The sequence below is a fragment of the Paracoccus lutimaris genome, from assembly GCF_003337565.1.
GTDB classification, from domain to species: Bacteria; Pseudomonadota; Alphaproteobacteria; order Rhodobacterales; family Rhodobacteraceae; genus Paracoccus; species Paracoccus lutimaris.
Genome location: NZ_QPJL01000003.1, coordinates 55,883 through 113,553 on the forward strand (window position 1 = coordinate 55,883; position 57,671 = coordinate 113,553).

At 66.1% G+C, this 57,671-nt stretch carries 45 protein-coding genes (2 of these 45 running past the window's edge); 24 read left to right on the forward strand and 21 right to left on the reverse strand.

Features of this window, described 5'->3' with window-relative positions:
* The 14 genes from DFP89_RS04180 to DFP89_RS04245 all read left to right on the forward strand — a co-directional run.
* Positions 1-1,135, forward strand: the 3' portion of a protein-coding gene (locus tag DFP89_RS04180; protein WP_114348138.1) for a M23 family metallopeptidase. The gene continues 1,049 nt to the left of window position 1, outside the view; the window shows 1,135 of its 2,184 coding nt (coding positions 1,050-2,184); its start codon lies beyond the left edge, outside the window; it ends in the stop codon at positions 1,133-1,135.
* Positions 1,136-1,283: 148 nt separating this feature from the next.
* On the forward strand, positions 1,284-7,556 hold the full coding sequence (locus DFP89_RS04185) for a hypothetical protein (RefSeq protein ID WP_114348139.1): 6,273 nt from the start codon (positions 1,284-1,286) through the stop codon (positions 7,554-7,556).
* A 125-nt stretch (positions 7,557-7,681) separates the two neighbouring features.
* The gene (gene tssK, locus DFP89_RS04190) at positions 7,682-9,016 is read left to right on the forward strand and encodes a type VI secretion system baseplate subunit TssK (protein WP_114348140.1); all 1,335 of its coding nucleotides are present in this window, start codon (positions 7,682-7,684) and stop codon (positions 9,014-9,016) included.
* Positions 9,016-10,752 carry a type IVB secretion system protein IcmH/DotU gene (gene icmH, locus DFP89_RS04195; protein WP_114348141.1) on the forward strand — a complete coding sequence of 579 codons (1,737 nt, stop codon included), beginning with the start codon at positions 9,016-9,018 and terminating at the stop codon, positions 10,750-10,752. Before tssK ends, icmH begins: the two co-directional genes overlap by 1 nt.
* On the forward strand, positions 10,749-14,396 hold the full coding sequence (gene tssM, locus DFP89_RS04200; RefSeq protein WP_114348142.1) for a type VI secretion system membrane subunit TssM: 3,648 nt from the start codon (positions 10,749-10,751) through the stop codon (positions 14,394-14,396). The genes icmH and tssM overlap by 4 nt, the downstream gene beginning before the upstream one ends.
* Positions 14,375-15,055: a type VI secretion system-associated protein TagF gene (tagF, locus tag DFP89_RS04205; protein WP_114348143.1), complete on the forward strand. Its 681-nt coding sequence runs from the start codon at positions 14,375-14,377 to the stop codon at positions 15,053-15,055. The genes tssM and tagF overlap by 22 nt, the downstream gene beginning before the upstream one ends.
* Positions 15,048-15,812 (forward strand): PP2C family protein-serine/threonine phosphatase, encoded by a 765-nt coding sequence (locus DFP89_RS04210; RefSeq protein ID WP_181870243.1) that lies wholly within the window; start codon positions 15,048-15,050, stop codon positions 15,810-15,812. The genes tagF and DFP89_RS04210 overlap by 8 nt, the downstream gene beginning before the upstream one ends.
* 2 nt (positions 15,813-15,814) lie before the next feature.
* Entirely contained in the window at positions 15,815-17,809 is a 1,995-nt protein-coding gene (locus DFP89_RS04215) for a serine/threonine-protein kinase (RefSeq protein ID WP_114348145.1), read from the forward strand.
* Between the two features lie 239 nt (positions 17,810-18,048).
* A complete protein-coding gene (locus DFP89_RS04220; protein WP_114348146.1) occupies positions 18,049-20,088 on the forward strand; it encodes a type VI secretion system Vgr family protein in 2,040 nt (679 codons plus the stop codon).
* 12 nt (positions 20,089-20,100) lie between these two features.
* A complete protein-coding gene (locus tag DFP89_RS04225) occupies positions 20,101-20,538 on the forward strand; it encodes a DcrB-related protein (protein WP_114348147.1) in 438 nt (145 codons plus the stop codon).
* A gap of 8 nt (positions 20,539-20,546) precedes the next feature.
* On the forward strand, positions 20,547-24,848 hold the full coding sequence (locus tag DFP89_RS04230; RefSeq protein WP_114348148.1) for an RHS repeat-associated core domain-containing protein: 4,302 nt from the start codon (positions 20,547-20,549) through the stop codon (positions 24,846-24,848).
* A 2-nt stretch (positions 24,849-24,850) separates the two neighbouring features.
* Positions 24,851-25,264 carry an Imm44 family immunity protein gene (locus tag DFP89_RS04235; protein WP_114348149.1) on the forward strand — a complete coding sequence of 138 codons (414 nt, stop codon included), beginning with the start codon at positions 24,851-24,853 and terminating at the stop codon, positions 25,262-25,264.
* A gap of 364 nt (positions 25,265-25,628) precedes the next feature.
* Positions 25,629-26,633 (forward strand): type VI immunity family protein, encoded by a 1,005-nt coding sequence (locus DFP89_RS04240; RefSeq protein WP_181870244.1) that lies wholly within the window; start codon positions 25,629-25,631, stop codon positions 26,631-26,633.
* 481 nt (positions 26,634-27,114) lie between these two features.
* Positions 27,115-28,164, forward strand: coding sequence for a hypothetical protein (locus DFP89_RS04245; RefSeq protein WP_114348151.1), 1,050 nt, complete (start codon positions 27,115-27,117; stop codon positions 28,162-28,164).
* A gap of 79 nt (positions 28,165-28,243) precedes the next feature.
* Here the strand turns inward: DFP89_RS04245 and DFP89_RS04250 are convergent, their stop codons facing one another.
* Positions 28,244-28,906 carry a calcium-binding protein gene (locus tag DFP89_RS04250; RefSeq protein ID WP_114348152.1) on the reverse strand — a complete coding sequence of 221 codons (663 nt, stop codon included), beginning with the start codon at positions 28,904-28,906 and terminating at the stop codon, positions 28,244-28,246.
* A 263-nt stretch (positions 28,907-29,169) separates the two neighbouring features.
* Between DFP89_RS04250 and DFP89_RS04255 the strand changes: the two genes are divergently transcribed.
* From DFP89_RS04255 to DFP89_RS04265, 3 genes are read left to right on the forward strand one after another with little or no spacing between them, the layout of a single operon-like run.
* On the forward strand, positions 29,170-29,478 hold the full coding sequence (locus DFP89_RS04255; RefSeq protein ID WP_114348153.1) for a PepSY domain-containing protein: 309 nt from the start codon (positions 29,170-29,172) through the stop codon (positions 29,476-29,478).
* Positions 29,478-30,155: a response regulator transcription factor gene (locus tag DFP89_RS04260; RefSeq protein WP_114348154.1), complete on the forward strand. Its 678-nt coding sequence runs from the start codon at positions 29,478-29,480 to the stop codon at positions 30,153-30,155. The genes DFP89_RS04255 and DFP89_RS04260 overlap by 1 nt, the downstream gene beginning before the upstream one ends.
* Complete coding sequence (locus DFP89_RS04265) at positions 30,152-31,504, forward strand: sensor histidine kinase (RefSeq protein ID WP_245948590.1); 1,353 nt, start codon at positions 30,152-30,154, stop codon at positions 31,502-31,504. Before DFP89_RS04260 ends, DFP89_RS04265 begins: the two co-directional genes overlap by 4 nt.
* Positions 31,505-31,559: 55 nt before the next feature.
* Here DFP89_RS04265 and panC read toward each other — a convergent pair whose 3' ends face one another.
* Positions 31,560-32,411 carry a pantoate--beta-alanine ligase gene (panC, locus tag DFP89_RS04270; RefSeq protein ID WP_114348155.1) on the reverse strand — a complete coding sequence of 284 codons (852 nt, stop codon included), beginning with the start codon at positions 32,409-32,411 and terminating at the stop codon, positions 31,560-31,562.
* Positions 32,408-33,238: a 3-methyl-2-oxobutanoate hydroxymethyltransferase gene (gene panB, locus DFP89_RS04275; protein ID WP_114348156.1), complete on the reverse strand. Its 831-nt coding sequence runs from the start codon at positions 33,236-33,238 to the stop codon at positions 32,408-32,410. The genes panC and panB overlap by 4 nt, the downstream gene beginning before the upstream one ends.
* 219 nt (positions 33,239-33,457) lie before the next feature.
* Between panB and argC the strand changes: the two genes are divergently transcribed.
* Complete coding sequence (gene argC, locus DFP89_RS04280) at positions 33,458-34,486, forward strand: N-acetyl-gamma-glutamyl-phosphate reductase (RefSeq protein WP_114348310.1); 1,029 nt, start codon at positions 33,458-33,460, stop codon at positions 34,484-34,486.
* On the opposite strand, the gene DFP89_RS04285 is transcribed toward argC, so the two are convergent.
* The 15 genes from DFP89_RS04285 to DFP89_RS04355 form a co-directional block, all read right to left on the reverse strand.
* Entirely contained in the window at positions 34,487-34,846 is a 360-nt protein-coding gene (locus DFP89_RS04285; RefSeq protein ID WP_114348157.1) for a DUF1850 domain-containing protein, read from the reverse strand.
* On the reverse strand, positions 34,843-36,936 hold the full coding sequence (locus DFP89_RS04290; RefSeq protein WP_114348158.1) for a TRAP transporter permease: 2,094 nt from the start codon (positions 36,934-36,936) through the stop codon (positions 34,843-34,845). The genes DFP89_RS04285 and DFP89_RS04290 overlap by 4 nt, the downstream gene beginning before the upstream one ends.
* Positions 36,937-37,002: 66 nt before the next feature.
* On the reverse strand, positions 37,003-37,950 hold the full coding sequence (locus DFP89_RS04295) for a TAXI family TRAP transporter solute-binding subunit (RefSeq protein WP_114348159.1): 948 nt from the start codon (positions 37,948-37,950) through the stop codon (positions 37,003-37,005).
* A 154-nt stretch (positions 37,951-38,104) separates the two neighbouring features.
* Positions 38,105-38,368: a DUF6522 family protein gene (locus tag DFP89_RS04300; protein ID WP_114348160.1), complete on the reverse strand. Its 264-nt coding sequence runs from the start codon at positions 38,366-38,368 to the stop codon at positions 38,105-38,107.
* An 89-nt stretch (positions 38,369-38,457) separates the two neighbouring features.
* Positions 38,458-39,297: an isocitrate lyase/PEP mutase family protein gene (locus DFP89_RS04305; RefSeq protein ID WP_114348161.1), complete on the reverse strand. Its 840-nt coding sequence runs from the start codon at positions 39,295-39,297 to the stop codon at positions 38,458-38,460.
* A 67-nt stretch (positions 39,298-39,364) separates the two neighbouring features.
* Entirely contained in the window at positions 39,365-40,123 is a 759-nt protein-coding gene (locus tag DFP89_RS04310; protein WP_114348162.1) for an iron ABC transporter ATP-binding protein, read from the reverse strand.
* Positions 40,120-41,079, reverse strand: a complete 960-nt coding sequence (locus DFP89_RS04315) for an iron chelate uptake ABC transporter family permease subunit (RefSeq protein WP_114348163.1) — start codon at positions 41,077-41,079, stop codon at positions 40,120-40,122. Before DFP89_RS04315 ends, DFP89_RS04310 begins: the two co-directional genes overlap by 4 nt.
* Complete coding sequence (locus DFP89_RS04320) at positions 41,069-42,016, reverse strand: ABC transporter permease (RefSeq protein ID WP_181870252.1); 948 nt, start codon at positions 42,014-42,016, stop codon at positions 41,069-41,071. Before DFP89_RS04320 ends, DFP89_RS04315 begins: the two co-directional genes overlap by 11 nt.
* Positions 42,017-42,033: 17 nt before the next feature.
* Positions 42,034-42,939 (reverse strand): siderophore ABC transporter substrate-binding protein, encoded by a 906-nt coding sequence (locus DFP89_RS04325; protein WP_114348165.1) that lies wholly within the window; start codon positions 42,937-42,939, stop codon positions 42,034-42,036.
* 135 nt (positions 42,940-43,074) lie between these two features.
* Positions 43,075-43,881: a BtpA/SgcQ family protein gene (locus DFP89_RS04330; protein WP_114348166.1), complete on the reverse strand. Its 807-nt coding sequence runs from the start codon at positions 43,879-43,881 to the stop codon at positions 43,075-43,077.
* A gap of 53 nt (positions 43,882-43,934) precedes the next feature.
* Positions 43,935-44,810, reverse strand: a complete 876-nt coding sequence (locus DFP89_RS04335; protein ID WP_114348167.1) for a carbohydrate ABC transporter permease — start codon at positions 44,808-44,810, stop codon at positions 43,935-43,937.
* 84 nt (positions 44,811-44,894) lie between these two features.
* Complete coding sequence (locus tag DFP89_RS04340) at positions 44,895-46,166, reverse strand: extracellular solute-binding protein (RefSeq protein WP_114348168.1); 1,272 nt, start codon at positions 46,164-46,166, stop codon at positions 44,895-44,897.
* Between the two features lie 41 nt (positions 46,167-46,207).
* A complete protein-coding gene (locus DFP89_RS04345; protein ID WP_220269807.1) occupies positions 46,208-47,008 on the reverse strand; it encodes a carbohydrate ABC transporter permease in 801 nt (266 codons plus the stop codon).
* Between the two features lie 3 nt (positions 47,009-47,011).
* Positions 47,012-48,112, reverse strand: coding sequence for an ABC transporter ATP-binding protein (locus DFP89_RS04350; RefSeq protein ID WP_114348169.1), 1,101 nt, complete (start codon positions 48,110-48,112; stop codon positions 47,012-47,014).
* A gap of 70 nt (positions 48,113-48,182) precedes the next feature.
* The gene (locus DFP89_RS04355) at positions 48,183-48,983 is read right to left on the reverse strand and encodes an SDR family NAD(P)-dependent oxidoreductase (RefSeq protein WP_114348170.1); all 801 of its coding nucleotides are present in this window, start codon (positions 48,981-48,983) and stop codon (positions 48,183-48,185) included.
* A gap of 244 nt (positions 48,984-49,227) precedes the next feature.
* On the opposite strand from DFP89_RS04355, the gene DFP89_RS04360 reads away from it, so the two are divergent.
* The 6 genes from DFP89_RS04360 to DFP89_RS04385 all read left to right on the forward strand — a co-directional run bounded on the left by DFP89_RS04360 (position 49,228) and on the right by DFP89_RS04385 (position 55,261).
* Positions 49,228-50,073 carry a DeoR/GlpR family DNA-binding transcription regulator gene (locus tag DFP89_RS04360; protein WP_114348171.1) on the forward strand — a complete coding sequence of 282 codons (846 nt, stop codon included), beginning with the start codon at positions 49,228-49,230 and terminating at the stop codon, positions 50,071-50,073.
* 31 nt (positions 50,074-50,104) lie between these two features.
* Positions 50,105-51,583 carry an FGGY-family carbohydrate kinase gene (locus DFP89_RS04365; RefSeq protein ID WP_114348172.1) on the forward strand — a complete coding sequence of 493 codons (1,479 nt, stop codon included), beginning with the start codon at positions 50,105-50,107 and terminating at the stop codon, positions 51,581-51,583.
* 178 nt (positions 51,584-51,761) lie between these two features.
* Positions 51,762-52,388: an HAD-IA family hydrolase gene (locus DFP89_RS04370; protein WP_114348173.1), complete on the forward strand. Its 627-nt coding sequence runs from the start codon at positions 51,762-51,764 to the stop codon at positions 52,386-52,388.
* A gap of 221 nt (positions 52,389-52,609) precedes the next feature.
* On the forward strand, positions 52,610-52,891 hold the full coding sequence (locus DFP89_RS04375) for a lipid-A-disaccharide synthase N-terminal domain-containing protein (protein WP_114348174.1): 282 nt from the start codon (positions 52,610-52,612) through the stop codon (positions 52,889-52,891).
* Complete coding sequence (locus DFP89_RS04380; RefSeq protein WP_114348175.1) at positions 52,888-54,462, forward strand: ArnT family glycosyltransferase; 1,575 nt, start codon at positions 52,888-52,890, stop codon at positions 54,460-54,462. The genes DFP89_RS04375 and DFP89_RS04380 overlap by 4 nt, the downstream gene beginning before the upstream one ends.
* Before the next feature lies 1 nt (position 54,463).
* Positions 54,464-55,261 (forward strand): glycosyltransferase family 2 protein, encoded by a 798-nt coding sequence (locus DFP89_RS04385; RefSeq protein WP_114348176.1) that lies wholly within the window; start codon positions 54,464-54,466, stop codon positions 55,259-55,261.
* 17 nt (positions 55,262-55,278) lie between these two features.
* On the opposite strand, the gene DFP89_RS04390 is transcribed toward DFP89_RS04385, so the two are convergent.
* The 3 genes from DFP89_RS04390 to DFP89_RS04400 all read right to left on the reverse strand — a co-directional run.
* On the reverse strand, positions 55,279-56,052 hold the full coding sequence (locus DFP89_RS04390; RefSeq protein ID WP_114348177.1) for a siderophore-interacting protein: 774 nt from the start codon (positions 56,050-56,052) through the stop codon (positions 55,279-55,281).
* A 360-nt stretch (positions 56,053-56,412) separates the two neighbouring features.
* Positions 56,413-57,663: a cytochrome c gene (locus DFP89_RS04395; protein WP_114348178.1), complete on the reverse strand. Its 1,251-nt coding sequence runs from the start codon at positions 57,661-57,663 to the stop codon at positions 56,413-56,415.
* Positions 57,660-57,671, reverse strand: partial view of a GMC family oxidoreductase gene (locus DFP89_RS04400; RefSeq protein WP_114348179.1) — the 3' end only. Its footprint extends 1,752 nt past the window's final position; 12 of the gene's 1,764 nt are visible here — the last part of the coding sequence; the start codon falls outside the window, past its right edge — the gene reads right to left on this strand; it ends in the stop codon at positions 57,660-57,662. The genes DFP89_RS04395 and DFP89_RS04400 overlap by 4 nt, the downstream gene beginning before the upstream one ends.

Genomic DNA, 57,671 nt, shown 5'->3' on the forward strand with positions numbered 1-57,671 from the left:
TGCGCGGGACCGGCTGGAGCTGATCTATGCCGCCGAAGCTGCGGGGCGTCCCGGCGCGGTGATGTTCGTCGGCGTCAGCGGGCCTTCGGGCGAGAAGCGTTGCTATGTCGTTCCCGCCGAGGCCGGCGAAGGCTTTGAATGCTATGCTCCGGGGGCGCGCGTTCAGATGCGCGGGACATCGGCGCAATTGCAGCCGCCGGTGGGCGGCGTGCTGTCGCAGCGTTTCGTGCCGCCCTCGGGCGATGCGGCGCAGGCCGGGCGCGGGCAGGTGGCCTGGACGGTGCCGCCCGGCAACCCGGTGCTGGCCGCCGGTGCCGGCAGCGTCATTCTGGCCACTGGCGACCGGGTCGAGATCGCGCATGAGGACGGGCTGGTCAGCCGCTATATCGGCCTTGCCGCGCTGGCACCGGCCATCGCCAAGGGGGCGGCGGTTGCGCGCGGTGCGGTGATCGGCGAAACCGGCCAGATGCCGGGGCAAGAGCAGCCCGAGCTGGCCTTCATGCTGCTCGAGGGCGGCAGGCCGGTCGATCCGATGCCCTATTTCGGCGGCGGGACCGAGGCGTTGGCCTCGGATTCCATCGAATCGCTGATCGGCCATATCATCCGCGTCGAAAGCGCCGGCAATGCCTCTGCCAAGAACCCGCGCTCGACCGCGACCGGGCTGGGGCAGTTCATCGAAAGCACCTGGCTGCGGATGCTGCGCAGCTATCGCCCGGACCTGATCGTCAGCCTGTCGCGGGCCGAATTGCTGGACCTGCGGCTTGACCCCGACATGTCGCGGCAGATGGTCCGCCATCTGGCCCAGGAAAACGAAGGCTATTTGCGCGCGCGCGGCCATGCGATCTCGGCCGGGCGGCTGTATCTGGCGCATTTCCTGGGCCCGGCGGGGGCCGATCAGGCCCTGCGTGCCCATCCGGCGCAATCGGTGGACAGCGTGATGGGCGCGGCGGTGGTCTCGGCCAATCCCTTCCTGCGCGGCTGGTCCATCGCCCAGCTGCAGAACTGGGCCGAGCGCAAGATGAGCGGCTCGGCCGCGATGCCGGCGGTGATGGTGGTGCCCGAGACCCCCGCCTCGCCCCTGATCCGCGCCTTCATGGCCGACATGGACGGCCTGCGCGGCGCCCGCAAGGGCTGAGAGGTGATGCCCGAAAGCGGGCCGAGGGCAAAAACCGATGCTTTCCGCACATATTTCCTTGTGTTGCGGGTGAAGGGCAAAGTAACCCTACTGCGTAAAGATTTAACAATCTCTGCTCCTGCCTTTATCGAAAAGAAGACACCAGCCGATGTTCCCGATTAACAAGAATTCGATCAGTCTGATCTGCCGCGCCCATCTTCTTCTGACAACCGCACTGATCTCGGTCGCGCCGCTGGCCTTCGGCGGCGGCATGGTCCGGGCACAGATGTATCTGGATAACGGCGATACGCCCGGCGGCAGCACCTATGAGACCGTCAGCGGCAGCTGGAGCAATGGCAGCCAGATCTGGAACGATGGCAGCGGTGCGGGCGCGCAGAACGACACCCTGCCGCCGGACGAGATCGGCGTGCTGACCAGCCAGGGCGGCTCTTCGATCACGCTGACCCTGAATGGCAATATCTCTGCGGGCGGGCTGCGGCTGGATTCGGGCGATTACTTGCTGACCGGCGGGACGCTGCGCGCGGGCAATCTCGGCGGCGGCTCATCGGCGATCCTCAGTTTTGCTGTCGCCGATGGCAGCATCCTGACGATCGCCTCGAATGTCGAGGCCGACGTGAATACGGGCCGTATCGACATCCTCGAGACCGGCGCCGGCACCGGCCAGGTCAGGTTTACCGGCGACACCCAGGGGCAGATGGTCAATGCCAGCACCGCCCGCCATTCCGGTCAGCATACCGGCGATCTTCAGAACGACGGGACCTTCCAGCTGACCGGTGATATCGACGGCGATCTGACCAACTCCGGCAGCTTCACCCTTGCCGGCAATGTCGAAGGGCTGATCACGAACTCGGGTCTGATTGCGACGGGTCTGACCGGCGGGACCGCGGACAACCTGACCAACCTTGCCGACAGCACCGTGGTTGTCGGCGAGGGGCAGACGCTGACCGTCGACAACGAGATCCAGAATAGCGGCACCATCCAGCTGAATGCGACCGGGACCGGTTTCGGCACGCTGGACGCGGATGTGAACAACCTGACGGGCAGCATCCTGCGCCTGGGCAATGGCGGCCGGGTCGAGGGCTCGCTGGTCAATGCTGGCCAGATCGGCGGCACCGGTACCATCACCGGCTCGCTCAACAACCTCAATTCCGCCGCCATCGCCGGGAGCATCGGGGGCGCGGTCACCAACGACGGTACGCTGACAACCGTCGGCAACCTGAGTGTCCTGTCGGCGACCAATGGCGGGACGCTGAACGTGGGCGCGGGGCACGAGCTGAATTCCGGCTCGGCCATGGTGAACAACGGCGTGATCAACCTTGCCGGCGATCTGCTGGATGGCGTGACGAACAACGCCGGCAGCACCATCAACATGACCACCGCCGGTTCGGGCATCGACGGCAGTGTCACGAATGCCGGCACCATGAACATCATGGGCGCGATCGAGGGGCAGCTTTACAACCGCGGCGTGGTCACGACCGCCGGCGACGTCGAGGTCGACAGCCTGTATGTCGCCGCGGCCGGAAGCACCACGATCGGCGCGGGGCACGAACTGACCACGACGCAGCTGGCGCAGAACTTCGGGACCACGACGGTCTCGGGCACGCTGAACGGCAGCATTCACAACAGCACCCTTGGCGGGGTCATCGGGCGGCTGGATCTGACCGGCGGCGCCATCAACGGCAATGTCGACAATGACGGCGTGATGAATGGCCGTGGCAGCGTGTCCGGCCTGGTGGACAATTCCGGCACCCTGAACACCACCGGCACGCTTTCGGTGGGAAGCCTGATCAACAGCGGCACGACTGTGGTCCAGAGCGGCAATCAGCTGAACTCGGCCGGATCGATCCTCAACTCGAACCAGATGACCGTGAACGGGACCGTTTCGGTGGCAACAGGCAGCCAGCTGACCAATAGCAGCACCGGCACGCTGACCCTGGCGGGGGCCCAGATTCTGGGAAGCATCACCAATGACGGCGACATGGATGTCAACAGCAACTCGCGCGTCCAGGGCAACCTGACGAACAACGCCAACCTGTCGCTGAATTCGACCGGCGGCGCCGATGTCACGCTGACCGTGGACAATATCTTTGTCAACCGCGGCACGGTCGATGGCACCGGCACGGGCGATCTGACCATTGTCACCAACCTTTACGACAATGACGGCGGCACGGTCGCCAACGTGAACGTGATCGGCGACCTGCTCAACCGCAGCACGCTGACCTATTCCGAGGATTCCTTCATCAATGGCGGCCTGCGCAATGCGCAGACGGGTTCGGTCACGGTCTCGGCCGGTCTGGACATGACCGACCATAACGTCGTGAACCAGGGCAACTTCCTTGTCACCACCGACGCCGATTCGACCGGAAACCTGCATAACGTCGTTGAGCTGACGAACAGCGGCAATTTCACCATCGACACCAACGCCTCGGTTGAGGCCGGTTCGGCGGAGAACGCCGCCCCCGGCACGATGACGATTGCCGGCACCTTGGACTCGAACCTGCTGAACCGTGGTCAAGTCGACATGGACGGCGGGGTGGTCGACGGCCAGCTGACCAATAACGGCGAGCTGAACGGCACCGGTACGGTGATCGGCGGACTGGTCAACAATGGCACAAGCACCATGACCGGGGAGGTCCGGAACCGGCTGACCAACGAAGGTACCGTGATCCTGAACGGCGAGTTGCAGGTCGGGGAGCTGCACAACAACGAGCAGTTCAGCATCGGCGCCTCGGGCATACTGCAATCGACCACCACTGCCCAGAACGCCGGCAGCCTGACCGTTGCCGGCCGGCTCGAGGCCAATCTGCGCAACACCGGCACCACGACGCTTGTCGCTGGCAGCACCATCCTCGGCAACGTCAACAATACCGAAGATGGGGGGCTGAACGGCAGAGGTACGATTTCGGGCGCGCTGGCCAATGCCGGGACCGCCCAGATCGGCGGCCACGTCACCGGTCAGGTCACGAATACCGGCAGTCTGACCTCGGTCGGGCCGCTGCGTGTCGGCGGGCTGACCAACGAGCAAACGCTCATTGTCGGGACGAGCAGCACGCTGACCTCGGATACGGCCGTGCTCAACGAGGGTGCCGCGTCGATCCACGGCACGCTGGTTGCCGCGCTGAACAATACCGGCACCACGACGCTAGCGAATGGCCGAGTGACGGGTGCGGTCACCAACACCCAAAACGGCCTGCTGGACGGCACGGGCCAGATTTCGGGTACGCTGGCCAATGCCGGGACGGCCGAGTTCGGCGGCCGCGTTACCGGTCAGGTCACGAATACCGGCAGGCTGACCTCGGTCGGGACGTTGCGCGTCGGCGGGCTGACCAATAGCGCGACGCTGACCGTCGCCGAGGACAGCACCCTTCAGTCCGACAGCGCCGTCCAGAACAACCAGCTGACGACCATTGCCGGGCGCTTGCAGGGCGATCTGAACAATGCCGGCACCACCACGATGTCTGGCGGTTCGGTGACGGGCACGCTGATCAACACCAACCAGCTGAGCGGCGACGGTACCATCGAGACGCTGGACAACCGCGGCACCGCAGCGATGAGTGGGCGGGTCGATACGCTGGCCAATACCGGGACGCTGTCCAGCCGGGGTAGGCTCAGCGTCGGTTCGCTGACCAATGACGAACTGGTGCGTGTCACGGCCGGATCGACCCTGAGCATGGACAATGCGCTGCTGAACCGCGACCGGCTGATCGTCGCCGGCACGATCGAGGGGCGGCTCGACAACCGCAGCAGCACGGTCATGGTCGGGGGCACGATCGATGGTTCTGTCGACAACGCGGCCAGCGGGACCTTCTCGGGCTCGGGCAGGGTCGACGGCACGCTGACCAATGCCGGAACCCTGACCGCTGACGGCGATCTGAGCGTCGGGCGGTTGATCAATAACGCCACGGTCGATGTCTTGGAGGACGGGGAACTGAGCTCGGACACCGCGGTCAGAAACAACGCGGCGCTGCGCGTGGCCGGCACGCTGGCGGCGGATCTGCTGAACGGCGCCGCCGGCACCACGACCCTGGCCAATGGCACGATCGACGGCAATGTCAGCAATATCGGCTCGCTGACCGGCACCGGCACGATCACCGGACAGCTGGCCAACAGCGGTGTTGCCAGGATCGCTGGCGAGGTCACCGACCTGCTGAACCTGTCCGGCGGCCGGCTGACCACCTCGGACGATCTTGCGGCGACCAGTTTCAGCAATGCCGGGCAGGCGGTCATTGCCGCGAATACCGAGCTGACGGTGACGAATCCCGTGCAGAACGTCAGCGGCGGTGTGCTGCAGATCAATGGCAGCCTGCTGGGGTCGCTGGCCAATGCCGGGACGCTGAACGGGGCGGGGGAAATCTCGCAAACGGTAAGCAACGGCGGCATCGCCAACTGGCGCGGCCGGATCGGCGGCAGCTTCGGCAACAGCGGCACCGCCAATCTGGGCGGCTCGATCGCGGGCGGCCTGGAAAATGCCGATGGCGGCGTCGTGACCACGGTGGGCGACCTTTCCGTCTCTGGCGAAAGCGGCGTGACCAACAGGTCGGGCGGGCGCTTCGTCGTTGCCGATGACACGACCCTTGCCGTGACCCACGCGCTGACGAACGAGCGGGGCGGCCACCTGACCGTCGCAGGCGAGTTGCAGGGCAGCGTGACCAATGCCGGGACCATCGTGCAGACCGGGTTGCTGACCGGCACGTTGACCACCACGGGCAGCGCCAGCCTGAACGGCCTGATCACCGGCAACCTGAATTATGACGGTGGCTCGCTGCTGACCGGCGACAATTTCCGCGTCGGCGGCGATTTCCGGCTGGGGCATGACTACACCATCGAGGCCGGGCGCCAGATCAATGCCGCGCGTACGGTGGTGACGGCAGGCAGCACGCTGGACCTGAATGGCGCGCTGGTCGGCGCGCTGCTCAACAATGGCCGGGTCGAGGTGCGCGGCGACGACGCCAGCGTCAGCGGCCTTGTCACCAACAACCGCGTGGTCTCGCTGTCGAACGGCGCCGGACAGGCCAATGTCGGCACCGATGTGCTGACCGTGGGCGGGCTTGCGGGCGGCGGCAGCTATTATCTGGACGTCGATACCCGCAATGCCACCGCGGACCAGATCGTCGTCAGTGGCGGCGCGGCGACCGGCACTTACCGGTTGGAGCTGAACTTCATCGATCCGAGCACGGTTCTGAGCACCAACAACCGGCTGATGCTGATCGACGTGGATGAAAGCTTCGGCGACCAGAACACCTACGACATCACGCATAGCGACCTGCCCGCGATCTCCGAGCGGATTTCCTATTCAATCGACCGCGCCTCGGGCAATGGCGACGCGACGCTGGTGGCGCAGACCAACCCCGCCATCGGCGCGCTGTTTGGCAATGTGGCACTGACCCAGTCGCTGATCGGCTCGGTCATCAACCGCCCGACCAGCCCCTTCGTCACCGCGCTGGCCTACGAGGACAAGGATAAGCCCTGCGGCGTCGGCAGCTGGGGCCGGATCACCGGCGGTCACGCCACGGCCACCGGCTCGACCGACAACGGTGTCAGCTCGGTCGAAAGCGAGATCACGGCCGATTACTACGGCATGCAGGTCGGCACCGATCTGGCCTGTTTCGACGACCGTTTCGGCGGTTGGGACATGGCCCTTGGCGTGCTGGGCGGCATCAACCGCGGCGATACCAACCAGCCGGTCTATGCCATCGACCCGAACAATTCGCAGAACGTCACCGGCACGCTGACCAGCTATACCTCGACCGATTTCGAGCAGCGCTATGTCGGCGTCTACATGACCGCGAACCGTGGCCGCCTGCAGGCCGACCTGCAATACCGTCTGGAAAAGACCGATTTCACCATCGAGAACAAGGGTGTCGGCAACTATCAGGGGCTTGGTCTTGACGAGACCGATTTCTCCAGTGACGGGTACACGCTCAGCGGTTCGCTCAGCTACGGCATCCCGGTCGGTGAAAGCGGCTGGGCGGTGGTGCCGACCGTGGGCTTCGCCTGGTCGAAAATGTCCACGGATTCCATCCCCTTCGGCGGCACCGGGACGGATGCAGGCTATCGGCTGAGCTTTGACGACAGCACCCGCAAGATCGGCTTTGTCGGCGCCACGGTCGCCAAGACCTTCGTGCAGCCCTCCCAGAACGCGGCGCTGAGCACCTTCGCCACGGCGACCTGGTACAAGGATTTCGCCGATCCGACGATCTCGGTCTTCAGCAATGACAACGACTCGAGCTTTACGCCGCAAAAGCTGGAATCCGACAATCTGGGCGCTTACGGCGAAATCAGCATCGGCGCGAACTGGATCAAGGTGCTGGGTCCCAAATCGCGTGGCCGCCAGATCAGCGCCGGGGCCCGCATCGATGCGCGCTTTGGCGACCAGCTGGACAGCATCGGCGTTTCGGGCCAGTTCCGCTGGCAGTTCTGATCGGCAATTCCGGCTGGCCTCCTGCAGGGGGGGCCGCTAGTCTGCGGCAACCGTCCCGGCTGCCGGATCCGCGAATTCTGCGCGGTGGCCGGATCGCAACGAAGTCAAACGGGGGTCAGTGACGCATGTCCTGGTTCAGCAAGGTCGCCTGGAAAGAGGGGCTGTTTTTGCAGCCTCAGCATCTGCAACAGGCCGACCGCTATCACGAGCATCTGGTCAACGCCCGCACGCGGCTGGTCACGCCCTATCCCTGGGGTGTGGGCGAGCTGGTCCTGGACCGCGATCAGGCCCAGCAGGGCATGATCGCGCTGCGCGCCGTCTCGGGGATCATGCCGGACGGGACGCCCTTTGACGCGCCCGGCACCGGCCCCCTGCCGCTGCCGGTACGGGTCCCCGATGACGCGGCCGGCCAGTTCGTCTGGCTGACCCTGCCCGACATCTCGCCCAATATGCGCGACGCCGCCCCCTATGAGGACGAGGCCGCGACCACCCGCTGGGGCGTCATCACCGAAACGGTCAGCGACAGCGCCTCCTCGGCGCGGATCGAGCAGGTGCTGGAACTTGCGGTGCCGCGGATCGAGCTCGCGGTGCGCAAGACCCCGCGCCCCGGCTATCAGAACCTGCGTCTGGCCCGCGTCTCGGAAGTGCGCGACGGCGTGGTGACGCTGGACGAGACATTTCCGCCCCCCGCGCTGGTCATTGGCGCGCATCCCCAGATCCTGGGCTATCTGACCCGGGTGATCGGCTGGATCGAGGCGCGGCTGGAAAGCCTTGCGCGCTATGCGACCGATCCCTCGGCCGGGGGCGGGTTGCAGGCCAGCGATTACCTGATGCTGATGGTGCTCAACCGCCAGATCGGCGTGCTGCGCCATCTGTCGCGCACATTGGCCATCCACCCCGAGGCGCTTTACCGTGAACTGGTCGGGCTGGCTGGCGAGCTCACGACATTCGACAGCGGCAGCCGCCACGCCCCGGATTATCCGGCCTATGACCATGAAAACCCCAAGGACAGCTTTGCCGAGATCGTCGCCGACATCCAGCGCCTCTTGTCGCGCGATGTGGGCCGGGCGATCCGCCTGCCGCTGCGGCAGGTGCGCCAGAACTCGTATCTGGCCGAGGTCGCCGACCGCAACCTGTTCCGCGAGGCCGCCTTCATCATCGAGGTGGAAAGCGCGAAACCCCTGACGCAGGTGCAGCAGCAGTTCCCCGAACTGTGCAAGGTCGGCCCCAATACCCGCATGTCGGAAATCGTGAACAACAACCTGCCCGGCATCGGCTTGCAGCATCTGCCGAACCCGCCGCGCCAGATCCGGGTCCTTTCGACGAATGTCTATTTCCGACTGGAGCGCAACTCGCCGCTCTGGCGCGAATTCTCGACCGCGCCGGCCATTGGCATGCATTTCGCCGGTGACTGGCCGAATATGAAACTGGAATTGTGGGCCGTGCCCGAGAGGTCCTGATGGCAGGCAGGGATGACGACAAGGACAAGACCGTTTTCGGAGGCCCGCCGCAGGGACAGCCGCGCGGCACCACCGATATCTGGGCGCGTCCGCAGGGTCAGGGCGGAAATGATGGCCGCACGGTGATCGGGCGGCCGGGGCAGGGCGGTGGCGCGCCCTCTGGGGGCGATCATCATACCGCCTCGCCCTTTGGTCAGGGCCAACCCGCCTCGGGGACTTGGGCGCAGGGCGGCGACGGCTCGACCTGGATCGGCGGCCCCTCGCGGCCGGCGCAACAGGGCTATGGCCAGCAGAATTATGGCCAACAGAACTTTGGACAGCCGGGTCAGGGCGGCTATGGGCAGGCGCCATCGGGCTCGCCCTGGCCGGGCTATGGCGACCCCTCGCAGATCGGGCGTGCCGCAGGGCCCGACCAGCGCGGCTTTTTCCCCGATATCGGCAACCAGCCGCAGCAGCAGGTCGCCCATGGCCCGCGCATTCCCCTGGCTGAGGCGATGCGGGTGCGCGATCTGGGCGCGGCCTCGTCCTCGAACCCGCTGCTAGCAGCAGCGGCGCCGCTTCTAATCCTGCTCGGGCGTCTGCGCACCGGTCTGGTCGAATTGCAGGTCGCGCCGCTGATGGAGCATGTCACGCGCGAGATCGACCGCTTCGAGCGCAACGCGCTTTCCGCCGGCATCAACCCGCATGAGGCGCTTGTGGCGAAATACGCGCTGTCGGGCACGGCGGATGATATCGTCCAGAACCTGCCCGGCGGCGATCGCGGCAACTGGCAGCAATATTCCATGGTCGCGCGCTTTTTCCACAAGCGCGATTCCGGCGTGGGCTTCTTTCAAGAGGCCGAAAAGGCCCTGCATGCGCCGGCGCAGAACTATAACCTGCTGGAACTGATGCTGGTCTGCCTATCGCTGGGATTCGAGGGGCAGTTCCGCACCATGCCCAATGGTGCGGCGGAACTGTCTCGCATCCGCAGCGCCATCTATGAAAGCCTGCGCCGGGTCAATCCGCGCCCGGACGAGGATGTCTCGGTGCAATGGCAGCCGGTGGTGCTGGGCAAGGGCCGGCGCTTTGCCCAGATCCCGGTGCCGGCGGTGGCGGGGATCGCCGCGCTGGGGCTGGTCGCGCTGTTCGCCACGCTTCTGACCCTGATCAACCGTGACGGCGCCGTCGCCGCCGAGGAATTGCGCACCGTCGCGCTGGGGGCGCCGGTGATCCAGATCGACCGCGATCCGGGTCAGGCCTATGTCGCCGAAATCCCGCAGCTTGACCGCATCCGAGCCGCTTTCGGCAAGGAAATCGCCGACGGGCTGATCTCGGTCGATGCCAAGGGCGACTATATCGCCATCCGGGTCGGCGACCTGCAATTGTTCGACACCGGCTCGGTCGATGTAAAACCGGGCTTTGCCGATCTCGCGCGCCGCATCGCCGAGGTGATGAATGCCGAGGGCGGCCCGATCCTGGTCGAGGGCCATACCGACAATGTGCCGCTGTCCGGCCGGGGCCGCTTCAAGGACAATTACCAGCTCTCGCAGACCCGCGCCGATGTGCTGGCCGAGGTCCTGAAACCGCTGCTGGCCGACCCGACCCGCGTCACCGCCGAAGGTCGGGGCGAGGATGACCCGGTCGGCGACAATACCACTCCGGACGGTCGGGCCGCCAACCGCCGGGTCGAGATCATGCTGGCGCGCGAAGGCACCTATGAGGCCCCCATCGCCTTCGTGCCGGAGGTCGAGAATTGAGACTGCTAGGCTTTTACATCCCCACCCCGCGCTGGAGCAAACACGGCTGGTGGCGCTGGACCGTGACCCTTCTGGGCATCGGCGCGCTTTGCGCGGCGATCTGGCTGGGCGGTCCGATGACGGGTTGGGGGGTGCTGTCCTCGGTCTTCTGGCGGCTGGTGCTGATCGGGCTGGTTCTTGGCACCTTCCTGACCATCATCTTCATCCGCTGGCGCCGCCGCGTCCGCGCCGCCCGCGCCATCGAAGAGGCCCTGATCCCGCTTGAACCCGAGGGTGACGGCAAGCTTCTGGCTGAAAAGATGACCGAGGCGCTGGCGGTCCTGAAGAAATCCGGTGGCGCGGCCTCGCTTTACGATCTGCCCTGGTATGTGATCATCGGCCCGCCCGGCGCCGGCAAGACCACGGCCCTGGCGAATTCCGGGCTGGATTTCCCGCTGGCGCAGAAACAGGCCGTCAGCGGCTTTGGCGGCACCCGGAACATGGATTTCTGGTTCGCCGAGGATGCGGTGCTGATCGACACCGCCGGGCGCTATACCACGCAGGACAGCGACCGCTCGGCCGACAAGGCCAGCTGGGACGCCTTCCTTGATCTGCTCAAGCGCACCCGCCCCAACCGGCCGATCAACGGCGTCATCCTGTCCTTTTCCGTCGAGGACATGATGAAGGGCGACGCACTGACGCTTCAGGCCCATGCCGAAACCGTCCGCGCCCGTCTGGCCGAGCTGCACGAGCAGCTGAAAATCGACTTCCCGGTCTATGTGATGTTCACCAAGGCCGACCTGATCGCGGGTTTCCGCGAGTATTTCGCATCCTTCAGCCTGAACCGGCGCAAGCTGGTCTGGGGCGTGACCTTCCAGACCCCGGACCGCAAGGCCATCACCCATGAGGCCGTGCCGCTGGAATTCGACCGGCTGGTCTCGCGCCTCTCGGACGAGATCATCGACCGCCTGTCCGAGGAACCCGACGGCGTCGCCCGCATCGCCATTTTCGGCCTGCCGGGCCAGATGGCGCTGCTGAAGGACAATGTCGGCGCCTTCCTGCGCCGGGTCTTCGAGCCGACGCGCTACAAGACCAACGCCATCCTGCGCGGTTTCTACTTCACCTCGGGCACGCAAGAGGGCACGCCCATCGACCAGGTGCTGGGCGCGATCAACGAGCCGGGCATGGGCGGTTTCGCCTCGGGTTTCATGTCGGGGCGCGGGAAAAGCTTCTTCATCCACGACCTGCTGCGCGGGGTGATCTTTCCCGAACAGGGCTGGGTCTCGCATGACCGCAAGGCGGTGCGGCGGGCGCTGATCCTGCGCACCACCGCGCTGTCGGCCATCGCCGTCCTGACGCTGGGCGCGGCCGGCGCCGTCGGCATCAGCTATTGGAAGAACCTGCAACTGGTGCGCACCGCCGAGGCCGCCACCGAGGGCTGGCGCCGTGACGCCGCCGAGGAACTGACCCGCGACGTGATCGACAATCCCGACCTGACGCCGGTGCTGCCCCTGCTCAATGAGATCGCCAATATGCCCGCCGGCTATGGCGACAGTCAGGATGCCAGCATCTGGGAGGGTTTTGGCCTAGGACAGCGCGACCGCCTGAACCGCGTCGCCACCGACACCTATGCCGGTGCGCTGGAACGCATGATGCGCCCGCGCCTGATCCTGGACCTGGAACGGCGCATGCCCGAGATCATCGCCTCGGGCGAAATGACCGAGATCTATCGCGCGCTCAAGGTCTATCTGCTGCTGGGCAAGCAGGGCGAAACGACCGATGACGATGCAATCAAGGCGTGGTTCGCGCGCAACTGGCGCGAAACCTATCCCGACCGTATCGGACTGGAAACCACCGACCAGCTGAAACTGCATCTGGCGGCGATGCTGGATCTGGACGACCGCCGCGAATTGCTGGTCAGTCTGGATCAGGGCACGGTGGACCGCGCCCGCGCCGCCATCGCCCAGCTGCCGCTGGACGAACAGGCCTATGCGATCATCATGGACGGCGCCGTCACCGCCGGCCTGCCGGACTGGGATCTGGTCACGGTGGCGGGCGGCAATGCCGCAAGTCAGGTCTTTGCCACCCGCGACGGCAGCGATCTTTCGACCATGACCATACCGGGGCTTTACACGTTCGAGGGCTTCTGGGGCTATTTCTATGACCAGTTGGCCATCGTCGGCGAGGAGTTGCGCCGCGATCAGTGGGTCTTGGGCGATTTCGCCAACTCGGCCGAAATCGAGGGCCGTCTGGCGCGGCTGGACCGCGATCTGCTGGACCGCTATCGCGGCGAATTCATCGCCGCCTGGAACAAGGTCCTGAACAATCTGACGCTGAATTCCATGGTCGCCGACAAGCCGCAATATGCGGCGCTGGGGACGGCGGCCTCGGCCACGGCCTCGCCGATCCTCAATCTGGTCAAGTCGGTGGCCGAGCAGACCCAGCTGCCGCGCATGTACAAGGGGGTCGATCCCGCCGAGCTGCAACAGGCTTTGGCCGGTGGCGACCAAGGCGGCGCCTCGGCGGATGGTGCGGCAAAATCGGTCGGGAATTCGCTGATCGCGCGGATCGTCAGCCGCACCAGCGGCACCACGCGCATCATCCTTGAGGCGGCCGAGAAAGAGAAATCCAAGGGCCTTGCCGGTGTTCCGGGCGCCGCCAAGACCGAAACCAGCGCCACCACGACCAGCGTGACGGTCCCCCTTGAGGCCATCGCCAAGGAATTCGAGAACTGGAACCTGCTGGCCGAGGGCGAGCCGGGCAAGCGCCCGGTCGATACGCTGCTGGGCAATCTGGGCGCAGTCTGGGAAAACCTGCGTCTGGCCGAGCATAATCCCGATCAGGCGGCGGCGGCGCTGCCGACGCTGCTGAACACGCTGACGCAGTATAATTCGCAGCTGCCCGCGCCGCTGGCGCAGATGGTGACCAAGGCGGAAAGCGATTTCCGCTCGGGGGCGTCGGATGCCTCGATCGAGGTGATGAACCGGGCGCTGACCGACCGCATCACCTTCATGTGCCGCGATACGATCAAGACCTCGTATCCCTTTGCGAAATCCTCGCGCAGCCTGTCGATCGCCAATTTTGCGCTGTTCTTCGGCCCGGGCGGCGAGATGGACCGCTATTTCACCGAATATCTGGAACCCTATGCCGAGCGCTCGCCCGAGGGGCTGAAATGGCGCGCCGACAAGGAAATCGCCACCCGGCTGTCGACCAATACCCTGCGCCAGTTCGAACGGGCCGAGCGGATCCGGCGCGCCTTTTTCGCCGGCGGCGGCACCACCCCGGCGGTCGAGGTCACCGTTCAGCAGGTCGATGCCCATCCGACCGTCGAATCCGCGATCCTGATCATCAACGACACCAAGATCGAGACCGCGACCGGCTCGATGCCGCGCACGCTGATCTGGCCGGGCGAGGGCAAGTCCAGCGGCTTGCAGCTGATCCCGCCCCTGGACCGCAAGTCCTCGGAGGGTTTCACCGGTAGCCCCTGGACGCTGATGGAGTTGCTGGATACCGCCAGCTACAAGGAGCAGCGCGGCGACGTCCTGCGCGCCACCTTCATGCTGGGCGGGCGCAACATCACCTATGATTTCACCATCAACGCCATTTCGAACCCGTTCACCATGCCCGAGATCAAGGATTTCGAATGTCCGCAGAGCATCGACTAGAGGGCGGGGCCGGGCTTTACGGCAAGCACCCGGCCTTTGGCGATTTCATCTCGGCCGGGCTGGGCGAGGGCTGGCGCGGCTTTGCAGACTGGGCCGAGGCGGCTCTGGGGGGCTGGCGCGAAGCGGCGGGCCCCGACTGGCAGGCACGCTTTGACGCGGCGCCGGCCCTGTGCTTCTGGATCGGACCGGCGCTGGCCGGGCAGGCCTTGCGCGGGGCGTGGATCCCGTCCCGCGACCGGACCGGGCGGCGTTTTCCGCTGGTCGTGGCGCAGCAGGGCGGTGCGCCGCCGGTTCTGGACCGCGCCCCGCAATTCTATGCCGCCGCGCTGGCGGCGGTGAACGGGTTGGCGGCACAGCCGGCATTCGACCCGCGCGAGGCCGCATCCGGTCTGGACCTGCCGCCCGCGCAGGATACGCCGCCCGCTTGGCCGACCTTCTGGGCGGTCAATCCGCAGCTTTCGCCGCTGGAACTGCTGGACCGGCTGGCCGCGACCGACCATGCCCATGCGGCGGCGGCGCGCAGCTATTGGTGGTTTTCAGGTCCCGACGGGGACCATGCGGGCCTGCTGGCCTGTCAGGGCTGGCCCGGCCCTGATGAGCTGGGCTGGCTGATCGCCGGCGGTCATGTCGCGCGTGACGAGGGGAATGGGAATGACTGAATCCGAGATCGCATTTGACCATGACTTCGCCGCGCTGAGCGATCGCGGCCGCGTCCGCCAGCAAAATGAGGACAGCGTCGGCGCCTTCCCGGAATTCGGGGTCTGGGTGGTCGCGGATGGCATGGGTGGCCACGCGGCGGGCGATGTCGCAAGCCGCATCATCGTCGAGGAACTCGGCTCGACCGGCGTGGCGATCAGCGCCCAGGACCAGCGCGCCCGGGTGCTGGAACGGCTGAGCCGCGCACATCTGCGCATCCTGAACCATTCGCGCGACAGTGGGCTGGGGGGTGCCGGCTCGACGGTGGCGGCGCTTTTGCTGCATGGCTCGGAACTGGCCTGTGTCTGGGCTGGCGACAGCCGCATCTATCTGATGCGCGAAGGCCGCCTGACGCCCCTGACCCGCGACCATAGCGAGGTCGCGCTGCTGGTCGCCGCCGGCGCCCTGACCGAGGATCAGGCCCGCACCGCGCCACGCCGCAATGTCATCACCCGCGCCATCGGCATCGGACCGACGGTCGAACCCGACATCGCCAGTGGCGTCATCAAGGATGGCGACCGGTTGCTTTTGTGCTCGGACGGGCTGACCGAGCATCTCAGCGATGCCGAGATCGCGGCCTTTGCCGGCCGCAGCCTCAGCGCCGAGGGTGTCGCGCAGGCCCTGATCAACGAGACCCTGCAGCGCGGTGCGCGCGACAATGTCAGCGTGATCCTGGTCGATTGCCTTGCCCGGCCTGCGCCGGTCGAGGATGCCGAATAGCCATGGACGAGGCGACGGGCGGCGCGGGGCCAGAGGACGGCACCGAAGGCGGTGCCGGCGGGAACGAGCGCACGGTGATCTCGGGTGCGGATGACGGTGCGACGCGGCTTGCTCCGGTATCCGAACCCGCCGAGCGCACCATCATCGGCACCAAGGGGAGCGCGCCCAAGGCGCAACTGGTCGAGCCGGGCACGCTGATCAACAACAATTACCGCATCCTTGCGCTGGTCAGCGCCGGCGGCATGGGCGAGGTCTATCGCGCCGAGAACGTCTTCACCGGCGACCCGGTGGCGGTCAAGGTGATCCTGCCCGGCCTCGCGGGTGACAGCGCTGTCCTGGACCTGTTCCGCCGCGAGGCGCGGGTGTTGGTGCAGATGCGCCACGAAGCCATCGTGCGTTATCACAACTTTGTTCTGGATCAGGGTCTTAATCGCTATTGCCTGATCATGGAATTCGTCGATGGCCGGCATCTGGGCAAGCGCCTGTCCGAGGACGGCCCCTTGCATGAGGCCGAGGTCATCGCCCTGCTGCGCCGGATCGGCGCCGGGTTGCAGCGCGCCCATGACAGCGGCGTCACCCATCGCGACCTGTCGCCCGATAACGTGATCCTGCGTGACGACCGCATCGACGAGGCGGTGCTGATAGATTTCGGCATTGCCCGCTCGACCGAGCTGGGCGACGGGCTGGCCGGGCGGTTTGCCGGCAAGTTCAAGTATATTGCGCCCGAACAGCTGGGCCATGCCGGGGGGGCAATTGGCCCGCGCACCGACATCTATGGGCTGGCGCTGCTGATCGCGGCGGTGGCACGGGGCACGGCGCTGGACATGGGCGATTCGGTGGTCTCGGCCTCGGCCGCCCGGCAGGCCATTCCCGACCTGACCGGGATTTCACACCGGCTGTTTCCGCTGCTGCAGCACATGCTTGAGCCGGACCCGGAAAAACGCCCGGTCAGCATGGGCATGGCGCTGGCGATGCTGGATGATCCCCTGCTGATCCCCTCGCGCTATCGGCTGCCGCTTTGGGCGAAAGCCGGCGAAGCGGAGGAGGCGGATGCAGGGCCGGATTCCGACAGCCCCTTTGCCCGCTTTTCGCCGCCGCCGGTCGAGCCCCTGCCCGAACAAGCGCCGGCGCGCCGCAGGACCGGGCCGTGGCTGGCGGCAGGCGCAGGCGCATTGATGCTGGCCGCAGGGCTGGGCTGGTGGGTGCTTCGCCCGGCTTCCGCGCCCGTGCCCGCGCCCGATCCCGGGCCGGTGGCCCCGGCCGAACTGGCGGCGCGTGACACGGCCACGCGCGAGGGTTTTCTGGCCAGCCAGCCCCTGCCGCCCTGCATGCTGGCCAGACGCATATCCTCGGGTCCGAACACGGGCATGATCGCGCTTCTTGGGGGGGCATCCGCGGATGGTGCGGCGCTGGTCGCCGCCTATGAGCAGGCCTTCGGCACCCGCGCCACGATCCTGACCCAGGCCACGACCCCGCAGCAATGCCCGGCCATCGACTTTCTGCGCGAAGTCGCGGGCCGCCCGTCGCCGCCCGCCGAGCTGCGCGTCGAGGCCCGCGTCATTGGTGACAGCATCCAGATTCAGGGCTCGGTCGCCATAGCGCCCGAACAGAACCTGTGGCTGTTTCTGGTCGCGCCGGATGGTGCTGTCTATGACCTGACCGCGCAGCTATCGGCGCCGGATCAGGGATCGCGGGGCTTCGGCTTTGCGCTGTCGCCTGACGGCCAGGGGCAGAATGGGCCGTTCCTGCTGGTCGCGCTTGGCAGCAGCGCCGCACTGGCCGCGGTTGCGGCGGCGCCCTCGGGCGTGCCGGCCGCGGATATCCTGCCCGTGGTTCTGGAGGAATTGCGCCGGGCCGGGGGCAGCCTCTCGGTCGCGTCGGAACTGGTGGCGCTGGTGCCAGCTACGCCCCCCGCTCCGACCCCGGCTCCGGCCGCTGTCCCTGCCGCTACCCCCGCAGATCCGCCAGTCGATCCGCCCGCCGCGCCCCGCCCTTAGACCGGCCTTCCGGCCCGCGATTTCAGGTCGGATCGTCGGCATGACCGCCACGCGGGCGGTATGAACCCGCCGGAAGATGCGTGAAATCAGCGACGGGTCTTGACTCGCCCCGTCCATGCGCCATTCGTATCATTTAGAGATGTTTAACGAAATATCGGGCCGACCGCCTGAAACGTCGTAAATTAACCATGTTTAGGTTTCTTACTGCTAGTCACGTTGACCGATTTCGCGGAGTACCCATGAATGCGCCTTTCAGTCAGGTTGATCGCCTTGGACGCCTGACGACGGTATTGGGCGAAGATGCGCTGGTCCTTCTTCGCTTTGACGGCTCTGACCATGTGAATGCGCTTTTCGAGTATCGGATCGAGGCGCTGGCCGCGAATGGTGATATCGATTTCGACGCATTGCTGGGCACACATGCGACGGTGACCATCGACGGGCATCGCGATGCGCGCCATTTCGACGGTATCGTGACCCAGATCCGCTGGGCCGGCGTCGGCGAGAACGGGCACCGATATGACGTGATCCTGCGGCCCTGGTGCTGGCTGGCCGGGCGGCGTCGCAACCAGCGCATCTTTCACGACCGGACGGTGGTGCAGATCCTGCGCGAGCTTTTCGCCGAATATGCGCCCCTGGGCGATCCGGCGTTGGAATTCAGACTGTCCGAGGAATATCCGGCGCTGGAATATACGGTGCAGTATCGCGAATCCGATCTGGATTTCGCCTGCCGGCAGCTCGAGCGCGCGGGCATCAGCTTTCATTTCCACCACGAGGCCGGCAGCCACACGATGGTGCTGACCGACGATGTGCTGGCCCATGAAAACATCGGCGCGCGGCCCTATCGCCCCTATGACGGCCATCATCAGGCCAGCGGCGAAGGGGCGGGCGAGCATTTCTGGGAATGGGCGCCAGAGCGCAACCTGACCACCGGCGCCATGCGACTGACGGATTTCAACTTCAAGGCTCCCGCCACCGCGATGGAGGTCGATCGTCTGGGCGATGCCTGCCATGCGCAGGGCCAGATCGAAAGCTTCGACTGGCCCGGCGATTATGGCGATCAGGATTGGGGCAAGAACCGGGTCGGGCTGCGGCTGCGGCAGGAACGCGGCGCTGATCGCCGGCATCGTGCGGTGGGCGATTGCCTTGGCCTGGGTGCGGGCAAGGTGGTCGGGCTGACCGGCGATGCGGTGCCGGGCATGGGCGAGAGCTATCTGTGTCTTTCGGCCAGCCATCATTTTGTCAGCGAGGCCTATGGCTCGGGCGGGGGGCGCAGCGACGGCTACAGCTATACCGGCAGCTATGTGCTGATGCCCGACACCGCGCCGATGGCGCCTCCAAGGCGCACGGCCGTGCCGGTGATTCACGGCCCGCAGACCGCGATCGTCGCGGGCGAGGGCGAAATCGACTGCGACGAATACGGCCGCATTCTGGTGCGGTTCCACTGGGATCTGGAGGGGGCGCTGTCAATGCGCTGCCGGGTCAGCCAGAACTGGGCCGGCGGCGGCTGGGGTGGCGTGGTGATCCCGCGCATCGGCATGGAGGTCGTGGTCGAGTTTCTGGACGGCGACCCCGACAAGCCGCTGGTCACCGGCTGCGTCTTCAACGGCCAGAACGCTGCGCCCTATAACCTGCCGGCGGACAAGACCAAGGCGGTCTGGCGCTCGAACACGCATCAGGGGCAGGGCTTCAACGAGATCAGTTTTGAGGATCAGGCCGGGCGCGAACTGGTCTATATGCATGCGCAAAAGGACCACAGCACCGTCATCGGCAACGACGAGACGCATCAGATCGGCCATGACCGGCAAAAGACCGTGGCCAATGACCAGTCCGAAAGCGTCGGCAATGACAAGACCATCACCGTCGGCAACAACCACACCGAAAACATCGCTGCCGACAAGGTGCTCAGCGTCGGCGGCAATCATGGCGAGACCATCACCGGCTCGATGAGCCTGAGCGTCGGCGGCACGCAGACGCGCACCATTGCCGGCGATGACAGCACCACTGTCAGCCGCGGCAACCAGACCGTGACCGTCGAGAACGGCACGCAGGAAATCAAGGTTCTGGCGGCGGGGCAATATACCACCGTCAACAACGATATCGTTACCGTTTCCCGGGCCGGCGGCGTCTCGGTCAAGGCCGCGACGAGCGTGGTTCTGGATGCGCCGACCATCGTGCTGCGCGCCAATGACCGGAACTTCATCATGGTTACCCAGGGGCAGATTGTTATCGAGGGCGCCGAGACCTTCATCAACCCGCGCGAAAGCGCCCCCGAGACCTGAGCCGAGGCCCGCATGTCGACTTGCCATACCGAAAGCTACACCCTGACAGTGCCCGACGGCTGGGCCGATCGCAGCATGATCACCTGGGTCGCGCCGCCCTCGCCGAAATACAAGGTGATGCCGAACCTGCTCTGCTCGCGCGGCGATCTGTGGCCGGGCGAGGATCTGGACGCCTTCGTGAACCGGCAACTCAAGGATCTGATGATGCAGGTGAAGAATTTCGATCTGATCAGCCGGCAGAATGTGCGGTTCGGCGACCGCCCGGCGGTCGAGCTGCTGTTTTGCATGAAGCCGCAGACCGTGACGCTGAAGCAGCGGCAGCTGTTTTTCCAGACCGACCCCACATCCGCAGGAGTACATACCGTCGTCGTGACCGCCGCCCGCGAGAATTTCGACGAGCTGGCTCCGGTCTTTGAAGACATTCTCGCGTCGGTTGCCTGGAACAGCTGAGGTCATAGATGCCCGCCGCCCTGGCCGCCGCCCATATCGGTCACCAGATTGAGCACTCCTCGGCCTTCATGGGGTTCCTTGTCGGCGCGGCTGTGGGTCTGGCCGTGGGCGTGGCGCTGGTGGCGACCGTGGCGACGGGGGGGGCGGCGCTTGCGGTGATCGCGGCGGTTGGCGGGGCGGTGGCCGCCACCGGCGGCGGTGCCCTGGCGGGCATGTATATCGGCGAGGCGATCACCGAGCCGAAGGGGCCGGTGATCACCGGCTCGGCCAATGTCTATTATGGTCCGGCGCGGATCCCGGCCGCCCGCGCGGTGCTTGATACCGTTTCCTGCCGCGATCACGGCGTCAAGCGCATCGCCACCGGCAGCGACAGCGTCTATGTCAACCAATATCCCGCGGTGCGTGACAGTGACCGGACCGAATGCGACGGCGAGGTGAAATCCGACCTGTCGCATATTCGCATCGGCGCCGAGACGCTGGCCTATCTGCCCATCGAAAGCGAAGTGCCGGACTGGATGGTCAACCTGGCCACCGGCATGGTCTTGGTCGGGGGCGCCGTTGCGCTGCTGGCCGGCGGCGCGGCGGCCTTCGTCGCCGGCAGCTGGTGCGGGCTGGCCACATTCGGCCTGTCGGTGGGCCTGTCCTATGTCGGCGGCGCGGTCCTTGGCCCGTTGGGCGGCACCATCGGCGAGGCTTTGGGCGGCGAGCTTGGCCGCCGCATCGGCGAGGTCGTGGGGACGGCCGTCGGCGGCGCGCTTGGCGGGCGCTTCGGGCAAAGTTTTGGCCGGCGCGTGATGACCGGACATCCGATCGATGTCGCCACCGGCGAGCTTTGCACCACCGAGACGGAATTCGTCATGGGAGGCCCGGTGCCGGTCGCCTGGGAAAGATTCTGGCTGTCATCCTCGGACCAGGACGGAACACTGGGCCGGAAATGGCATCACCCGCTGGACAGCGAACTGGTCGAGGCCGCCGAATACACTGTCCTGCGGCTGGAACATGGCCGCCTGATCCTGCTGCCGCGGATGCAGCCGGGGCAAAGCTTCTATCACCGTGCCGAGAAACTGGCGGCAACGCGCGAGTCGGATACACAATGGCTGCTGCGCATGGCGGACGGGCTGCTCAGGCGCATGACCGCCTGTCCGGGGCGGCCGGGCCGGTTCCGGCTGACATCGCTGGGCGACGGCAATGGCAATCTGGTGGCGCTGAGCTATGATTCCCGCGGCTGTCTGGCGAATGTGCGGGCCAGCGACGGCATCGATTTCCAGTTCGCAAGTGATCCCGCCGGGCGCATCTCCGAGATCTCGCGCACGGATGGCACCGCGCGGATGATGCTGGTCACCTACGGCTATGATCTGGATGGCAACCTGATCTCGGCCCGCAATGGCGGCGGCATCGCCTTTCTTTATGCCTATTCCCAAGGGCTTCTGGTGCGCGAGACGCGGCGCAGCGGGCTGTCATTCTATTTCGAATGGGACGATCAGGCTGCGGGGCCGCGCGCGCGTTGCCTGCGCACATGGGGCGATGGCGGCATCCATGCGCGCGAGATCACCTATGAGCCGCGCCTTGGCATGACCTCGGTGCGCAACGGCAAGAACCATGTCGAGCGATATTTCTGGGATCAGCGCGGGCTGGTGACGCGCTGCATCACGCCGCTGGGCCATGAAAGCCGCTCGGACAGCAACCGCTTTGGCGAATGCGACAGCAGCACCGACGCGAATGGCGCGACCGAGCGCAGCCGCCACGACGAATACGGCCGGCTCGTCGCGCATACCGACAAAACCGGGGCGACCGAGAAGTTCTCATATGCCAGCCATGATCCGGTCAGCCTGAACTTTCTCAATGTCAGCCGCCATACCGATGCGCTGGGGCATGAAAGCCTTGCCAGCTACGATCAGCGCGGCAACCTGATCTCATTCACCGATCCGACGGACCACACGGTGCTGATGCTGCGTGACCGGCGCGGCCTGCCACTGGTCATCCGCGATGTCGAGGGGGCGATGGCGCGCTTCTCCTGGACAGCGGAGGGCTGGCTCGCCGAAGAGCGTGGCGCGCGCGGGGGGCGGCTGCGCTATCGGCGCGACGGCTTTGGCCGGGTGATCGAGGAAGCCGTCGAAGGCGCCGGCGCGATCCGGTTGCGATATGATGTGCTTGACCGGCTGGTCGAGGTCGTTGCCGCGGACGGCCGGCCCACGCGCATGACCTATGACGCCGATGGCAATCTGATCGAGCATGTCGATCCCGCCGGAAACCGCACCGCCTGGGATTTTGCCGGCCTGCCGGCGCCGGTGCTGCGCACCAATCCCGACGGGACACGCTTTCGCTACAGCTATGACAGCGAGCTGAATCTGATCGGGCTGCAGAACGAATCCGGCGAGATCTATGCGCTGGAATATGATGCCGACGAACGCCTGATCGGCGAGATCGGCTTTGACAGCCGCCGCCAGCGCTATCACTACGACGCCGCCGGACATGTCATCCGCTATGAGGACGGCCATCGTGGCCACCAGCTGACCCGCGACCCGCTGGGGCGGCTGCTGTTGCGGCAATGCTCGGACGGGTCCTGGGCCAGCTATCGCTTTGACGCGCTTGGCCGCATGACCAAGGCTGAAAACGAGGTGCGCCGCATCGGTTTCATCTATGATCCGCGCGGTCTGGTTGCTCGCGAACGCCATGACGGTGTCGAGATCGCGCATGTGCTGTCGCAGCGCGGCGAGCGCGTCGCCACCATCCTGCCCGACGGCCGCCGCATCGGCTATGGCTATGATCAGGACAGCCAGTTCGAACAGCTCAGCTTTCAGGATCGTGAGGTTCTGCGCCTGACCCGCGACCGCATCGGCCGCGAGACCCTGCGCGAAGGCGGCAGCATCGGCCTGCAGACCGAATATGATCCCGAGGGCAGGATCGAACGCCAGCGCGCCTATCGCCGCCGCCGCGATGCGCCGGTCTTCGGCCGCAGCTACAGCTATGACAATGCCGGCCTGATCCGCTCGATCCGCGATGTCGCCCGTGGCGAGCGGGCCTTCCAATACGATTCGCGCGAGCAGCTGCGCCGCGTCTCGGGCGCGACGCGCGAAGTCTTTGCCTTTGACCCGGCCGGCAATATCCTTGTCGATGTCGAAAGCCCGCGCAACGCCTCGGTCGTGGGCGGGCGGCTGCTGATGCGGGGCGACACGCATTACCGCTATGACGACGCCGGCAACCGCATCGAGATGCGCCGCGGCTGGGGCGGGCGCCATGTCTATCAGCTGGATTACGACGACATGAACCAGCTGACCGAGGTGCGCGAGACCTCGGGCGGCGTTCATCGCACCACGCGCTTCTCCTATGATGCGCTGGGGCGCCGGGTGGTGAAGCATCACCGCGAGGAGACCGCGCCGCTGGTCGCCGCGAATGACGTGACGGCCGGCTCCGCGTCGCGAATGGCGCAACTGACCGCCGAGGAGACCACCTGGTTCCTGTGGGACGGCGATACCCTGCTGGCCGAAGGCAAGGGCGACATGTCAGGCCCGCGCGATGCCTTTGCCATCGTCTATGTCCATGAACCGGGCAGCTTTCGCCCCGCCGCGCAGATCCGCCGCAGCTCGCCCGAATACGAGGGGCAGGTGCTGCTGTACTGGAACGACCATCTGGGCACCCCGCATGAGGTCACCAACGAACGGGGCGAGCTGGTCTGGCAGGTGGCGCTGAAGGCCTGGGGCGGCATCGACCGGGTGCATGTCGAGCGGGTCGAGAACAACCTGCGCTTTCAGGGGCAGTATTTCGACCCCGAAACCGGGCTGCATTACAACCGCTTCCGCCATTACGATCCGCAGGCGGGTTGCTATATCAACCAGGATCCCATCGGCCTTGCCGGCGGCGCGGTGCTGGCGGGCTATGCCGTGAACGCCCTGCAATGGACCGATCCGCTTGGCCTGACGACCTGGGATGATTTCCGCAGCGACAACAAGGGGCTTTATGACCGGCAACAGCTTTCGGACGCCTATGCCCGGGCCTATCCCAAGCCCTCGGTCCAGCCCGGTGCGGCGGTGCACGGCAATTCGCATGCCAGCACGCGGACGACCTATGGCTATATCATCCGCGAGATCAACCCCGACGGCACGAACGGGCGCATCCTGAAATTCGGCGAAACCAGCTCGCCCATTCCGACGCAGCGCTACAGCGCGCGCTTCTACCGGACCCACAATGCCCGTATGATTCCGGTCAAGGTGGGCACCAAGGCCGAGATGCACCGATGGCAGCACGAGCGAATCATGCAATACAAGGACCGGCACGGCGTCAGGCCTGCCCTCAACAAGTGTAATTACTGACCATGGAAATCTTCTTTACCAGCTTCTCGCAGGGAAAACTGGGCGACGAGGCGGCGGTGCTTTACGTCCAGATGAACAGGGCCCTGTCCGAGCGGTTGGGCGCCAAGGATTTCGGGGCCGGGCTGACCAGCTGGTTTCTGATGTTCATTCTGGTGCCGCCGAATTTTCCGGGGGCCTCGGATCCCGAGCGCGCGCTTTACAAGAAAAAGGACAAGTCCTTCGATCTGCGGCTGCATGTGCCCTTCGACGCCTACAAGGCCGCTGACAGGGACGGCCGCCGGGCGCTGCTTTACGCCTGTGCAAGACGGTCGCTGGATCTGATCGCCGCCAAGAAGATCCCCGATTTCGACATTGCCGGCCTGATCGCCGATGTCGAGGCGATCGCGGCCGCCGAAGGCTGGGTGCCGGGCGGCTAGCTGCGGCGCAGGTTTCGCGACGGAGCGTCTCTGGCGTTACGTCGTGGCTTGCCATCGGGCGCAGTCCCATGTTTTCGCTGCGCCAGACTTGCATTTCAGCATTTCATCCTTTGTCATCGGCCATGGGTCGCGTCATTTTGCGCGACATGTCGGCCGGTCGTTTCAAGAGCTTGAGAGATGACGAACACGAAGACCAAGACTTCTGATATACTTGCCGGTATGGCCGCATCGCCGCGCGGGCGCCGGACATGCTGATCCCGGGACGCACGGACAGTGCCGGGCCATGGCCCTGCGGCGCCCCGACGCTGGAACACCGCCGGACGGCGGCGTCATGCAGCGGCGCGACCAAATGAGGGGGAATGCCGTGAACCCGAAGGTCGAATACGAAAAGCTGGACAATGTGGTGGTCGCGCATCGCGATTCCGGCAAGCCGGTCATGCGCTTTTCGGTGCAGTTGCAACTTTTCCTGTCGGATGGCGCGGATCGCGGCAGGCGCCATGCCGTCGTCGATGTGCTGGACAGCTTTCGCCGGCTGGCACCGGATCGCGTCACCCATTTGCAACCGCATCTGGAAAACCGGCTGGTGCCGATCGACAGCGTGGCTTTCCCCGCCATCTGTCATGCCGAGGCCGAGCGGCTGGACCCCAAGGACGAGGGCTTCGGGCCGCATGTGACCTCGTTTCCGGCAGCACCGCCGCAATGGCAGGCCTCGGCGGCGCTGACCTCGGCCGAGCCGGGGGGGATTTCGGTGCTGGATGCGGCCTTGCCGCCCTCATTCGTGCGGGCCGATCCCGACCGCTATCTGACCCAGGTGCTGGATTGGTGTGCGCGCGTGAAACCAATGCATGGGTTGGCGGGTTTTGCTCCGGTCTATGAGATCGGGATGGAGGCAAGCTACATGCAGGAAACCTGGCCGTTCCTCGCGCGGTTTCCGGGGCTGAACTATCCGATACCCTATCCGATGGCGGCCGAGGGGCAGGGCCATCGCAAGATCTGCGGCACCAGCTGGCTGACCGTTCTGGGCGATGATGTCCTGTCGGCTCTGGGCAGCCGGGCACAGCTTGTCGAGCGCCTGGCCGATGCCTGGGCGCGGATCATGGACGACGGGCCGGTTTCTGGACTGCCGCCGGGCCTGCGGCTTTACGACTATGACGGCGGCCTGGTGATCCGTGCCGGCGACCATCCGCAGATGGGTGATGTCAATATGGGCGATATCCCGGAAACCTATCGAGCGGTCAGCGACGCCCTGCGGTCGATCCGATTCGAAGACTATCAGCAGAACCCCATGGACCTGATCCGGGTGCCGCGCCCTCTGGACGCCTATGAGGAGACTCTGAACTGGCTGCACCGTTTCGATATGGCGGATTGAACATGCGTGACCGCCTTGCGCCCCGGACTGACCTGAACGGTTCAGCCAATATGCACAAAAAAGCGCCGTGGCGGCGAACTGCCCCGCCCGGACGCAAAGGACGCTGGTTTATCGGCACGCTCTGGGGCAGGCTTGCGGTACTGGATTCGCGTATTTGGCGAGTCGGGAGGACGGGCACCGGATTACATGTCGCAACGGTGCCGCAGTTGCGGTCTCGACCGCCAAGACGGGAAGGAAGGACAGGAACGAACGCGTTGCCGGGCGTTATGCTGCGGCAGGGTGCGAGCAGATGAGAACGTCCTTCGCCAAGACGGCGCGGGATCGGTTGGACGAGTTGTTGGTCGACTGACATGTGGCAGGTGTGGAATACGACCGGCTTCCCCGAGGCGGGCAGGTTGCTGCGCTGCAGGATCGCTTGTGATCCGAACCTGGTGCGATCGCCGGTGACCCCCGGCGGCGTCCGGTCCGGCGGAGGGCCGCCATGAGCGACGTGACCATCCTTGCATGGGGTCTGGCCACGGTCGCCGCAGGCGATAGCGAGGCGCAGGCCTCGGCGCTGGTCGAGGGGCGGCCGCATTATCAGCGGCATCCGCGCTGGGTCGGTCGGGACGGCCAGCGCCAGATCATGTGCTGGGCGCCCGGCTTGCGCGATCACGTCGATTTCGCCTCGCGCGTGGCGCTTCTGGCGCAGCGCGCCTGGTCCGCCTGCCGGGACGCGCAATTGCGGCAGGGCCTGCAGCCGGCCTGGGCCGAACTCATTCTGGCCCTGCCGCTGGTCCTGGGCTTCTATCCTGGCATGCGCGACAATTTCACCGCTGCGGCGGGGCGGCTGAAATTCGATGGCATGTCTTCGGTGCAGCTGGTCTTTGGCGAACATGCGGTCGGCTTTGCCGCGCTCGAGCGGGCCGAGAAATTGCTGCGGCTGGATGGCCCCCGCCATATCTATGTCGCCGCCGCCGATACGCTGGTGGCGCCGATGATCCTTGACCTGCTGGCGGCGCAGGGCGAATTGCGCGACCGCAACAATCCCTGGAATCCGGTCCCCTCGGAGGCAGCGGTCTGCATGCTGATCGCCCGCGACGATCCTTGCGACTTGGCCCATGCGCGTGTGATGGCGCAGGCGTCGCGCATCGAGGATTTCCCGGTCGGGGTAGATACAGGCGCGACCACCGGCGGCGCCCTGCTTGAAGCGGCGCGCGACAGTCTGGCGCAGACGCAGGGCTATGAGCGGATCGTGTCGGATGCCTCGGGCGGGCGCTGGCGGGCCGAAGAGCTGGGGCAGGTGCTGTCGGCCCTGGCGCCGGACGCGGCAAACGTGCCGATCATGACCGCGGCGCAGGCTGTCGGCGATGTCGGGGCGGCCAGCGCATTGCTGTCGATCGTGGCCGGGATATCGGCCGGCCCCGGCGCAAGCCTGATTCTGGCCAGCGAGCGCAGCGGCAGCCGCCGCACGGCCGTCGCACTGGCGGGCCGCCGGGGCGGGGCGGTTACCCTGATGTCCGCACGGGCCGCCGAAGCGCCGCATTTCTGACGGAAAAAGGCGGAGGCCGCGCGGCCCCCGCCTTGGTCGTGCCGGGGCGCATGGCGCCCCCGCAGATGATATGTCCTGCTCAGAGCAGGAAGTCGCTTATGTCCAGCTGCGCCTTGTCCATGTCGCGCATGACGATCGTCGTGTCGCTGGACAGCACCAGAACCAGATGGTCACCGACCTGCTGGGCCAGCGAAATCGCCGCCCGCACCTGCACGGCGTTGAAATCGTCAAGCTCGATCCGGTCCACGCCGTTCTGGAAATCGGTGATGACGTCACGGCCGTCGCCGCGCTCGAATTCAAAGACATCGGCCTCGGCGCCGCCGGTCAGCACGTCATTGCCGCGCCCGCCATCGATCGAATCGCGGCCGGTGCCGCCATTGACGATGTCGTTGCCGTTGTCGCCGTCCAGTTCGTCATTGCCGCTGTTGCCGAAAACGATGTCGTTGCCGTCGCCGCCTTCGACATCGTCATCGCCATTGCCACCGAAGGCGGTGTCATTGCCAAGCGACGCCTCGATATCGTCATTGCCGTTGCCGCCGTTCAGAAAGTCGCCGCCGTCGCCGCCATTCATGGTGTCTTGACCGTCACCACCAATAAGCCTGTCGTTGCCTGCGCCACCATACATGGTGTCATTGCCGGCCAGCCCGAACAGGATGTCATTGCCGGCCATGCCATTCAGAAAGTCGTTCGTCCGACTGCCGTTCAGTTGCTCCGACAGGCTCGTTCCGATCTTGCGCACCATTTCACTGTTTCCTTTCATGGGCATTGACGGGTGACGCCTTTCTGCGGCCCGCCGGTTATGTCGCGACCTTCAGTCGGCCGCAGGTTTGATGACGGCTGTTTGCCACAGCTGACCTGACAGCGTTCTGACCCGCACTGTCAGCAAGCTGTCAGAGTCGGTGATTCCACCACATTTCCGTATGATCGCCGGCGGGAACCCGCCGATCCGCCGTCGCGCCGCCCTGTCAGGCTGTTGTCAGCGACACCGCCTTATAGCGTTCTGCCATGGAAAAGCTGACCCTTCTGACCCTCGCGCTGCTTCTCGCCCCGCTTTCGGCGGGCGGACAGGCACAGATACCGCATGATTTCGAGCTTGCGCGCGACGCGGTCGAGCGCGGCGAGATCCTGCCTCTTGCCGAAGTCCTGTCCCGGCTGCAAGAATCCCATCCCGGCCGGGTGATCGAGGTCGAGCTGGAATACAGCAGCGATATCCTCGTTTATGAGGTCGAACTGGTGACCGATGACGGTCGCCTGATCGAAGTGGACATGAACGCCGCCACCGGCGAGATCGTAAAGATGGATGAGGAAGACTGATGCGTGCCCTGATCGTCGAGGATGATCCCCGAATCGCCTCGGATCTTGACCGCGCCCTGACCGCGGCGGGTTTTCTGGTCGAACTTGCCACGGACGGCGAAACCGCATGGTTCCGGGGCGGGACAGAAAACTACGACCTGATCGTTCTGGACCTGAACCTGCCGCGCCTTGACGGGCTGACCATCCTGAAACGCTGGCGCAGCGAAGGCTGCGAAAGCCCGGTGCTGATCCTGACCGCACGCGGCGCCTGGGCCGAGCGCGTCGAGGGCATCGACGCTGGCGCCGACGATTATCTGCCCAAGCCCTTCCGCATGGAAGAGCTGATCGCCCGTGCCCGCGCACTGGTCCGCCGCGCCGGCGGACGCGGTAATGCCACCCAGCAGATCGGCCGGCTGACGGTGGACCTGAACCGCATGACCGCCGCCATCGACGGCATTCCGGTCGCGGTGACGCCGCTGGAATTCCGCCTCGTCTCGTATCTGGCGCTGAACCGCGACCGCACCGTGGCCCCGAGCGAGCTTCTGGAACATCTCTATGGCGACGACGACTCGCGCGAGGCGAACGCGGTCGAGGCCGTCATCACCCGCCTGCGCCGCAAGCTGGGTCCGGGGGTGATCGGCACAAGGCGCGGCTTTGGCTATCACCTTGAAACCGGCCAGACGGACGGCGTGGCGTGATCCAGTCGACCCGCTCGATCCGCTGGCGCCTGCTGGCGGCGGGGGCCTTGGCGCTGGCCGGGGCCCTGGCGCTTTCGGGCATGGGTCTGGCGGTGCTGTTTGAGCGCCATGTCGAGCGCGTCGCCGTCGCCGATCTGCAGGCCCGGGCGCTGGCGCTGGCCGCCATGGTCGAGCCGGGCGGCGCGGATGGCCCGGTCCTTCGTGCCGGCCCTGTCGGTCCGCTCTACGAACAACCCTTTTCCGGCCGCTACTGGCAGATCACGCTGGGCCAGCAGGAGTACCGCTCGCGCTCGCTTTGGGATTACGCGCTGCCCACCAGCCATGCCGCCCCGCCACCCGGTGAGACGGCAACCCTGTCGCTGCCCGGCCCGCGCGGCGCGGCGCTGCTGGCAGTCGAGCAAAGTTTGGCTGTGGGGCGCGGCGCAACGCCCGTGCCGCTGCGCATCATCGTTGCCACCGAACGCGATCAGCTGAACCTCGCGCGGCGCGGCTTTCTGGGTGATCTTCTGCCCTATCTGGCGCTGCTCGGGGCGGCGCTGCTGGTCGCAAGCTGGCTGCAGATCAGCGTCGGGCTGCAACCATTGGCGCAGGTCGGGGCACGGGTCGCAGGGCTGAATTCGGGCGCGCGTCCGCGTATGGGGCAGGACCTGCCGACCGAGGTCATTCCGCTGGCCTCGGAAATCGACAAGCTGCTGGATGCGCGCGACGAGCAACTGGCCCGCGCCCGCCACCGCGCCGCCAATCTGGCCCATGGCTTCAAGACACCGCTGCAGGCGCTGCTGGGCGACGCGGCGCAATTGCGCAGCCGGGAACAGGATGACATCGCTGCCAGCATCGAGACCGTCGCCACCGCCATGCGCCGCCATGTCGACCGCGAACTGGCGCGCGCCCGCATCCAGTCCGACCGCCCGACCAGCGGCGCCGATCCCGCCCCGATTCTGGAAAAGCTGATCGGCGTCCTGCGCCGCATGCCGCAAGGCGCGGGCATCGACTGGCAACTGAACGCCCCCACGGGCCTGCGCGCCCGCATCGATGCCGACGACCTGACCGAGGCGCTTGGCGCGCTTTTGGAAAACGCCATGCGCCACACCAATGAGATCGTCGAAACCACCGTTCGCGCCGAGGGCGACCGCATCGTCATCGCCATCCGCGACGACGGCCGCGGCGTCCCCGAAGCCGATCTCAAGCGCCTGACCCAGCGCGGCCTCAGCCTTGATCCCAGCGGTCAGGGACAGGGCATCGGCCTCGCCGTGGTCTCTGATATCGTCGATGCTGCGCAGGGCGAATTACGCCTGCAAAACGCCCGCCCCGGCTTTCTGGCCGAACTGCGCTTCGATGCGCTGCCCTGAGCCTTTCTTCTTCATCGAAATATCCATAGAGCCGCGCAACCGGCGCAGCGCCCGATCACCCGGGCAAAGTCACCGCCACATTGTCGATCAGCCGCACCCCGTCCAGCCATGCCGCGACCAGCAGCCGGGCCGGGCGGCCAGATTGCGGATCGCCCAAGGATTCGCCGTCCCGTAACGCCAGATACTCAACCGGCCCAAAGCCCGCACCCGCCAGCGCGGCCTCGGCCTCGGCCAGCAGCGGGGCCGGGGCCTCGCCCGCCTCGATGCGCGCGGCGGCCCCAAACAGCGACTGCGGCAGGGCGGCGGCCTGCGCCCGTGCCGCCACCGACAGGCGCTGATTGCGCGAGGACAGCGCCAGCCCGTCCCCGGCGCGCACGCAGGGGCAGGGCACGATCTCCAGCGGCAGCTTCAGGTCTGAAACCAGCCGCCGCACCAATTGCAATTGCTGCCAGTCCTTTTCGCCGAAAAACGCGGCATCGGGCTGGGTCATGTTGAACAAAAGCGTCACCACCGTCGCCACGCCGTCGAAATGGCCGGGACGATGCGCACCCTCAAGCGGTTCGGTCACGCCGGTGACGGAAACCGTGGTCGCGTGGTCGGGGGGATAGACCTCGGCGCCCTCGGGCACGAACAGCGCATCCACCGCCAAAGGGCCCAGCAACTCGGCATCCGCGATCTCGGTGCGGGGATATTTTGCGAAATCCTCGGGGCTGTTGAACTGGCGCGGGTTCACGAACAGCGTCACGATCACCCGGTCGCAGCGTTCGCGCGCCGCGCGCACAAGGCTCAGATGGCCCTCATGCAGCGCGCCCATGGTGGGGACGACGCCGATCGTCTCGCCATGCGCCTTCCAGCGCCGGATCAGGCCGCGCATCTGCGCCAAGGGACGGATGATCGGTGCGCTCATGCCGGGTTGCTTTCGCCAAAGCTGTGCTCGGGGGTGGGAAAGGCGCGGGCGCGGACCTCGGCGGCATAGGCGGCGATGGCCGCATCGGCCGCGCCGCCCAGCTCGCCATAGCGCTTGACGAATTTCGGCCGGAAATCGGCGAACAGCCCCAGCATGTCATCGACGACCAGCACCTGCCCGTCGCATTCCACCCCGGCGCCGATGCCGATGGTGGGAATGGCGATTTCGCGGGTGATGCGCTGTCCCAAAGCGGAGGGCAGCTTTTCCAGCACCACCGAGAATGCCCCGGCCTCGGCCAGCGCCTCGGCGTCGCGGGCGATGCGGTCGGCCTCAAGATGGCCGCGGCCCTGCACCTTGTAGCCGCCGAGCGTATTCACCGATTGCGGCGTCAGCCCGACATGGCCCATGACCGGGATGCCGCGCTGGACCAGAAAGGCCACCGTCTCGGCCATGTGGCGCCCGCCCTCCAGCTTGACGGCCTGACAGCCGGTCTCGGCCATCAGCCGCGCGGCATTGCGGAATGCCTGCTCGCGGCCCTCCTCATAGCTGCCAAAGGGCATGTCCACGACCATGCAGGCCTGCGAGACGCCGCGCGCCACCGCCTGCCCGTGCAGGATCATCATCTCCATGGTGACGCCGATGGTCGAGGACAGCCCGTGCATCACCATGCCGACGCTGTCACCGACCAGCACCAGATCGCAATGGCGGTCCACGAGCTTCGCCATGGGCGTCGTATAGGCGGTCAGGCAGACGACAGGTGCGGCCCCCTTGCGGGCGCGGATATCGCCGGGACCAAGGCGGGACTTGCGGTCGGGGGTGGCGCTCATCGGTCACGTCTCTCCGTTCTGGATGGCCCGCTTGCGGGAACCGAGGCCCGGAATATTGGATTTGTCGGGTCCTGTCTTGCAATAAAACGCATTCCTGCCGCCGGGTTCCTGCAAGAAAGTGACCTATCCGCGCCGGGCGGCATTCTTGACATGCGGGGGGGCTGGGCCTAGTCCCGAAGACGGCCCTTGGGCCGTTCCACCTTGCCATCGGATACCGACATGACGCTGAAAGCTGCCATCCTTGGGGCCTCGGGATATACCGGCGCCGAACTGGTCCGCATCCTTGCGACCCATCCGCAGATCGAGGTTGCGGCCTTGTCGGCGGACCGAAAGGCCGGGCAATCCTATGACGAGGTGTTCCCGCATCTGCGCCATCTGTCGCTGCCGCCGCTGGTCCGGATGGAGGAGATCGACTTTTCCGGCATCGACGTCGTCTTCTGCGCGCTGCCCCACGGCCTGAGCCAGCCCTTGGTCGGGCAATTGCCGCGCGATGTCAAAATCGTCGATCTGGGCGCCGATTTCCGGCTGCGCGATCCGGCGGACTACAAGAAATGGTACGGGCTTGACCATGCCGCGCCCGAAATCCAGCCCGAGGCCGTCTATGGCCTGACCGAATTCTATCGCGACCAGATCAAGGGCGCGCGGCTGGTTGCCGGCACCGGCTGCAACGCCGCGACCGTGCAATTCGCGCTGCGCCCGCTGATCGGATCGGGGCTGATCGATCTGGATGACATCATCTGCGACCTCAAGAACGGGGTGTCGGGGGCGGGGCGTTCGCTCAAGGAAAACATGCTTTTCGCCGAGCGCTCCGAGGATGTCGCCGGCTATTCGCAGGGCGGCAAACACCGCCATCTGGGCGAGTTCGATCAGGAATTCTCGCTGCTGGCGGGCCGTCCGGTGCAGATCCAGTTCACGCCGCATCTGGTGCCGGTCAATCGCGGCATCCTCGCATCCTGCTATCTGAAGGGCGAGGCGCAGGCCGTCCATGCCGCGCTGGCGGCCGCCTATGCCGATGAGCCCTTCATCGTCGTGCTGCCCTTTGGGCAATTGCCGGCGATGGCGCATGTGCAGGGCTCGAACTTCTGCCATATCGGGGTGACGGGCGACCGGATTTCGGGCCGCACGCTGGTCGTCTCGACGCTGGACAACCTGTGCAAGGGGTCCAGCGGGCAGGCGGTGCAGAACGCCAACCTCATGCTGGGGCTTGAGGAAACCGCCGGCCTGATGCTGGCGCCGGTTTTCCCCTGACTAAGGGCAGGGGCGCAGCAGCAGCGGCGCCCCCGCATCCGCCCCCAGCGTCACGCAATCCACGCCGCAGATGCGCCAGCCCGCCCCGGTCGCCCCCGAGGCGGCCAGCGCCAGTTCCCGAACCGGCGGCGCCTTGGGTTGCCAGACCAGCCAGCCATCCTGCAGACGCGCATCCGGCCCCGGTTCCATCCCCGCACCGGATCCCTTGACCGCCGCGCGGACCGGGACCAGTCCCGCGTCGGTGACGCGCCAATCCTCGCGCCATTCGGTCTTTTCCACCGAATGCGTCCATGCCAGCGAAAAGCCGTTTCCGGGGCCAAGCGCGATGGCCATGGCCCCGGCCATCAGGCAGGCGCTCATGCCGTGCCCGGCTGGCGGCGCATCCAGATCAGCCCGGCAAATGCCGCCGTCAGGGCAAAGCCCACCTCATCGGTCAGGGGCAGGGCGGCGATCAGCGTGAACGAGGCCGCCATGGCCAGCGCGCGTTCCCAGATCGCCAGCGGCCGGCCCAGCCAGCCGATCACCGCAATGCCCCACAGCCCCACCGCCAGCACGGTCTTGGTGGTGATATAGACCACCGCCGGCCAGTAGCCGAAGGCCTGCGCCAGGGGTCCGCCATCCTGCAGCATCAGGGCCGGGGTATAGACGGCCATGAAGGGCACGACGAAACCGGCGGCGGCGACCTTGACCGCCTCGAAGCTGATCCTCAGGCCGCTTTCCTTGGCGATGGGTGCTGCGGCAAAGCAGGCCAGCGCCACCGGCGGCGTCAGATCGGCCAGAATGCCGAAATAGAACACGAACATGTGGCTGACGATCAGCGGCACGCCCAGTTCCAAAAGCGCCGGGCCGGCGATCGACGAGGTGATGATATAGTTCGGGATCGTCGGGATCCCCATGCCCAGAATGATGCAGGTGATCATGGTCAGGATCAGCGACAAAAGCAGGCTGCTTTCGCCCACCCCGACAATGAACTGGCCAAAGGTATTGGCGGCCCCGGTCAGGGTCATCACCCCGATGATGACGCCGACCAGCGCGCAGGCGATGCCCACCGGCAGGGCGGTGCGCGCGCCCTCGGCCAGACTGTCGCGGCAGGCGATCAGCGTCTCGCGCCCGCCTTGGGAAAAGGCGCAGATCACCGCCAGAACCACCAGCGCCGCGACCACGATGCCGATCCCGAACTGAAAGAACGCCCCCGCCACCAGTCCAAGGATGATCCAGAAGAGCACCCGGATCACGCCCTCGGGCAGGCCCAGCACGACCGAGCCGCCAAGGATCAGCAGTCCGGTCAGCGCCAGCCCGACGGTGCCCGCAAACAGCGGCGTATAGCCCGAAAACAGCAGATAGACCAAGACCGCCAAGGGCAGGATCAGATACCAGCCCTGACGCAGCGCCGCACGGGACGAGGGCAGCTGATCGCGGCTGAGGCCGCGCAGGTTGCGCTTGCCGGCCTCAAGATGGACCATCCAGAAGACGCCCAGAAAATACAGCACCGCCGGGATCAGCGCGGCCTTGACCACCTCGACATATTCGACGCCCAGCGTCTCGGCCATGATGAAGGCGACGGCGCCCATGACCGGTGGCATGATCTGCCCGCCCATCGAGGCGGTCGCCTCGACGCCGCCGGCGAATGCCGGGCGATAGCCGAAACGCTTCATCAGCGGGATGGTGAACTGGCCGGTGGTGACGACATTGGCCACGCCCGAGCCGGAGATCGTGCCCATCAGCCCCGATGACAGCACCGCCACCTTGGCCGCGCCGCCGGTCTTGTGACCGACGAGGCCCAAGCTGACATCGGTGAACAGCTTGATCATCCCGGCCTTTTCCAGAAAGGCCCCGAACAGGATGAACAGAAAGATATAGGTCGATGAGACATAGACCGGGATGCCATAGATCCCCTCGGTGCCATAGGCGATGTGCTCGACCACCTGCGAAAAATCATAGCCGCGATGGTTGAAGGGGCTGGGCAGGTATTGCCCCAGCAGCGCATAGGCCAGAAACAGCCCCGAAATGATCGGCAGCGCCGGTCCCATCAGCATCCACGAGGCGGCAAAGACCGCGATCAGCGCCGCGACCCCGAACCAGATATCACGCGTCAGGGGATCGCCCGCGCGCAGCAAAAGTTCACTATATTCAACCCATTGATATGCGGCGACGGCAATGCCCACGACAGCGAGCGCCAGCGTCAGCGCGCGCCCCACAGGCCCCATCTGCTTGGCATAGGCCAAAAGCGGGAACCCCAGCGCCATCAGAAAGCCCACATGGACCGCTCGGGCGATCTGGCTGGGCATGTCGATCAGATGCGCGGCCAGCGCGATCTGGAAGGTCGAAAAGGCGACCGCCAGCCAGAACAGCGCCCGTCCCCAGCCCCCGGGGGGAAATCCCGCACCCAGCGGGTCATGGCCATCCGGCTCGGGCGGAGCCTGAAGGATTGCGTCAGCGGTTTCTTTCATGATCCCCCCTTGCCGTCATCGGTTTGCGGGCGGCCCGCGCGGGGCCGCCACGACATGTCGGTCAGATCACAGCAGGCCCTGTTCCTTGTAGAACTTCTCGGCGCCCGGATGCAGCGGGATCGGCGAATCCTTGGCGGCGTTTTCCAGCTTGATATCACCCGCAGCGCTATGAGCGGCCTTCAGCGTATCAAGGTTTTCAAAGATCAGCTTGGCCATCTGATAGGCGGTCTCGTCCGAGACATCCTCATGCGTCACCAGAAAGTTGATGACGGCGGCGGTGGGCACGTCCTCGGCCTGGCCCTGATAGGTGCCGGCGGGAATGACCCCGGCGATATATGGCGCGCCGATCTTTTCGACGACCTCCTTGGGGACCGAGACCACGGTGATCTCCTGCGACGAGGCCAGATCCTTGATCGCGGCATTGCCCAGACCCGAGGATTGCAGCGTCGCCTCAAGCTGGCGGTTCTTCATCAGCTCGACCGATTCCGCAAAGGGCAGGTATTCGACCTTGGCCAGATCGTCATAGCTCATGCCCAGCCCGCCAAGGATGGCGCGGGCATTCAGCTCGGTCCCCGATTTCGGCGCGCCTACGGACAGCGACTTGCCCTTGAGATCGGCGACCGTGGTCACGCCCGCCTCTTTCAGCGCGGCGATCTGGACATAGTTGGGATAGATCGCGGCAATGGCGCGCAGCTTGGTCAGGGGGGCCTTGAAGCCGGCATCGGCATTGCCTTCCCAGGCGTATTTCACGGAATCGCCAAGCGCGAAGCCCAGTTCGCCCTTGCCCTGCTGCAAAAGGTTCAGGTTCTCGACCGAGGCCTTGGTGGCCTGCACCTGCGTGCGCGACCCCTCGATGCCCTTGGCATAGATTTCAGACAGCGCCACCCCCATCGGGTAATAGACGCCCGAGGTGCCGCCGGTCAGGATGTTGATGAATTCCTCGGCCTTGGCCATGGGCGCGGCAAAGGCCAGCGCGCCGGTGACTGCCGCTGCAAAGGTAAAACGAATGGACATGGTTCCTCCCATCATTTTTGTCTGCGAACCCGAGGGCCCGCTGCAACTGTGTCGCAAAGCCGATGCCCGCGACAACCTGCATCCGCATGAAGGGGGCGATTTTTTGACCATGACCCATGGGTAATTCCGGCCGGCAAAGGGCAGGGGGCGGGTTTCAGCCCTGTCGGCGCGGCGCATCAAAACTGGCGCGGCTGATCACCTGAAGGTCGGGGCCAAGGGTCAGACGCAGGGTGCGGCCCCCGGAGAAAAAGGTCAGGCGCCAGCGGCCTTCATCCTCGCCCATGCCCTTTTCGCAGCGGCTGGTCATGCGCCCGTCGCGCATGCGGCGATTGACCTCGTCGGGGGTCAGGCCAAAGCCCTCGGCGATCAGTTCGGCATCGATCTGAAAGCCCTTATCCGTCGGATCGATCTGCGCCATCGCCTCCCGCCTTTCCCGTCTGCATGATGGCGTCAGCATAGCCGGTTCGCAGCCAGCTCGTAAGCCCGGGGGCAGGGTTCAAGCCTGGCTCAGCCCCGGTCGGAATGGTGGTCCTGAGACATCAGCCGGGCGATGGCATCGCCCGGCATCGCCGTTTCGGCATAGCCAAAGGTGCCATGGTCGCGCACCTCGGTCGCGGCGCGCATCAGCGCCCCCAGTGCCGCCCGTGCAAATGATCCGCCAACGCTGATCCGCCGCACCCCCGCCGCCGCCAGCTCCGCCACGCTGTAGCTGGGACCGCGCAGCCCCATCACCACATTCACCGGCTTGTCGAGTTCCGCGCAGACCGTGCGGATCGCCGCCAGATCGGGCAGGCCGGGCGCGTAAAGCACATCCGCCCCGGCCTCGGAGAATGCCTGCAGACGGGCAATGGTATCGCCCAGATCCTGCCGGCCCCAAAGATGGTTCTCAGCCCGCGCGGTCAGCAGAAAGGGCAGGCCGCGCGCCGCCTCGGCCGCCGCGCGGATGCGCTCGACGGCCTGCGCCATCGGATAGATCGGCGCATCCGGCAGCCCGGTTGCATCCTCGATCGAGCCGCCGACCAGCCCGGCTGCCACAGCCCTGCGGATGGTTTCGGCGCAGGCCTCGGGCGCAGCGCCAAAGCCATCCTCAAGATCGGCCGAGACCGGCAGATCGCAGGCCGCGACGATCTCTGCCGCATTGGTCAGGATTTCGTCGCGGTCCAGCGCCGAAAAGGAATCGCGCTTGCCCTTGGAAAACGCATAGCCGGCGCTGGTCGTCGCCAGCGCCTGAAAGCCAAGGCTGGCCAGCAGCCGCGCCGAGCCCGCATCCCATGGATTGGGGATGACAAAGGCGCCGGGGCCGGCATGCAGATCCCGAAAGCGCGCGAATTTTTCTGCCTGATCCATCCTGTCCCCCTCCATGCAGCAGGAACAAAATGGCAACTTTTATCCAGCCACGTCAAGCCTGCTCGTTCTAACCATAGAACAGGGCGATGCGCTGGCCGTCGATCTCACGCACGGCGATCTCCATGTCGTAAAGATCGCGCAGGGGGTCGGGGGCGACGATCTCGGCCGGGGTGCCGCTGGCAAAGATGCGGCCATCGCGCATGGCCACGATGCGGTCGGAATGGCACGAGGCGAAGTTGATGTCATGCAGCACCACCAGCACCGATTTGCCCAGATCATGCGCGGCCCTGCTCAGCAGCCGCATCATCGCCTGACCGTGCTTCATGTCCAGATTGTTCAAGGGCTCGTCCAGAAGCAGGTAATCGGTGTCCTGCGCCAGCACCATGGCGACAAAGGCGCGCTGGCGCTGGCCGCCCGAAAGCTGGTCGATAAAGCGGTCGGCCAGCGCCTGCAGGTCCAGATAATCCAGCGCCCGGTCGATGGCCGCGTGATCGGCTTGGGTCAGACGCCCGGCAGAATGCGGGAAACGGCCAAAGCCCCCCAGTTCGCGCACGGTCAGCCGCGCGACAAGGTGGTTTTCCTGCCGCAGGATCGCCAGCCGGCGCGCCAGTTCCGCCCCCGGCGTGCGGGCGATATCCATGCCGTCCACGGTGATGCGGCCGGAATCGGGCGCGATCAGCCGCGCGATCAGCGACAGCAGCGTCGATTTCCCCGCCCCGTTCGGCCCGATCAGCGAGGTGACGCCCCCCTTGGGCAGATCCAGCGTCACATCGCGCAGAACCTGCGCGGGGCCGTAAGATTTGCTGAGATTCTCGATGCGGATCATCGGCGTCCCCTTGCGACCAGCAATGCGATAAAGGTGATGCCTCCGACGAATTCGACGATCAGGCCAAGCGCGGTCCCAAAGGCAAAGACCCGCTCGACCAGCATCTGGCCGCCGACCAGCAGGATGATCCCCACCAGCGAGGCGGCGGGCAGCACATAGCGATGCGCCGACTGGCCCACCGCCAGATGCGCAAGGCTGACCGCGACAAGGCCCAGAAACAGCACCTGTCCGACCAGCGCCGCCGCGACCGCGACCAAAACCGAGACGGCGGCCAGAATCGCCAGCACCTCGGTCCGCCAGGTGATGCCCAGATTGATCGCGACCGGCCGGCCCAGCCCGATCACGTCAAGACGCGACAGGCGCGGGATCAGCCACAGCGTCACCGCCCCGATCAGCAGGCTGGCAATGCCCAGAAGCTGGGGCGGGATATCGCTGAAACTGGCAAACAGCCGGTCCGACAGCACCATGAATTCATTGGGATCCAGCAGGCGCTGGACGAACTCGGCCAGCGTGCGCAGGAAGATGCCAAAGACCACCCCGATCAGCAGCAGGCGGTGCAGGCTGCGCTCCTCGCCGCCGAAAAGCCACAGATACAGCGCCATCGAGGCGCCGATCATCACCGCGACATTCAGCGCGAAATCCAGCCTCGGGTCCAGCCCGGCCATGCCGGCGGCGCCGAAGGCGGCGAAAAGCAGCGTCGCGCAAAGCAGGTAAAGCGAATCGAACCCCATGATGCCGGGGGTCAGGATGCGGTTCGCGGTCACGGTCTGGAACAGCACCGTCGAGCAGGCGACGGCATGCGCGACCAGCACCAGCCCCAAGAGCTTGCGGCCGCGAAATGCCAGCACGAAGTCCCAGTTGCCGCGCGCGCCCAGCGTCATGAAGGCCAGGATCAGCCCGCCCGCGAGCAGGGCAAGCCCGATCAGGGCCAGCCGGGCGCGGCGCTCATGCGGCACGGCGGCCTCCGCGCAGGATCAGGACCAGAAAGATGGCGCTGCCGATCAGCCCCATGACGGTGCCCACCGGGATCTCATAGGGGGCACGGATGGTGCGGCCCAGAATGTCGCAGGCCAGCACCAGCCCCGCGCCCGAAACCGCGACCCAGGGCACGGCACGGCGCATATTGTCGCCAAGCGCAAGACTGACGATATTCGGAACGATCAGCCCCAGAAACGGGATGCGCCCGACGCTGACCACCACCACCGCCGTGACCAAGGCCACGATGGCCAGCCCCAGCGCGACGACGCGACGATGCGACAGCCCCAGCGAGCTGGCCACGTCATGCCCCAGCCCCGCCACGGTAAAGCGGTCGGCGGCAAACCAGGCCAGCCCGGCCACCGCCGCGCCCAGCCATAACAGCTCATAGCGGCCGCGCAGCACCCCCGACAGATCGCCCTGCGTCCAGGCCAGCAGGCCCTGCAACACGTCAAAGCGATAGGCCAGAAACGAGGTCCCCGCATAAAGCACGCCGCTGAGCAAAAGCCCGATCAGCGGCACCAGCATCGGATCGCGCAGGGGCACGCGGCGCAGGATCGCCAGAAACAGCGCCGTCCCCGCCAGCGCGAAAGCCGCGCCCACCGCCATCTTGGCGATGACCGGCGCGGCGGGCGCGACCAGTGTCATGACCAAGAGGCCCAGCCCCGCCGCCTCCATGGTGCCGGCGTTCGAGGGCTCGACAAAGCGGTTGCGGATCACGATCTGCATCAACAGCCCGGCAATCGCCATCGAGGCCCCGGACAGCACCAGCGCCAGCATGCGCGGAATGCGGGATTCGACCAGAACCAGCCAGTCGCGATCCTGCCCCTGCAGGATGCCGGACAGGCTGACATCGGAGACACCGACGAAAAGGCTGGCTGCGGCCAGCCCCGCCACAAGGGCAAGGGCGGCCGCCATGCGGGCGCGGGCGGACATCACGACTGGGTGGACAAGGCCTGCGCAAGCTGGTCCAGCAGTTTGTTCAGCGCCGTATAGCCGCCAAAGGCGATATAGGCGGCATGCGGGTCCAGATAGACGACATGGCCGTTCTGCACCGCCTTGGTCTGGGCCATCAGCGCATTGTCCAGCATGGCCTTGGCGCCGTCTCCGGCCTCGCCCACGCCGGCGTCGCGGTCGATGACAAAGATCCAGTCCGGGTTCTTTTCCAGGATATATTCATAGGAGATCACGTCGCCGCCGTGGAAACGGTCGTCGATATTGTCCTCGACCGGGGCAAAGCCCAGCTTGGTGTGGATCCAGCCCACGCGCGAGGCCGGGCCGTAAGCACCCAGCTTGCCGCCATTGGTGACAAGGATCAGCGCGGTGCCGGAATGCGGCGCGACCTTGTTCAGATGCGCGACCTTGGCGTCCAGCTCGGTCACCATCTCGGCGGCGCGCTCGGGTTTGCCAAAGATCTGGCCCAGCGTCTCGATATTGCGATCGACCGAGGCGAAGAGATCCTTGTCGAGGCTCAGATCCACCGTCGGCAGGATCTTGGACATCTCCGCATAGGTCGGGGCCGAGCGCGTGCCCACCACCATCAGATCCGCGCCAGATGCGGCAATCGCCTCATAGTCTGGCTCGAAGATCGAGCCGACGGCCGGGGTGCCGGTCGCGTATTTCTGCAGGTAGTCCGGCAGGTTGCTGTTCAAAGCTCCAGCAGGTTCGACGCCCATGGCGTCGGCGATGTCCAGCGCGTTGATGTCAAGGATCAGCACCTTGGCGGGCGGGGCGGGCAGTTGCGTCTCGCCCTGCGAATGCTTGATGGTCATGGGCTCGGCGAAGGCCGGCGCCGCCAGCGCCAGGCCAAGCACGGCCGCGGCAATGGACCTGCTGAACATATCCGACTCCTTTACTTGGGTTCGGGGGCAGGTAATGGGCCAGCGCAGGTGAGGTCAAGTATTAACCGAGATTTTCACTCAGTCTTCATGACGCAGGCGGTGGAACGGGCGGTGAGCCGTTCCCGCAGCGCGGCGTCAGCCGCGCGTCTTGCGCACGATGTCCATGAACTCTTGCGCGCGCACCGGATCGACCGCGTTCCAGGTATGGCCATCAACCTTCAGCGACGAGCCGACGACGCAGCCATCCGCGATCTTGAGCACTTCTGTGACCGTCCCGTGTTTTACGCCGGTATTGGCCAGAACCGGGGTGTGGGGCAGTGCGGCCTTGACCGATTCCAGATCGACCATGCTGGCCGATTCCCCCGTGATCGCCCCCGAGACCAGAACCGCGTCGGGGATCGACGAGAATACCGCCGAACGCGCGCGGTCGGGCAGCGGCCGGCTGTCCATCGAGGCCGCGAACTCTGCCGAGACATTGTTCAGGATCACCAGGTCTCGGCGGTCAAGCTGGCGTGCCCGGCGCATGGCGCGGCCGGCATTCGGCGTCCAGGGTCCCATGTCCGAGGCATAGGTGCCGGTAAAGATCTCGCGCACGAAAGCGGCGCCGGTCGCGGCGGCCAGCGCCACGGTGCTGTCGGGATCCCAAAGCACGTTCACGCCAAAGGGCTTCTGAATGCGTTCGGCCAGCCGCCCGATCACGAATGCCATGGCCGAGGTCGTCGCGATATCGACCTCAAGCTCATAGGGGCGGTCGTTCTCGTTGCCGAACATGACGGCATCGACACCGGCGGCCTGCAGCGCGTCAAGGTCCAGCAAGGCATTCCGGTAGATGCCCTCGACCCCGGCATCCGCATCGTAAAGCGGCGTTCCCGGCATCGGGTTCAGGTGGACCATGGCGATGACGGGTTTGATGCCAGCGAAAAGCTTGGTGAAGCGGGTCATGATTTTCTCCTTGCCCGCGGAGGGCCGGGGCGTTGCGGGTGTGGGTTGATGGGTCAGCGCTTGCGGCGCTCGAGCAGCCAGAAGAAGACGACGGTGATCATCAGGATGATGACCAGCAGGATGAAGGCGGCCGCGGTGCCCTCGTTCACCTGCAATCCCTGAAAGGCGCGCTTGTAGGCGAAGAAGGACAGAAGCTCGGTCGAGATGCCGGGACCACCCTTGGTCAGCACATAGATCAGGTCATAGGTGCGAAACTCGTTGATCAGCTGGATGACGATGGCGATGGCCGAGACCGGACGCAGCAGCGGCAGGGTGATGTACCAGAACTGCTGTACGGGCCCTGCGCCATCCACTTCGGCGGCCTCGTATGGCTCGCGCGGCAGCGAGGCGAGACCTGCGGACAGCAACAACACGACAAAGGAGGTCTGCTGCCAGATGTCGATCGAGATCAGCGTCGACAGCGCGATCGAGCTGTCGCCCAGCCAGTCCACCATCGGCAGTCCCATCGCCGCAAGCGACTGGTTGACGATCCCCAGATTGGGCTGCAGCAGCATGCGCCAGATCAGCGCCACCGCGATCGGCGACATGGCCATGGGCAGGGTCAGGACCGCGAAATACAGCCCGCGCATCGTGAAGACCTGCCGCAGCATCAGCGCGATCCCCAGGCCGATGACGAATTCGCCGATCACCGCCGCCACGGAATAGCGCAAGGTCAGCCAGAGCGAATGCCAGAACAGCGGTTCCGCCGTGATCTTGGCGAAATTCACCATTCCGGCAAAGCTCAGATCCGGATTGATCAGCGTCATCGACGAGAGCGAGATCGCCAGCGCGTAAAGCAGCGGAATCCCCATCACCACGGTCAGCATGGCAAGCCCCGGGGCCGCGAAGGCCCATCCGGCACGGATCCTGTTTCTTGCAATCGCGCCCATGCGTCGATCCCTGTTGCGGCCCGTTGCGGATCGGGCCCTGGGGGGTGGTCCGGGGGTGGCGCCGCCGCCCCCGGGGATGCGGGGTCATTTCTTCATCAGCTCGTCCAGACCTTTGGCCGCCGCTTCCAGCGCCGCCTCGACCGAGGTGTCGCCTGACGCTGCCAGCGAGATCTGGGTGCCCAGCACGTCCTCGTATTGCGGCGAATAGGTAAAGATCGGGAAGCTCTTGCCCGTCGCCACGATGTCGCCGGCCAGCGCGTAGAACGGGTATTTCGCCAGGACCGCCGGGTCTGCATAGACATCCGAGCGCACCGGCGCATGGCCCTCAAGCGCGCGTTTCACCGATACATCCTTGGACTGGACCCAGGAAATGAACTGCCAGGCGGCATCCTTCTGATCCTCGGGGATGTTTTTCGGAATTCCCCAGCCCCAGCCGCCGCTTTCGCCCTGACCGCCCGGCATGACCGAAATTGCCAGCTTGCCGGCGGCATTCGGGCAGGCTTCGGCATTGTCCAGCTGCGGCAGCATCCACCAATAGGTGACCATCGAGAAGGATTCGCCCGCACACATCAGGCGCATCGTGTCATCCAGCGTCGCCGACAGCGCCCCGGTCTGGGCCGCGTTCTTGATCATGTCGGCATAGAGCGTCAGCGCATGCTTGCCCGCATCCGAGTTCAGCACCACCGCGCGATCCGCCCCCAGATAATCGCCACCCGCCGCGAACAGATAGTTCGAGAACTCCATCGAGTTGGGATCGCCGCGCTGGCCCTGCATCGCGGCGCCGTTCACGCCACCCTCGGCCTTCATGAACTTGGCGATCGCGACATAGTCGTCCAAGGTGGCGGGCGGGGCCAGCTTCTTGCCGGTCGCGGCCTCGAATTTCGCAGCCAGATCAGTGTTTTCAAGCAAATCCTTGCGATATATCAGGCCCATGGAATAGTTGTACATCGGCAGGATCGGCATGGCGGCATCGGTGCGGCCCAGAAGATCCAGCATCGACGGGATCATCGGCGCCATGTCGAAACCGGTCTTGGCGACATAGGGGTTCAGATCCTCGAGCCAGCCGCCGGCCGGAAACTCGCCGGCCCAGAGGAAATCGACGGACAGCAGGTTGTAATAGCTTTCGCCACCCACAAGCTGGGCCACCAGCTTGTCATGCATGTCGCCGTAGCCGACCTTCTCGAACTCGACCTTGATGCCGGTCGCGGCCTCGAATTCGGGCAGCAATGTCTCGATGATGCGGGTTTCGGGCACGTCCTCCATCAGCGCCCGCAGGACGACGCCATCGGCCAGCGCCGTCCCCGCCCAAAGCGTTGCGACAAGGCCACTGACTGCAAAGAGAGATCTTGATTTCATTTGTCTTTCCTCACTGTTGGTTATGGTCGTGGTTTCCCGGTTTATTTGACAGAGCCAAAGGACAGCCCCTGCACCAGGTATTTCTGGATGAAGCGCACCGCGATCAGCAGCGGCAGGATGGCCAGCGAGACCCCGGCCGAGACCTGGGATATCTGCACCCCGTTCGAGGTTTGCAGCGCCGCCAGCGCGACCGGAACCGTGGCGGTTTTCGAGCCGCCAAGGATCAGGGCAAAAAGGAACTCGTTCCAGGACAGGATGAATCCAAGAACCGCCGCCGCCATGATCCCGGGCGCGGCGACGGGCAGCACGATCCGCCAGAAGGCGCCCCAGCGGGTCGCGCCATCGGTCATGGCGGCGCCTTCCAGATCCTCGGGAATGGATTCGAAAAACCCCATCAGGATCCAGGTCAGGAACGGCAGGTTGATCGCGGCATAGACCAGCGTCAGCCCGGTCAGCGAATTGGTCAGGCCGGCGGCGCGGTACAGCATGAAGACCGGCAGTGCCAGCGCCACCGGCGGCAGCATCTGGCTGGCCAGGGTGGCAAAGCGCGCCGCCTTGCCGCCGGTGCGGAACCGCGCGAAAGCATAGCCGGTCATCGCCGCCAGGGGCATCGACAGCACCACCGACAGGATCGAGACGATCAGCGAATTCAGATAGTTGGTGCCGAACTGCTTTTCGGCAAAGAGCACGCGATAATTCTCAAGCGTCGGCTGCGGCAGCAAGTCGGTCGAGTATGAGGCATGGTCCGGCACGAGCGAGGTCCGAAACACCCACAGGATCGGCAAAAGCACGATCAGGCAGGCCAGCACCAGACCGCTATGGGACAGGGCGCGCCGGATCATCGCTCATGTCCCCTTCGGATAGGCCACCCCGGTGGCGGCGTTGAACAGGTGCATCTGCGACATGTCGGCATGAAGCGTGACCTGATCGCCGAAGGCGGGCAGGAATTGGCGCTCGGTGCGTGCCGAAAGCGTGACGCCATCCGTCTCGATGCCGATCAGGTTCTCGGCCCCGAGCGCCTCGCGCACGATGACCTTGCCGCTGACCGGCAGCGTGGCCGGGCCGGGCGCGGTCAGCACATCCTCGGCACGCAGGCCGAGGATCGCGGGCTCGGCGGCGGCTCGGGCGTAAAGCGCGGCCTCGCGCGCCGGCAGCGCTCCGGCCAGCGGCCCCGCCGTGATGCCAAGGCCGCCCCCCGCCGCTGTCAGCCGGGCCGGGATCAGGTTCATCGCCGGCGAGGCGAGAAACTGCGCGACGAAGGTATTGGTCGGGTTGGCATAGACCTCGAGCGGCGGCCCGACCTGTTCGATCTGCCCGTCGCGCATGATGCAGATCCGGTCGCCCATGGTCATCGCCTCGACATGGTCGTGGGTGACGAAGACCATGGTCTTGCCCAGCCTGCGGTGCAGCTTGACCAGTTCCTGACGCATCTCGCCGCGCAGCTTGGCGTCAAGATTGGACAGCGGCTCGTCCATCAGGAACACGTCCGGCTCGCGCACCATGGCGCGGCCAAGGGCGACGCGCTGGCGCTGTCCGCCCGACAGCGCCCCCGGCTTGCGGTCAAGATAGGGGTCCAGGCCGAGGATCTCGGCGGCATCGGCGATCCGGCGATCCTGTTCATCCAGAGGCGTGCCGCGCATCTTCATGCCAAAGCGCATGTTTTCGCGCACGGACATATGCGGGTAAAGCGCATAGCTCTGGAACACCACGGCGACATTGCGGCTGCGCGGGGCAAGCTCGGTCACATCGCGCGCGCCGATGCGGATGCGGCCGGAGGTGATGACCTCGAGGCCGGCGATCATCCGCAGCGTTGTCGATTTCCCGCAGCCGGACGGTCCCAGAAGCACCATGAACTCGCCCTCGTCGATGGCAAGCGAGACATCCCTGACGCCGAATATTCCGCACCCGTAGTCGCGGCTGATGTTATCGAGCGTGATCGCGGTCAATGTGGCCTCATTTGCGGGCGGTGGTTTCGGGCATGGCAGAGAAATCGAACATAATCGCACATTCCGACGGTCAGGTGGTATAGACCCCGCCCGTGACATTGATCGCCTGGCCGGTCATGAAGCGCGCCGCATCCGAACACAGGAAGACGACGACCCCGGCGACATCCTCGGGGGTCTCGATGCGCCCCAGCGGGGTCTGGCGAATGTAATCCTGCTGCACCTCGTCGGGGGTCATGCCGCGCAGCTCCGCCTCCCACCGCAATTCGCGCTCTTGCATTGAGGTGCGCACAAAGCCCGGGCAGACGGCGTTGACGCGAATGCCCATCGGGGCCAGCTCGCGCGCGAGCCCCTGGGTCCAGCCGACCACGGCGAATTTCGAGGCTGAGTAATGGGCCAGAAGCGGGGCCCCGATCTTGGCGGCCAGAGAGGCGGTATTGACGATGGTTCCCTTGTTTTCATTCACGAAATGACGGGCGGCAATCTGGTTGGTCAAGAACACGCCGCGCGCATTCACGTCCATGTTGAAATCCCAGTCCTGATCGCTCAGATCGATGGCGCGGCGCATGGTCGAGACGCCGGCATTGGCGATGCAGATATCGATGCCGCCCAGCCGCGCCAGCGCCGCATCAAAGCCGGCCTGAACCGATTCGCGTTCGCGCACATCGACCCCGACGGCGTGATGACCGGCGCCGAGCGCCGCCGCGGCGGCCTGTGCCGCCTCAAGGTTCAGGTCGGCGATCGCCACCGAAACCCCCTGTGCGGCAAGGGCGCGGGCGATGGCATTGCCGATGCCGGTCGCTGCGCCGGTCACAATGGCCCGCTGTCCTGCCAGCCCTGGATGGTTCTGGTCCGCAAGCTGATTGGCATTCATTCGAGACCCTCCATGTTACCTGATTTCAAACAAAATCGATCATCAAGTGCAAGAAAAATGTTCTATTGTGTTTGATTCTATCTCCAGTATGTTCTGATCCAGGCGGAACGGCGCAGACCGGCAGGGGTAGCAGAGGGCCGGCGGGAACCCGTCCGCGGCGTTGAAAACCCGAACGGAGTCCCCCCGGCCCGCGTGACCGGTTAAGCAAGGGCGATGTTTCGTGACGAATGGACCAGGTAAGACCATGACAGCAGCGCAGACCCATCCCCCAGATCCTGTCACCGCGCGCCCAACCGAGCGCAGCCGCACCCCGGCCCAGGTCCGCATGGCCCGCATCCTCGAGCGCCTGAACGAGGGCGGCTCGGTCTCGGTGACCGACATCGCCCGCGAATTCGGTGTCTCGGACATGACCGTGCGCCGCGACCTGGCCGAGCTTGAACGCGACGGCCTGCTTGAGCGCGTCCACGGCGGCGCGGTCGGGCTGACGCGCGGCCCGCTGACGGTGATCGACGATGTCGAGCCCATCTTCGAGGCGCGTGCCCGCCAGAATGCCGACCGCAAGGCGCGCATCGCCCAGGCCGCCGCACGTCATGTGGCCGGGCGCAAGTCGCTTGCGCTGGACCTTGGCAGCACGGTGCTTGCCGCCGCGCGCGCCATCGTGCAGGCCGGCCCCGACCCGCAACTGCGCGCCTTCTCGAACAGTCTCAGGGTGGGGCAGCTGATGGCGCGGGCAGGGGTTGCGACCTATATGTGCGGCGGGCTGATCCGGGCCGAGGAAATGTCGCTGACCGGCAAGGAGGCGGTGGACGGTTTCTCGCGCTATTATTTTGACGCCGTGCTGCTGGGGGCATCGGGCATGACGGCCGAGGGCGTCTTCGACTATTCGCCCGAAGAGGTGGCGGTCAAGACCGTGTTCCTGCAGCAATCCGCCGAATGCGTACTGCTGCTGGACAGCACCAAGTTTCGCCGGATCTCGACCGTGCTGATCGCCACGCTGCCCCAGATCTCGACCCTGATCACCGATGCCGCGCCGCCGCCTGAACTCGCCTTGGTGCTGGCCGAATCCGGCGTGCAGGTGATCGTCGGATGATCGCCCGGCAACCTTGAACGGTATCTCGCACATGACGGTTTTTCTTGGACTTGATATCGGCACCACCTCGACCATCGGCATTCTGGTCGAGACATCGGGCCGGGTGCTGGCGCTGGCCTCGCGCGCGGTCACGCTGCATTCCGAACAGCCCGGCTGGGCCGAGGAGGACCCTGCCGAATGGTGGCGGAACTGTTGCGAGATCATTCCCGACCTGCTGCGCCAGTCGGGCATCGCGGCGGATGGGATCGCCGGTATCGGCGTGGCCGGGATGCTGCCGGCGACGGTGCTTCTGGACGCGGGGGGCCTGCCCTTGCGCCGCGCGATCCAGCAAAGCGACGGCCGTGCCGGGGCCGAGGTCGCCGAGATGCGCCGCGAGATCGACGAGGCGGCTTTCCTGCAGGCGGCAGGTTGCGGGATCAACCAGCAGCTTGTCGGCGCCAAGATGCGCTGGCTGGCCCGGCATGAGCCACAGATCGTCGCCCGCGCGCGGCTCCTGCTGGGATCCTATGACTATATCAACTACCGGCTGACCGGGCGGGCGGCGGTGGAACAGAACTGGGCGCTGGAGGCCGGCATCGTCAATGTCGCCACTGGCCGGATCGATCTGGCGCAGGCGGAGCGGACCGGCATTCCCGGGCATCTGCTGCCGGAGCTGATCGGCTCGTCGGCGATGCTGGGCCGGGTGACGGCCGAGGCGGCCGCCGCAACCGGATTGGCCGAGGGTATTCCGGTCGTCGGCGGCGCGGCCGACATGATCGCCTCGTGCCTTGGAGCTGGGGTGGTGCAGGGGGGGGACGTGCTGCTGAAATTCGGCGGCGCGGTCGATATCCTGACCGCGACCCCGGTGCTGAAGCCGGATCCGCGTCTCTTTCTGGACTATCATCTGGTGCCGGGCCTGTGGTTGCCCAATGGCTGCATGTCCACCGGGGGCTCGGTGCTGAACTGGTTCGTCGAAACCTTCGCGGGCGGGATCGAACCCCTGAACGGATCGCGCCATGCCGCGCTGGATGCGATGGCCGCGCAACGTCCGGCCGGGGCAATGGGGCTGACATTTCTGCCCTATCTGCTGGGTGAAAAGACCCCGCTGCACGATCCGGCGGCGCGCGGGGTGCTGAACGGGCTGACCCTGTCGCATGATCTTGGCCATATCTGGCGCGCGGTGCTGGAATCCTATGCCTATGCCATCCGCCATCATATCGACGCCTTCAACGATATCGGCCATCCGACGACACGCTTTCTGGTGTCGGATGGCGGGGCGAAATCCTCGGTCTGGATGGGGATCGTCGCGGATGTCCTTGACCAGCCGTTGCAGCGTCTGGCCGGGCATCCCGGCTCGTGCCTCGGCGCGGCCTGGACGGCGGCGGTCGGCCTGGGCGCGGCGGATTGGGGCGGGATCACCGCCTTTACCGCGCCCGATGCGCGGTTCACGCCGAACCCGGCCCATCGCGACATCTATGACCGCGGCTATGCGGCCTTCCGGGATCTTTATGGCCGCCTTCAGGGCGCCTGAAGCTTGCGCCCCGGCCAGGCAAGGGGGGCAATCCTGCGCGGCCGGTCTTGCAGTTGCCGGCGATAAGCCGGATGACGTCGGGGCAGGCATGCGCGCGTGCCGGTCGCTGATGCCGCCTGACGCCGCGCCGGGGCAGAGCGATCGCGAAAAGGACAATCGGAAAGGTGTTGTAGGCAGGATGGACGAGATCAAGCAAATATCCGGCAGTTTCGAGGCATATCTGTTCGACATGGACGGGACGCTTCTGACCTCGATCCCGGCGGTCGAGCGGGTCTGGGCGGCGTGGTGCAAGCGCGTCGTCGTGCCCTATGCCGATGTGCTTGCCTATATGCATGGCCGCCGCGCCATCGACACCGTGCGTCACTTCGCGCCGCCGCATGTCTCGGTCGAGGACGAGGCCGCCTGGGTCGAGGCGCAGGAGATCGCGGATGTCGATGGCGTGGTCGCGATCGACGGCGCGGTCGAGCTGCTTTCCTCGCTGCCGGCCGAAAAATGGGCGGTCGTGACATCGGCCAGCCGGGCGCTGGCATTGCGTCGCCTGACGGCGGCGGGTCTGCCGCTGCCATCCACGCTGATCACCTCGGACGATGTGCGCCAGGGCAAGCCCGACCCCGAGGGCTTTCTGCTTGCCGCCGAACGTCTTGGGGCCGATATCGCAAGATGCCTGGTCTTTGAGGATGCCGATGCGGGCTTGCAGGCCGGGCGTGCGGCCGGGGCGCAGGTGATCCGGGTCGCCGGTCCGCACGGCGCCGCACAGACCGTCGACGCGCCGACGATCAGCGGCTTTACGGGGCTTCGCCTCTAGGCCGGATCCGCCCCGAACACGGCTTCGAGAAATGATATTGCCCGGCGGGTCATCCGCGCCGGACCCGGAATGCTGCCCGGATGCCCCGCTTGATCGCGTCACGTCCCCATTTTCGACGGCAAGTTTCTTCGGCCCTGCAAGCTGAGCGCAAGGTTGCCGCCTGACGATCCCCTCGAAGCCGCCGATCAGGGCATGAGCGGTCGAGCGGCGAAGGACGGGACATGACGAGCACAAACACGATCTGGCTGGTCACCGGCTTTGCCGGTCAACTGCTTTTCACCTCGCGGTTTCTGATCCAGTGGATCGCCAGCGAGCGCGCGCGGCGCAGCGTCGTGCCTCTGGCCTTCTGGTGGTTCAGTCTGGCGGGCGGAGGGACCTTGCTGGCCTATGCGCTGTGGCGCCATGACCCGGTATTCGCCATCGGGCAGGCATCTGGCCTGTTGGTCTATCTGCGCAACCTGAAGTTGATCGGAACCCAGCGCAAGGCCGAGCTGTCGCAATGAGGCCGGGTCTGTCCGTTCCGCTGGCCATGGCCTGCCTGCTGCTGACCGCATCGGCCGGCCTGCTGCTGCGACCGCTGACCCCGATCGACGAGACCCGATATCTTGCCGTGGCATGGGAGATGCACCAGTCCGGGAACTGGCTGGTGCCGACCAGGAATTTCGCCATCTACAGCGACAAGCCGCCGCTGCTGTTCTGGGCCATCAACCTTGTCTGGCTGGTCACCGGCGTCAGCGAGCTTGCGGCGCGGCTGATCGGCCCGGTCCTTGGCTGTCTTGCCTTGTGGCTGACCGCCATTCTGGGCCGCCGGCTCTGGCCCGCTGACCGAGGCATCGGCGGCGATGCGGCGCTGGCTCTGGCCGGTCTGGCCGTGTTCGCGCTGGCTGCCAGCCTGACGATGTTCGACGTTCCGCTGACGGTCTGTGTGCTTCTGGGGCTGATCGCGCTGTTCGATGCCGGACAAGAGGGCGCGGGCCTGCGCCCCTGGGCGGTCTTTGGCGCGGCAATTGCGCTTGGCGTGCTGACCAAGGGGCCGGTGATCCTGTTCCACCTGCTGCCACCGGCAATCCTGTTGCCCTTGTGGAGCCACGCTCCGTTCGACTGGCGCAGGCTGCCGCGCCGCCTGGGCTTTGGCCTGCTGGTCGCTTTGGCGTTGCTGGCGCTGTGGCTGGTGCCGGCCGCCACGCTGGGGGGCAGCGAATATCGCGCCGCGATCCTGTGGCATCAAAGCGCCGGGCGCCTGACCGAGTCCTTTGCCCACGCCCGGCCATGGTGGTTCTTTCTGGCGCTGTTGCCGGTTCTGGGCTTTCCGCTGCTCTGGGCGCCGGCACTGTGGAGGGCCGCGGTGACGCGCGAATGGCGCTCCGACCGGGGTTTGCGGCTTTGCCTGCTTTGGCCGGGGGCGGCGCTGATCCTGTTCAGCCTGACCAGCGGCAAGCAGATCCACTATCTTGTGCCCGAACTGCCGGCGCTGGCGCTGATCGCCGCCCGGCTGGGGCGCGGCGTCCCGCGTTTCGGCCTGCTGCCGGCCGTTGCCGTGCTGGGGCTGGGCGCCGTCGCGGCCGTGCTGGCGGCCGCTGGTCTGCTGCCGCTGGGCAGGATGGAAAGCCCGCTTACCCCGCGCACCGCGCTGCTGGCATGGGCGCTGATCACGCTGTCCCTGGGGTTCTTTGCGACCCGTCTGCGCGGGCTCAGGGGGGCGATGCTGCTGTCGCTGGGCGGTCTTCTGGCCGTCAATCTGCTGATCGGCATGACCGGCTTTGCCAAGGTCTATAGCAGCCATCCGATTGCCGAACAGATCGGCCCCCGCCAGCGCGGCGGGCTGGCGCTGCTCGGGACGAGCTATCATGCCCAGTTCAATTTCGCTGCCCGGCTGACCGATCCGGTCGCGCTGTTGGCCGACGACAAGGCCGTCAGGACATGGATCGGCGCCCATCCGCAGGGCCTGCTGATCGGTGAAATCGACCAGGCCGACATGGCCTGGCCGCCGCAAAGGACCATCCTGTTCCGGAACCGGGACTGGGGCATCTGGTCGGCGGCCGAGGCCCCCAATGACCCCGTGAAGGAACCCTGAGATGCATGACGAAGCCATAGACATATCCGTGGTGATCCCCGTCCGTGACGAGGCCGGCTCGATCGCGCCGCTGCTTGACGAGGTTGCCGCCGCGCTGGCAGAGCGCGCCTTCGAGGTGATCGTCGTCGATGACGGATCCGGGGACGGCACCAGCCAGATCCTGCAAAGGCTGGCGACGCGCCACCCCCGGCTGCGGCACCATCGCCATCCGCAGTCGCGCGGGCAGTCAGCCGCCATCCGCAGCGGCGTCCGGCTGGCGCGCGGGCCGCTGATCGTCACGCTGGACGGCGACGGGCAGAACCCGCCCGACCAGATCCCGGTCCTGCTGGCCGCGTTCGATGCCGGCAATCCGCGGCTTGGCCTCGTGCAGGGGCAAAGGCTGGTGCGGCAGGACAATCTGGGCAAGAAGCTTGCCTCGCGCCTGGCCAACCGGATCCGCATGGCGCTGCTGCATGACGGGGTCAGCGATTCGGGTTGCGGCCTCAAGGCGTTTCGCCGCGAGGCCTATCTGGAGCTGCCCTTCTTCGATCACATCCACCGCTTCATGCCGGCGATGATGCTGCGCGAGGGCTGGCAGATCGCGACGGCCGGGGTGATGCACCGGCCGCGCGGCAGCGGCCGCTCGAAATATTCCAATATCGCGCGCGGGCTGGTGGGTATTCCCGACCTGCTTGGCGCGGCCTGGCTGATCCGCAGGTCCGGCCGTGGCGAGCCCGCCCCGCCACTGGCGACGGGTCCGCATCTGACGCTGAATGCCAGACCGGCATCCGGACCCGCACATGAGGACATCCCGTCCTGACCGACCGGCGCCGTGAATCAGTCAAGGATCTCCTTGTCCGAGGCATCGGCCTGTCCCCGAACCCAGTAGCCCGCCGCCCGGATCCATCCCGGCGGATGGCCAAGTCCCAGCACATGCTGGCGCAGGGCACGGGCGACGGCGGCCTCGGCGGCAATCCAGACAAAGGTGCCGGGGGCAGGGCGCAGGGGCCGCAACGCCCCGAGCAGCGGCGCCGGATCGGCGGCTTCGGCCAGCGGGCGATGGATCCAGCGCAGATCCAGATCTGCGGCGCTTTCAAGCTTCTGCTCGTCGGCCGGACCGGGGACGGCCGCGATGACCGTGGCGCGGGTGCCGGCGGGCAGTTCCTCAAGGAAACGCCCGATCGCGGGCAGGGCGGTCTCGTCGCCGACAAAGATCCAGTTCGGGACGGTCCCCGAAATGACGCGCGAGCCGCGCGGCCCGGCGATCTTCAGCGTCTCGCCCGCACGGGCCTTGCGCGCCCAGCCAGAGGCCGGGCCGTCGCCGTGATCGACGAAATCGATCACCAGTTCGCGCCGCGCCGTGTCGAAGGCGCGGGGGGTATAGTCGCGGGCCTCAAGCGCGCCATCCGGGCCGGGGACAAGCACCTTGATGTGGTCGTCGGCCGCCGCGCTTTCGAAATCGGCCAGTTCGTCGCCCCGCAGGGTGACGCGGATCATGTGCGGGGTCAGGTGCGCGACTTCGGCAATCACCGGCTCGCGGCGGCGGATCTCGTATTTGACCCGCTGGATCCGGGGGGCAGCGATACGGTTGGTCGTGTCGTCGTTGGGCATCTGCGTTTCCTTGTCTTCCATATCCCCGGCGGGACCGGGCCAGGCATGGGATGCGGCAATGGATTGGCCACGCGGTCCATGGGGACAGGCAATGGCGGCGCATCCGGGTGAGGATCCATCGTCAGGCGTCGTTCCTTGTTCCCATACCGCGAATTCTGCGGCGCCTGCGTCATGCCGGAACGGCAAAGTAAGATGCGCAGGGCGGTTCTGTCGGGGATCGGGCTGGCGTCTGGCTGGCTTGCGCGGAGTAAAAGCATCACCGGGACGCGGGATCAACCCCGGAAAGCTGGCGGCCAGTGCATATTCCCGCGAGGCATTGCGCAAAGGCAGGGCGCGGCGGGCAGGGCACTGCGGGCCGGCTCAGGGTTGCAATGCCGCGCGGGCAGTTGCGACCTGCTCGGTCGAAACCGGCGCGGCGGTGTTTCCAAATGCGTTGCGCACATAGGTCACGACATTGGCGATGTCATTGTCGCTCAGCGCCCAACCCAGGCTTGGCATGGCCGGACCGGTCGGTGCGGCCGGGGTGGCGACGGCGCGGCTGCCGGCCAGAACCACATGCAGCACCGATGTCGGTTCCTCGGCATTGACCGACCCGGCACCGGCGAGGCTTGGGAAAAGGCCGGGATAGCCTTCGCCGTTGTCGAAATGACAGGCCGAGCAGCGGTCCTTGTAGATCCTTGCGCCGGCCTGCATCCGCATGTCGGTTTCCGGCAATGCGGCGGCCAGCGGCTTGCCGGATCTGCCGGGCTGGCTTTTCAGATAGACGGCGACGGCCTTCAGATCTCCGTCGGTCCACATCCGCGACGAATGCCGGATCACGTCCATCATGCCGCCCGATGCGATGTCAAAGCGGTTCGCGCCGGTTTTCAGATAGGCGATGATGTCCTGCTCCTCCCATGCGCCAAGCCCGGCCTCGGCATCGCCGGTGATGTTCGGCGCCACCCAGTTCTCGATGATGGCGCCGGTCAGGTGCTCGGAGGACTTGTCGCCCATGGTGATGGTCTTGCCCGAGTGGCATGCGCCGCAATGGCCGGGGCCTTCGACGATATAGCCGCCGCGGTTCCATTCCGCCGATTGCGCCGGATCGGGTTTGAAGGCGTCGGGTTTGAAATTGATCATGTTCCAGGCGATCATGCCGGTGCGGATATCGAAGGGGAATTTCAGCTCGTTTGAATTGATCTGCGCCGGGGCGGGCTGCTGCGCCATGATCCAGGCATAGAGATCGGCGATATCCTCGTCAGTCATGTTCGAGAAGGCCGGATAGGGCATCGCCGGATAAAGCCGCTTGCCGCCCTGGCCGATCCCTTCGCGCATGGCGGCGTCGAATTCCTTCAGCGTCATCTTGCCAATGCCGTTTTCGCGGTCGGGGGTGATGTTCGAGGAGATGATCGCGCCGACCGGCGTTTCAAATCGCAGGCCGCCGGCAAGCGGCGCCCCGCCCGGCGCGGTATGGCAGGCTGCGCAATCGCCAAGAATGGCGATATAGCGGCCTCGCTCGGTCTGGGCAAAGCCGAACCGCTCATAGGTTTGTTGCGCCGATGCGGTCGGCACCGACAGGATGAGCGCGGCGAAACCGGCCGCGACGGAGATCGGGCTGAATGCGTGCGTCATGTTGGGGC

What these genes read in the sequence shown, in the direction of transcription:
- DFP89_RS04185 (WP_114348139.1), top strand. Translation starts at nt 1,284, where the DNA reads ATGTTCCCGATTAACAAGAATTCGATCAGTCTGATCTGCCGCGCCCAT.
- tssK (WP_114348140.1), top strand. Translation starts at nt 7,682, where the DNA reads ATGTCCTGGTTCAGCAAGGTCGCCTGGAAAGAGGGGCTGTTTTTGCAG.
- icmH (WP_114348141.1), top strand. Translation starts at nt 9,016, where the DNA reads ATGGCAGGCAGGGATGACGACAAGGACAAGACCGTTTTCGGAGGCCCG.
- tagF (WP_114348143.1), top strand. Translation starts at nt 14,375, where the DNA reads ATGTCCGCAGAGCATCGACTAGAGGGCGGGGCCGGGCTTTACGGCAAG.
- DFP89_RS04210 (WP_181870243.1), top strand. Translation starts at nt 15,048, where the DNA reads ATGACTGAATCCGAGATCGCATTTGACCATGACTTCGCCGCGCTGAGC.
- DFP89_RS04215 (WP_114348145.1), top strand. Translation starts at nt 15,815, where the DNA reads ATGGACGAGGCGACGGGCGGCGCGGGGCCAGAGGACGGCACCGAAGGC.
- DFP89_RS04220 (WP_114348146.1), top strand. Translation starts at nt 18,049, where the DNA reads ATGAATGCGCCTTTCAGTCAGGTTGATCGCCTTGGACGCCTGACGACG.
- DFP89_RS04225 (WP_114348147.1), top strand. Translation starts at nt 20,101, where the DNA reads ATGTCGACTTGCCATACCGAAAGCTACACCCTGACAGTGCCCGACGGC.
- DFP89_RS04230 (WP_114348148.1), top strand. Translation starts at nt 20,547, where the DNA reads ATGCCCGCCGCCCTGGCCGCCGCCCATATCGGTCACCAGATTGAGCAC.
- DFP89_RS04235 (WP_114348149.1), top strand. Translation starts at nt 24,851, where the DNA reads ATGGAAATCTTCTTTACCAGCTTCTCGCAGGGAAAACTGGGCGACGAG.
- DFP89_RS04245 (WP_114348151.1), top strand. Translation starts at nt 27,115, where the DNA reads ATGAGCGACGTGACCATCCTTGCATGGGGTCTGGCCACGGTCGCCGCA.
- DFP89_RS04250 (WP_114348152.1), bottom strand. Translation starts at nt 28,906, where the DNA reads ATGGTGCGCAAGATCGGAACGAGCCTGTCGGAGCAACTGAACGGCAGT.
- DFP89_RS04255 (WP_114348153.1), top strand. Translation starts at nt 29,170, where the DNA reads ATGGAAAAGCTGACCCTTCTGACCCTCGCGCTGCTTCTCGCCCCGCTT.
- DFP89_RS04260 (WP_114348154.1), top strand. Translation starts at nt 29,478, where the DNA reads ATGCGTGCCCTGATCGTCGAGGATGATCCCCGAATCGCCTCGGATCTT.
- panC (WP_114348155.1), bottom strand. Translation starts at nt 32,411, where the DNA reads ATGAGCGCACCGATCATCCGTCCCTTGGCGCAGATGCGCGGCCTGATC.
- panB (WP_114348156.1), bottom strand. Translation starts at nt 33,238, where the DNA reads ATGAGCGCCACCCCCGACCGCAAGTCCCGCCTTGGTCCCGGCGATATC.
- argC (WP_114348310.1), top strand. Translation starts at nt 33,458, where the DNA reads ATGACGCTGAAAGCTGCCATCCTTGGGGCCTCGGGATATACCGGCGCC.
- DFP89_RS04285 (WP_114348157.1), bottom strand. Translation starts at nt 34,846, where the DNA reads ATGAGCGCCTGCCTGATGGCCGGGGCCATGGCCATCGCGCTTGGCCCC.
- DFP89_RS04290 (WP_114348158.1), bottom strand. Translation starts at nt 36,936, where the DNA reads ATGAAAGAAACCGCTGACGCAATCCTTCAGGCTCCGCCCGAGCCGGAT.
- DFP89_RS04295 (WP_114348159.1), bottom strand. Translation starts at nt 37,950, where the DNA reads ATGTCCATTCGTTTTACCTTTGCAGCGGCAGTCACCGGCGCGCTGGCC.
- DFP89_RS04300 (WP_114348160.1), bottom strand. Translation starts at nt 38,368, where the DNA reads ATGGCGCAGATCGATCCGACGGATAAGGGCTTTCAGATCGATGCCGAA.
- DFP89_RS04305 (WP_114348161.1), bottom strand. Translation starts at nt 39,297, where the DNA reads ATGGATCAGGCAGAAAAATTCGCGCGCTTTCGGGATCTGCATGCCGGC.
- DFP89_RS04310 (WP_114348162.1), bottom strand. Translation starts at nt 40,123, where the DNA reads ATGATCCGCATCGAGAATCTCAGCAAATCTTACGGCCCCGCGCAGGTT.
- DFP89_RS04320 (WP_181870252.1), bottom strand. Translation starts at nt 42,016, where the DNA reads ATGGCGGCCGCCCTTGCCCTTGTGGCGGGGCTGGCCGCAGCCAGCCTT.
- DFP89_RS04325 (WP_114348165.1), bottom strand. Translation starts at nt 42,939, where the DNA reads ATGTTCAGCAGGTCCATTGCCGCGGCCGTGCTTGGCCTGGCGCTGGCG.
- DFP89_RS04330 (WP_114348166.1), bottom strand. Translation starts at nt 43,881, where the DNA reads ATGACCCGCTTCACCAAGCTTTTCGCTGGCATCAAACCCGTCATCGCC.
- DFP89_RS04335 (WP_114348167.1), bottom strand. Translation starts at nt 44,810, where the DNA reads ATGGGCGCGATTGCAAGAAACAGGATCCGTGCCGGATGGGCCTTCGCG.
- DFP89_RS04340 (WP_114348168.1), bottom strand. Translation starts at nt 46,166, where the DNA reads ATGAAATCAAGATCTCTCTTTGCAGTCAGTGGCCTTGTCGCAACGCTT.
- DFP89_RS04345 (WP_220269807.1), bottom strand. Translation starts at nt 47,008, where the DNA reads ATGATCCGGCGCGCCCTGTCCCATAGCGGTCTGGTGCTGGCCTGCCTG.
- DFP89_RS04355 (WP_114348170.1), bottom strand. Translation starts at nt 48,983, where the DNA reads ATGAATGCCAATCAGCTTGCGGACCAGAACCATCCAGGGCTGGCAGGA.
- DFP89_RS04360 (WP_114348171.1), top strand. Translation starts at nt 49,228, where the DNA reads ATGACAGCAGCGCAGACCCATCCCCCAGATCCTGTCACCGCGCGCCCA.
- DFP89_RS04365 (WP_114348172.1), top strand. Translation starts at nt 50,105, where the DNA reads ATGACGGTTTTTCTTGGACTTGATATCGGCACCACCTCGACCATCGGC.
- DFP89_RS04370 (WP_114348173.1), top strand. Translation starts at nt 51,762, where the DNA reads ATGGACGAGATCAAGCAAATATCCGGCAGTTTCGAGGCATATCTGTTC.
- DFP89_RS04375 (WP_114348174.1), top strand. Translation starts at nt 52,610, where the DNA reads ATGACGAGCACAAACACGATCTGGCTGGTCACCGGCTTTGCCGGTCAA.
- DFP89_RS04380 (WP_114348175.1), top strand. Translation starts at nt 52,888, where the DNA reads ATGAGGCCGGGTCTGTCCGTTCCGCTGGCCATGGCCTGCCTGCTGCTG.
- DFP89_RS04385 (WP_114348176.1), top strand. Translation starts at nt 54,464, where the DNA reads ATGCATGACGAAGCCATAGACATATCCGTGGTGATCCCCGTCCGTGAC.
- DFP89_RS04390 (WP_114348177.1), bottom strand. Translation starts at nt 56,052, where the DNA reads ATGCCCAACGACGACACGACCAACCGTATCGCTGCCCCCCGGATCCAG.
- DFP89_RS04395 (WP_114348178.1), bottom strand. Translation starts at nt 57,663, where the DNA reads ATGACGCACGCATTCAGCCCGATCTCCGTCGCGGCCGGTTTCGCCGCG.